The sequence below is a fragment of the Gemella sp. 27098_8_92 genome, assembly GCF_041433685.1.
GTDB lineage: Bacteria > Bacillota > Bacilli > Staphylococcales > Gemellaceae > Gemella.
Genome location: NZ_JAPWBZ010000009.1, coordinates 1 through 57,671, shown reverse-complemented (window position 1 = coordinate 57,671; position 57,671 = coordinate 1). Strand labels below are relative to the sequence as shown.

Annotated in this window: 52 protein-coding genes and 1 rRNA gene (1 of these 53 running past the window's edge); 40 read left to right on the top strand and 13 right to left on the bottom strand. The window is 32.6% G+C overall.

Annotated features, from left to right (window positions below):
• Positions 1 to 567: the 5' portion of a UDP-glucose 4-epimerase GalE gene (gene galE, locus O3802_RS06955; protein ID WP_371458881.1), read on the bottom strand. The gene continues 453 nt to the left of window position 1, outside the view; 567 of the gene's 1,020 nt are visible here — the first part of the coding sequence; the start codon lies at positions 565 to 567; its stop codon lies off the left edge, out of view.
• A gap of 211 nt (positions 568 to 778) precedes the next feature.
• Between galE and O3802_RS06950 the strand changes: the two genes are divergently transcribed.
• From O3802_RS06950 to O3802_RS06930, 5 genes are all read left to right on the top strand, one after another.
• Positions 779 to 2,170 (top strand): C39 family peptidase, encoded by a 1,392-nt coding sequence (locus tag O3802_RS06950; RefSeq protein ID WP_371458880.1) that lies wholly within the window; start codon positions 779 to 781, stop codon positions 2,168 to 2,170.
• Between the two features lie 224 nt (positions 2,171 to 2,394).
• Positions 2,395 to 4,824: a leucine--tRNA ligase gene (leuS, locus tag O3802_RS06945; RefSeq protein WP_371458879.1), complete on the top strand. Its 2,430-nt coding sequence runs from the start codon at positions 2,395 to 2,397 to the stop codon at positions 4,822 to 4,824.
• Between the two features lie 10 nt (positions 4,825 to 4,834).
• Positions 4,835 to 5,059 (top strand): KH domain-containing protein, encoded by a 225-nt coding sequence (locus O3802_RS06940; RefSeq protein WP_371458878.1) that lies wholly within the window; start codon positions 4,835 to 4,837, stop codon positions 5,057 to 5,059.
• A gap of 99 nt (positions 5,060 to 5,158) precedes the next feature.
• Positions 5,159 to 5,860: a peptidoglycan editing factor PgeF gene (pgeF, locus tag O3802_RS06935; protein WP_371458877.1), complete on the top strand. Its 702-nt coding sequence runs from the start codon at positions 5,159 to 5,161 to the stop codon at positions 5,858 to 5,860.
• 29 nt (positions 5,861 to 5,889) lie between these two features.
• The gene (locus O3802_RS06930; RefSeq protein ID WP_371458876.1) at positions 5,890 to 6,423 is read left to right on the top strand and encodes a hypothetical protein; all 534 of its coding nucleotides are present in this window, start codon (positions 5,890 to 5,892) and stop codon (positions 6,421 to 6,423) included.
• Between the two features lie 68 nt (positions 6,424 to 6,491).
• Here O3802_RS06930 and O3802_RS06925 read toward each other — a convergent pair whose 3' ends face one another.
• The gene (locus tag O3802_RS06925; RefSeq protein WP_371458875.1) at positions 6,492 to 7,022 is read right to left on the bottom strand and encodes a hypothetical protein; all 531 of its coding nucleotides are present in this window, start codon (positions 7,020 to 7,022) and stop codon (positions 6,492 to 6,494) included.
• A 788-nt stretch (positions 7,023 to 7,810) separates the two neighbouring features.
• Between O3802_RS06925 and O3802_RS06920 the strand changes: the two genes are divergently transcribed.
• Together O3802_RS06920 and galU are read left to right on the top strand one after the other, a co-directional pair.
• Complete coding sequence (locus O3802_RS06920; protein WP_371458874.1) at positions 7,811 to 9,259, top strand: S1C family serine protease; 1,449 nt, start codon at positions 7,811 to 7,813, stop codon at positions 9,257 to 9,259.
• Positions 9,260 to 9,493: 234 nt separating this feature from the next.
• The gene (gene galU, locus O3802_RS06915) at positions 9,494 to 10,369 is read left to right on the top strand and encodes a UTP--glucose-1-phosphate uridylyltransferase GalU (protein WP_371458873.1); all 876 of its coding nucleotides are present in this window, start codon (positions 9,494 to 9,496) and stop codon (positions 10,367 to 10,369) included.
• A 162-nt stretch (positions 10,370 to 10,531) separates the two neighbouring features.
• Here the strand turns inward: galU and O3802_RS06910 are convergent, their stop codons facing one another.
• Positions 10,532 to 10,732, bottom strand: a complete 201-nt coding sequence (locus O3802_RS06910; protein WP_371458872.1) for a hypothetical protein — start codon at positions 10,730 to 10,732, stop codon at positions 10,532 to 10,534.
• Positions 10,733 to 11,190: 458 nt separating this feature from the next.
• On the opposite strand from O3802_RS06910, the gene prdC reads away from it, so the two are divergent.
• The 9 genes from prdC to O3802_RS06870 all read left to right on the top strand — a co-directional run bounded on the left by prdC (position 11,191) and on the right by O3802_RS06870 (position 18,793).
• A complete protein-coding gene (gene prdC, locus O3802_RS06905; protein WP_483299430.1) occupies positions 11,191 to 12,378 on the top strand; it encodes a proline reductase-associated electron transfer protein PrdC in 1,188 nt (395 codons plus the stop codon).
• A gap of 153 nt (positions 12,379 to 12,531) precedes the next feature.
• Positions 12,532 to 14,469 carry a D-proline reductase (dithiol) proprotein PrdA gene (gene prdA / locus O3802_RS06900; RefSeq protein ID WP_371458870.1) on the top strand — a complete coding sequence of 646 codons (1,938 nt, stop codon included), beginning with the start codon at positions 12,532 to 12,534 and terminating at the stop codon, positions 14,467 to 14,469.
• 27 nt (positions 14,470 to 14,496) lie between these two features.
• Positions 14,497 to 14,790, top strand: a complete 294-nt coding sequence (locus O3802_RS06895; RefSeq protein WP_281666200.1) for a CBO2463/CBO2479 domain-containing protein — start codon at positions 14,497 to 14,499, stop codon at positions 14,788 to 14,790.
• Between the two features lie 18 nt (positions 14,791 to 14,808).
• Positions 14,809 to 15,261, top strand: a complete 453-nt coding sequence (locus tag O3802_RS07680; RefSeq protein ID WP_483299429.1) for a glycine/sarcosine/betaine reductase selenoprotein B family protein — start codon at positions 14,809 to 14,811, stop codon at positions 15,259 to 15,261.
• Positions 15,262 to 15,282: 21 nt separating this feature from the next.
• A complete protein-coding gene (locus tag O3802_RS07675) occupies positions 15,283 to 15,534 on the top strand; it encodes a D-proline reductase subunit gamma (RefSeq protein WP_016359656.1) in 252 nt (83 codons plus the stop codon).
• 115 nt (positions 15,535 to 15,649) lie between these two features.
• On the top strand, positions 15,650 to 16,387 hold the full coding sequence (gene prdD / locus O3802_RS06885) for a proline reductase cluster protein PrdD (protein ID WP_371458869.1): 738 nt from the start codon (positions 15,650 to 15,652) through the stop codon (positions 16,385 to 16,387).
• 14 nt (positions 16,388 to 16,401) lie between these two features.
• Entirely contained in the window at positions 16,402 to 16,869 is a 468-nt protein-coding gene (locus O3802_RS06880; protein WP_371458868.1) for a glycine/sarcosine/betaine reductase component B subunit, read from the top strand.
• An 18-nt stretch (positions 16,870 to 16,887) separates the two neighbouring features.
• On the top strand, positions 16,888 to 17,907 hold the full coding sequence (locus O3802_RS06875) for a proline racemase family protein (protein ID WP_371458867.1): 1,020 nt from the start codon (positions 16,888 to 16,890) through the stop codon (positions 17,905 to 17,907).
• Positions 17,908 to 17,917: 10 nt separating this feature from the next.
• Entirely contained in the window at positions 17,918 to 18,793 is an 876-nt protein-coding gene (locus O3802_RS06870; RefSeq protein WP_371458866.1) for a permease, read from the top strand.
• A 72-nt stretch (positions 18,794 to 18,865) separates the two neighbouring features.
• Here the strand turns inward: O3802_RS06870 and rarD are convergent, their stop codons facing one another.
• Entirely contained in the window at positions 18,866 to 19,783 is a 918-nt protein-coding gene (gene rarD, locus O3802_RS06865; protein WP_371458865.1) for an EamA family transporter RarD, read from the bottom strand.
• Between the two features lie 170 nt (positions 19,784 to 19,953).
• Complete coding sequence (locus O3802_RS06860; protein ID WP_371458864.1) at positions 19,954 to 20,646, bottom strand: GTP pyrophosphokinase; 693 nt, start codon at positions 20,644 to 20,646, stop codon at positions 19,954 to 19,956.
• Between the two features lie 454 nt (positions 20,647 to 21,100).
• On the opposite strand from O3802_RS06860, the gene nrdD reads away from it, so the two are divergent.
• Positions 21,101 to 23,284, top strand: coding sequence for an anaerobic ribonucleoside-triphosphate reductase (gene nrdD, locus O3802_RS06855; RefSeq protein WP_371458863.1), 2,184 nt, complete (start codon positions 21,101 to 21,103; stop codon positions 23,282 to 23,284).
• Between the two features lie 166 nt (positions 23,285 to 23,450).
• Positions 23,451 to 24,305 carry a hypothetical protein gene (locus O3802_RS06850; RefSeq protein ID WP_371458862.1) on the top strand — a complete coding sequence of 285 codons (855 nt, stop codon included), beginning with the start codon at positions 23,451 to 23,453 and terminating at the stop codon, positions 24,303 to 24,305.
• 59 nt (positions 24,306 to 24,364) lie between these two features.
• On the opposite strand, the gene O3802_RS06845 is transcribed toward O3802_RS06850, so the two are convergent.
• Both O3802_RS06845 and O3802_RS06840 read right to left on the bottom strand, forming a co-directional pair.
• The gene (locus tag O3802_RS06845; RefSeq protein WP_371458861.1) at positions 24,365 to 24,790 is read right to left on the bottom strand and encodes an HIT family protein; all 426 of its coding nucleotides are present in this window, start codon (positions 24,788 to 24,790) and stop codon (positions 24,365 to 24,367) included.
• Between the two features lie 12 nt (positions 24,791 to 24,802).
• Positions 24,803 to 25,627: a purine-nucleoside phosphorylase gene (locus O3802_RS06840; RefSeq protein WP_371458860.1), complete on the bottom strand. Its 825-nt coding sequence runs from the start codon at positions 25,625 to 25,627 to the stop codon at positions 24,803 to 24,805.
• Between the two features lie 150 nt (positions 25,628 to 25,777).
• On the opposite strand from O3802_RS06840, the gene O3802_RS06835 reads away from it, so the two are divergent.
• The 7 genes from O3802_RS06835 to yidC all read left to right on the top strand — a co-directional run bounded on the left by O3802_RS06835 (position 25,778) and on the right by yidC (position 34,755).
• On the top strand, positions 25,778 to 26,890 hold the full coding sequence (locus O3802_RS06835; RefSeq protein WP_371458859.1) for a BMP family lipoprotein: 1,113 nt from the start codon (positions 25,778 to 25,780) through the stop codon (positions 26,888 to 26,890).
• 468 nt (positions 26,891 to 27,358) lie between these two features.
• Positions 27,359 to 28,465: a BMP family lipoprotein gene (locus tag O3802_RS06830; RefSeq protein ID WP_371458858.1), complete on the top strand. Its 1,107-nt coding sequence runs from the start codon at positions 27,359 to 27,361 to the stop codon at positions 28,463 to 28,465.
• Between the two features lie 347 nt (positions 28,466 to 28,812).
• Entirely contained in the window at positions 28,813 to 30,324 is a 1,512-nt protein-coding gene (locus tag O3802_RS06825) for an ABC transporter ATP-binding protein (RefSeq protein WP_371458887.1), read from the top strand.
• Positions 30,325 to 30,336: 12 nt separating this feature from the next.
• Positions 30,337 to 31,395, top strand: a complete 1,059-nt coding sequence (locus O3802_RS06820) for an ABC transporter permease (protein ID WP_371458857.1) — start codon at positions 30,337 to 30,339, stop codon at positions 31,393 to 31,395.
• Positions 31,396 to 32,316, top strand: a complete 921-nt coding sequence (locus tag O3802_RS06815; protein WP_281665401.1) for an ABC transporter permease — start codon at positions 31,396 to 31,398, stop codon at positions 32,314 to 32,316. It begins immediately after the preceding gene.
• A 164-nt stretch (positions 32,317 to 32,480) separates the two neighbouring features.
• Positions 32,481 to 33,188 carry a hypothetical protein gene (locus O3802_RS06810; protein ID WP_371458856.1) on the top strand — a complete coding sequence of 236 codons (708 nt, stop codon included), beginning with the start codon at positions 32,481 to 32,483 and terminating at the stop codon, positions 33,186 to 33,188.
• A 685-nt stretch (positions 33,189 to 33,873) separates the two neighbouring features.
• Positions 33,874 to 34,755 (top strand): membrane protein insertase YidC, encoded by an 882-nt coding sequence (gene yidC, locus O3802_RS06805; protein WP_371458855.1) that lies wholly within the window; start codon positions 33,874 to 33,876, stop codon positions 34,753 to 34,755.
• A gap of 178 nt (positions 34,756 to 34,933) precedes the next feature.
• Here the strand turns inward: yidC and O3802_RS06800 are convergent, their stop codons facing one another.
• The 3 genes from O3802_RS06800 to guaA all read right to left on the bottom strand — a co-directional run bounded on the left by O3802_RS06800 (position 34,934) and on the right by guaA (position 37,384).
• A complete protein-coding gene (locus tag O3802_RS06800) occupies positions 34,934 to 35,611 on the bottom strand; it encodes a hypothetical protein (protein WP_371458854.1) in 678 nt (225 codons plus the stop codon).
• 112 nt (positions 35,612 to 35,723) lie between these two features.
• Positions 35,724 to 35,849: a hypothetical protein gene (locus O3802_RS06795; RefSeq protein ID WP_269208065.1), complete on the bottom strand. Its 126-nt coding sequence runs from the start codon at positions 35,847 to 35,849 to the stop codon at positions 35,724 to 35,726.
• Positions 35,840 to 37,384, bottom strand: coding sequence for a glutamine-hydrolyzing GMP synthase (gene guaA / locus O3802_RS06790; RefSeq protein ID WP_371458853.1), 1,545 nt, complete (start codon positions 37,382 to 37,384; stop codon positions 35,840 to 35,842). The genes O3802_RS06795 and guaA overlap by 10 nt, the downstream gene beginning before the upstream one ends.
• Before the next feature lie 275 nt (positions 37,385 to 37,659).
• Between guaA and O3802_RS06785 the strand changes: the two genes are divergently transcribed.
• Complete coding sequence (locus O3802_RS06785) at positions 37,660 to 38,676, top strand: lactonase family protein (RefSeq protein ID WP_371458852.1); 1,017 nt, start codon at positions 37,660 to 37,662, stop codon at positions 38,674 to 38,676.
• A 48-nt stretch (positions 38,677 to 38,724) separates the two neighbouring features.
• Here O3802_RS06785 and O3802_RS06780 read toward each other — a convergent pair whose 3' ends face one another.
• Together O3802_RS06780 and O3802_RS06775 are read right to left on the bottom strand one after the other, a co-directional pair.
• A complete protein-coding gene (locus tag O3802_RS06780) occupies positions 38,725 to 39,006 on the bottom strand; it encodes a YutD-like domain-containing protein (RefSeq protein ID WP_004634092.1) in 282 nt (93 codons plus the stop codon).
• A 2-nt stretch (positions 39,007 to 39,008) separates the two neighbouring features.
• Positions 39,009 to 40,208: a D-alanyl-D-alanine carboxypeptidase family protein gene (locus O3802_RS06775; protein ID WP_371458851.1), complete on the bottom strand. Its 1,200-nt coding sequence runs from the start codon at positions 40,206 to 40,208 to the stop codon at positions 39,009 to 39,011.
• A gap of 306 nt (positions 40,209 to 40,514) precedes the next feature.
• On the opposite strand from O3802_RS06775, the gene O3802_RS06770 reads away from it, so the two are divergent.
• The 4 genes from O3802_RS06770 (at position 40,515) to O3802_RS06755 (ending at position 45,258) form a co-directional block, all read left to right on the top strand.
• Entirely contained in the window at positions 40,515 to 42,536 is a 2,022-nt protein-coding gene (locus tag O3802_RS06770; RefSeq protein WP_483299428.1) for a heavy metal translocating P-type ATPase, read from the top strand.
• Positions 42,537 to 42,675: 139 nt separating this feature from the next.
• The gene (locus O3802_RS06765; RefSeq protein ID WP_004634100.1) at positions 42,676 to 42,990 is read left to right on the top strand and encodes an ArsR/SmtB family transcription factor; all 315 of its coding nucleotides are present in this window, start codon (positions 42,676 to 42,678) and stop codon (positions 42,988 to 42,990) included.
• Positions 42,991 to 43,008: 18 nt separating this feature from the next.
• On the top strand, positions 43,009 to 44,157 hold the full coding sequence (locus O3802_RS06760) for a BaiN/RdsA family NAD(P)/FAD-dependent oxidoreductase (RefSeq protein WP_371458850.1): 1,149 nt from the start codon (positions 43,009 to 43,011) through the stop codon (positions 44,155 to 44,157).
• 171 nt (positions 44,158 to 44,328) lie between these two features.
• Positions 44,329 to 45,258, top strand: a complete 930-nt coding sequence (locus tag O3802_RS06755) for an alpha/beta hydrolase (protein ID WP_371458849.1) — start codon at positions 44,329 to 44,331, stop codon at positions 45,256 to 45,258.
• Positions 45,259 to 45,345: 87 nt separating this feature from the next.
• Here O3802_RS06755 and O3802_RS06750 read toward each other — a convergent pair whose 3' ends face one another.
• Positions 45,346 to 46,425 carry a M24 family metallopeptidase gene (locus O3802_RS06750; protein WP_371458848.1) on the bottom strand — a complete coding sequence of 360 codons (1,080 nt, stop codon included), beginning with the start codon at positions 46,423 to 46,425 and terminating at the stop codon, positions 45,346 to 45,348.
• Positions 46,426 to 46,609: 184 nt separating this feature from the next.
• Here O3802_RS06750 and O3802_RS06745 point away from each other — a divergent pair, with 184 nt between their 5' ends.
• From O3802_RS06745 to O3802_RS06700, 10 genes are all read left to right on the top strand, one after another.
• Positions 46,610 to 47,998 (top strand): peptide MFS transporter, encoded by a 1,389-nt coding sequence (locus O3802_RS06745; protein WP_371458847.1) that lies wholly within the window; start codon positions 46,610 to 46,612, stop codon positions 47,996 to 47,998.
• Between the two features lie 257 nt (positions 47,999 to 48,255).
• Positions 48,256 to 49,221, top strand: coding sequence for a prolyl aminopeptidase (pip, locus tag O3802_RS06740; RefSeq protein ID WP_371458846.1), 966 nt, complete (start codon positions 48,256 to 48,258; stop codon positions 49,219 to 49,221).
• 206 nt (positions 49,222 to 49,427) lie between these two features.
• A complete protein-coding gene (gene pip, locus O3802_RS06735; protein WP_371458845.1) occupies positions 49,428 to 50,393 on the top strand; it encodes a prolyl aminopeptidase in 966 nt (321 codons plus the stop codon).
• A 37-nt stretch (positions 50,394 to 50,430) separates the two neighbouring features.
• Entirely contained in the window at positions 50,431 to 52,224 is a 1,794-nt protein-coding gene (locus O3802_RS06730; protein ID WP_371458844.1) for an aminopeptidase P family N-terminal domain-containing protein, read from the top strand.
• 137 nt (positions 52,225 to 52,361) lie between these two features.
• On the top strand, positions 52,362 to 53,591 hold the full coding sequence (locus tag O3802_RS06725) for an aminopeptidase (RefSeq protein WP_371458843.1): 1,230 nt from the start codon (positions 52,362 to 52,364) through the stop codon (positions 53,589 to 53,591).
• Between the two features lie 140 nt (positions 53,592 to 53,731).
• Positions 53,732 to 53,992: an RNA-binding S4 domain-containing protein gene (locus tag O3802_RS06720; protein ID WP_371458842.1), complete on the top strand. Its 261-nt coding sequence runs from the start codon at positions 53,732 to 53,734 to the stop codon at positions 53,990 to 53,992.
• A 1-nt stretch (position 53,993) separates the two neighbouring features.
• Complete coding sequence (locus O3802_RS06715; protein ID WP_371458841.1) at positions 53,994 to 54,536, top strand: FtsB family cell division protein; 543 nt, start codon at positions 53,994 to 53,996, stop codon at positions 54,534 to 54,536.
• 176 nt (positions 54,537 to 54,712) lie between these two features.
• Positions 54,713 to 56,155, top strand: a complete 1,443-nt coding sequence (locus O3802_RS06710; protein ID WP_371458840.1) for a nicotinate phosphoribosyltransferase — start codon at positions 54,713 to 54,715, stop codon at positions 56,153 to 56,155.
• Positions 56,156 to 56,166: 11 nt separating this feature from the next.
• Complete coding sequence (nadE, locus tag O3802_RS06705; protein WP_371458839.1) at positions 56,167 to 56,988, top strand: ammonia-dependent NAD(+) synthetase; 822 nt, start codon at positions 56,167 to 56,169, stop codon at positions 56,986 to 56,988.
• 507 nt (positions 56,989 to 57,495) lie between these two features.
• Positions 57,496 to 57,671 (top strand): 16S ribosomal RNA (locus O3802_RS06700); the annotation flags it as partial.

The window sequence follows — 57,671 nt, the reverse complement described above, 5'->3', positions numbered from 1 at the left end:
ATCTCCACTTTCATGTGCTCCGATTGGATTGAAGTAACGTAAAAGAACGATATTCCACTCGTTATCGGCTTTATAAATATCACCTAGAATTTCTTCTAGCATTAGTTTAGTACGTCCATAAGGGTTAGTTACTGATAATGGGAAGTCCTCTTTAATAGGAAGTGCATGAGGATCTCCATATACTGTTGCAGAAGAACTGAATATAATATTTTTACAATTATTTTTTTCCATAACTCGACAAAGAGTAGTAGATCCTGCAATATTATTATCATAATATTTAAGAGGTAGTTGGCATGATTCTCCAACCGCTTTTAATCCGGCGAAGTGAATTACTCCAAAAATATTTTGTTCTTTTTCAAAAACCTCATTTAATTTTTCTTCGTCACGAACATCAACTTCATAAAAAGTTACTTTTTTTCCTGTAACACGTTCTACTACTTCTAAACTTTTTTCACTAGCGTTGTATAAATTATCTACAACAACTACTTCATTTCCATTATTTAATAATTCAATACAAGTGTGAGAACCGATAAATCCAGCTCCCCCTGTTACTAAGATTTTAGTCATATCAATTTTACTCTCGTAAATACGAGTCCTTTCTATGATTTATATTTATAATTTTAAAGGAAGGAGGGATAAGTGTCAATGAAAAAGTGGGAAAGGGAATAAAGATATACAGGATACTAGCATTTTCATTATCTCATTTCAGTTTACAAACTTTATTAAGTATAGTAAAATCTAGTAGTAAATAATAGTGGTTATTTTAGGAGATAGATTAATGAGAAAAAATATGAAATTAGGAGTTGGATTGCTAACAGTTTTGGCAACTCCAATAGTTATAAATACAATTGATAGTAATGAAGCACAAGCAGAATATAAAGGGCAATTATTTTATAATTCAAATAAATTAGCAAATTGGTGGTATGATGATGGCCAAGATTGGTACTTCTTTAAGGATGGCAAAAAACATACAGGATTAGCAAGTGATAATTCAGGGCAAAAATACTTTGTAAATGGAAAATATGCAAACTGGTGGTATGATGATGGTCAGGATTGGTACTTTTTTAAAGATGGTAAGAAGTATACAGGTTGGGGCAAAGACAATGCTGGAGAACATTACTATGTAAATGGAAAATATGCAAGCGGGGTATTTGAAGGAAGAACGTATAAAGACGGAAAAGAAGAAAAAGCAACTAACAGTACACCGGTAAGAGGATATAATAAAGGTTTATACTATGTAGACAGTAAACTTGCAAACTGGTGGTATGATGATGGCCAAGATTGGTACTTCTTCAAAGATGGAAAAAAACACACGGGATTAGCAAGTGATAATTCAGGACAGAAATACTTTGTAAACGGGAAATATGCAAATGGTTTGTATAATAGTAAAAATTATATAGACGGTAAAGAAATAAAAGTTATAGAAAATGGTTATTCAGAAGGTATCTTTTTTGCAAACAGTAAACCAGCAAACTGGTGGTATGATGATGGTCGAGATTGGTATTTCTTCAAAGAAGGTAAAAAGTATACTGGTTGGGGAAAAGATAATGCAGGAGAGCATTATTTTGTCAATGGAAAATATGCAAATGGTCAATATAATAGTAAGAACTATGTTAATGGAAAAATTTCTGCAAACACCCAACCTCTTAATATGCCTCAATATTATCAAGGTGATTTTCGTTGGGGAAATAAATACTATGGACTTTCAACTATGAGAAATACAGGATGTGTACCAACATCGTTAGCTATAGCCTTTTCAGGTTTAGGAAAACAAGTTAAACCTACTGATGTAGCAGATGTAATTTATTATAATACTAATGAGTTTAACAAACGAGAAATAGGTACTTCAGGTAGAGGAGCAGCTTATGCAATTCGTCATTATGGATTTAACTATAGTGTGATTCAATCAAAAGAACAATTAGTTCAAGCATTGCAAAGTGGTCGTCCAGTATTTGCAGCGATGGCGAATGGTTATTTTGTAAAAGGAAATTATTATACTCATGCAGTAATTTTAAGTGGTTATCAAAATGGGAAAACAAAAGCAATGGATCCAAATAATGCTTATACTACTGGAAAATGGTATGATGTAGATAATATTTGGAATCAACGTAGTTTTGATCCAGCGGATACAGTAATGGGTGGATCATTTATGATGATTGGAAATAACTAATTTAATAAAAACTAGTCTGAAATTTGATGAAAAATATTAGCTAGAAGTTAGAGTTCTTGTTTAACTTTTAGAAAATGACGAAATTAGATTTTAAGACTGGTTTTTATTTATTGTACAAAGTATAGATTTAACGTACCTTTTCCATTTCGGTTGTTGCTAAATAAGGGTAAAATTGGTATACTATAGAGTATAGAACTTGTAGAGCGAAGGAGTGTGCTAAATTTATGGTATATAACCACAGAGTTATTGAGAGAAAATGGCAAAAATATTGGGATGAAAATAAAACATTTAAGACATTAGATGATCATACTAAAGAGAAATTTTATGCATTAGATATGTTCCCTTATCCATCTGGAGCAGGGCTTCACGTAGGGCACCCAGAAGGATATACAGCGACTGATATCTTAAGTCGTTATAAAAGAGCAAACGGATATAATGTTCTTCATCCAATGGGGTGGGATGCATTTGGATTGCCTGCTGAACAATATGCACTAGATACAGGAAATGATCCGAGAGAATTTACAAAACAAAATATTGATACGTTCCGTCGTCAAATTAAAGAGCTAGGATTTTCTTATGATTGGGATCGTGAGGTAAATACAACGGATCCTAATTATTATAAATGGACACAATGGATTTTTAAAAAGCTTTATGAAAAAGGGCTTGCTTATGTTGATGAAGTGCCTGTAAACTGGTGCCCTGCATTAGGCACAGTGCTTTCTAATGAAGAGGTTATCGATGGTAAGTCAGAGCGTGGTGGACACCCTGTTGAGCGTCGCCCAATGCGTCAATGGGTACTTAAAATTACTGATTATGCAGAACAACTATTGCAAGACTTAGATATTCTTGATTGGCCTGAAAGCCTTAAAGCAATGCAACGCAACTGGATTGGGAAATCTGTTGGTGCGGAGATTGACTTCAAAATAGAAGGAACAGATGAAAGTTTCACAGTATTTACTACACGTGCTGATACTGTTTTTGGAGTATCTTACTGTGTACTTGCACCTGAACATAAACTTGTTGAAAAAATTGTTACTGAGGGACAAAAAGCTGCAGTAGATGAGTATTTAGATATTGTTAAACGTAAATCTGACCTTGAAAGAACGGATCTTAATAAAGATAAAACTGGTGTTTTTACGGGGGCTTATGCAATTAATCCTGTAAATGGTGAAAAAGTAGAGCTTTGGATTGCAGATTATGTACTTGCTTCTTATGGAACGGGTGCGGTTATGGCTGTTCCTGCACATGATGAGCGTGACTTTGAGTTTGCGACTAAATTTAATCTAGAGATTACACCTGTTATTGAGGATAATGGTGAAGTAGTAGTGCCGTTCTATGGTGATGGGCTACACATCAATTCTGGATTTATTAATGGGCTTAATAATGAAGATGCAATTGCAAAAGTTATTGAATTTTTAGAAGAAAATAATGTTGGACGTAGTAAAGTTACATATAAACTACGTGATTGGCTATTCTCAAGACAACGTTATTGGGGAGAACCTATTCCGATTATCCACTGGGAAGATGGGACTATGACAACGGTACCTGATAGCGAACTTCCACTATTACTTCCTGAAACTGATAATATCAAACCTTCAGGAACAGGGGAATCACCACTTGCGAATATCGAAGAGTGGTTGAATGTAGTTGATCCTGAAACTGGTAAAAAAGGTAAACGTGAAACTAACACAATGCCTCAATGGGCTGGTTCTTGTTGGTACTACCTACGTTATATCGATCCACACAATGATGAAATGTTCGCGGATCCAGAAAAACTAAAATACTGGTTACCAGTAGATGTTTATATTGGTGGAGCGGAGCATGCGGTTCTTCATTTACTATATGCTCGTTTCTGGCATAAAGTTCTTTACGATTTAGGGCTAGTACCGAGTCGTGAGCCATTCCAAAAACTATTCAACCAAGGTATGATTCTTGCTGAAGGAAAAGATGGGCGTCCAGAAAAAATGTCTAAATCTAAAGGTAATGTAGTAAACCCTGATGATATTATCGTATCACATGGTGCTGATACATTACGTGTTTATGAAATGTTTATGGGGCCATTAGACGCATCTATAGCATGGAGTGAAAATGGTCTTGACGGATCACGTCGTTTCTTAGATCGAGTTTACCGTTTATTCGTTGATGAAGAAACAGGAAAAGTAAACGATAAAGTTTTAGATAAAGATAATGCTGAATTAGAAGTTAGCTACAACTATACTGTGAAAAAAGTATCAGAAGATATCGAAGTTCTTGGTTTCAATACTGCAATTTCACAACTTATGGTATTTGTAAATGATTGTTACAAAGCTGAATATATTCCACGTAAATATGCATTAGGATTTATTCAACTACTTGCACCATTTGCACCGCACCTAGCAGAAGAAATGTGGGAAATCTACGGTAATACTGAATCAGTTTCATATGTAGCATGGCCAACATTTGATGAAACAAAACTTGTAAGTGATACAGTAGAAATAGTTGTTCAACTTATGGGTAAAGTTAAAACAAAATTAGACGTTAAAAAAGATTTAACGCCAGCAGAACTAGAGAAAACTGTTCTTGCTAATGAAGAAGTAAAAGTTCTAATTGAAGGTAAACAAGTAATGAAAGTTATCGTTGTGCCTGGAAGATTGGTAAATATCGTAGCAAAATAGGAGAGTAATAATGGAAGAATTAATCTACAATATTGTAAGTGAAATAGTTGAACATAAAGACGAAATCAAAATCGAAAAATTTGTTAAAAATGCGCGAGAGCATTATATACTAACTGTTCATCCAGATGATTGCGGTCGTGTAATTGGGAAAAAAGGAACAGTTATTAATGCAATTCGTACAGTATTAAACTCAACTACATTTAACAAAAAAGTTTATTTAGATTTAGTCGAGTAATATAAATAGATTTTACAATAAAAATCCGAAAGGCTACGAGTTTTTCGGATTTTTTGTAGGATATAGAGATAAATACAATTTTATATAGGAGGATGTATTATGGAAAAAGTTGCTAAAGGGTATGTAATAGAAGATAGTAAAGTAAAAATACTGTTTACAAATAGAACTGTTGATGCGAAAAATTTGGAAGATGTTAAGAGAATTTGTGAGGAATATAATTTTAATTATACTGATTTAATGTATAATACTCAAGTTCATGGTGCAACTGTAAGGATTATAAAGACTATAGATGATAAAGAAAATAACGGAGAAGAAGCCGATGGCTTACTTACTTCTTTAAAAAATGTACCATTGCTTATTTTTACTGCGGATTGTGTACCATTAGTTTTTTATGACGGTGAAAAAAGGGTTGTTGGACTTGCACATGCGGGGTGGCGAGGGACTTATGATAATATAGCCGGGGAAATAGTGGAAATTTTAATAAAAGATTATAAGTGTATAAAAGAAAATATTAAAGTGATAATAGGACCATCGGTATCGGGAGACAACTATGAAGTGTCGTATGAACTTGTAGAAAAATTTGCGGTTTATAATATAGATAATTATTATAAAAAATGTGGAGAGAAGTATTATTTAGATTTGTGGGCTATAAACAAAGGATTGTTAAAATGTGCAGGAATTTTAGAAGAAAATATTACAGTTACTAATTTCTGTACAGTAAAAGATAATAATCAATTCTTCTCGTATCGTTTAGATAATGCTACAACGAAGAGAATAGGAACATTTATACAACTGAAGTAAGGTTATGTATTAAGAAATGAGGTAATAGGGTGGATAAAGATATAAGATTAGTAGAACAAATAGCGACGTTTAAAAGACTTCCGAAAGGGGATGATCGTTGGCGCGTAGCATTCTACTATATTGCAAAAGAATTTTGGGATTTAGAAGAAGTCTTCGTCATAATAGATAAGACACTATATGAAGAGCAAGGATTAAAAATCCCGGTATTTAGAGAATATAAAGAAGCTCAAGGGTTTCAGATTTTTTCAAGTTATAATAAGGCTTATGAGTTTGTGGAAAAGCAAGGTGAGCTATTTGTAACAAAGGATAAAAAGAAACTAATTGGATGTATAAATAAAGAGAACTTCCAAAGAATATTTGTTCCGTTTTTCGCCGAGCAGAAATTCAACTACCTATTAAATGAAGATGAAGGGTTATTTGCTGATACATTTGAAAGACTATTAGCGGTAATGGAAGCAGACGAGGAATATATAGTAGATAAAGAACAAGAGCAATACCTGAAAGAAGGAAATATTCAGAAATTCTTTGCGGATATATGTGAAAAATATATCGTATTGATATAAAGTCTTTGCGGTAAATAACAAACACCAAAAGTTAGATAATATTCAAATAACTTTTGGTGTTTATTACTTTAATTTTTTCTGCTATCTATTACGTAGTTTATAGCGAATACAATAGCGATGCATAATATAACGATATATAGTGTGTAGTCTGTATAGTTCATATTGCCTTTAATATTTACCAAATAACTCTGAATGCTAAATGGTAAAAAGATAGAAACAATAAAACTAATTGTTCTTTCACGCCAAAATATTAAGGTCAGCAAAGTGAATATAATAATTGTAAGGATAAAATAAGCTATTCTAGGCACTTCAATAAAGAAACTTTCTGGTTTTGGAAGTGGATTATAATAGAAGAAAATTATTCCTAAAAGAACAAGAACCAAGGTTATTCCGTTGCGTTCACGTTCTGAACTTTTTATTATATCTTTAATTAGAAGTAGATAACCTGCTACAATCAGCGAAATAAATAACCCTAAAATCATGAGAAGGTTAGCTATATTAAGTTTTTGATTAAGATCAAAATTTATGTTGAATGTATATAAAAACATAAAAATTAGAAATGACACTGCAAAGATAGTAAAATACTTGTTGATTTTCATAAAAAACCTCATTAGAATAAATAATAGATTACATTTATATTGTATCATTATACAATAAGTTCAATATAGAGAAAAAGTTGATTTCTTATATGTTGCAACTAGTTTTCTTTTTATCTATAATAAATATTAGGTATATTATATCATTAAGCCAAAATTTAAACAAGGAGAGGAAAATGTTTCATAATATCCAATATAAGAGAACTCATATCTTGCTTACTATTGTACAAATTATTTTAGTTGGTATGATCTTAGGATGGTACTATTTTTCTGAGAGAAAAATGGGTATGATAAGGAACATTTTTTTAGGAATGTCTACAAGTTTCCTAAGTATTTCACGGTTACTAATATAAGGATGTTACTTGTGATTATGATAGTATTTGCCCTAATTTAGTTGGCGCCAATTATAAAATATAAAAAGTTTATTTTTACTTTTGGTATAAATTTGGCATTAATATTAGGGGTGGGATATATAGCATTAAACTATAATGCGGATAAAGTATTTATCTACTATATTATAATTTTTTGTAGCTTATTTAATTTAACTAGATTTTTACAATTTTTAACGTTAAAATTCAAATAAAAAAACAGGAGAGCAATCTAAAGATAGTAGGGTTGTGCCCCTTTTTTTATTTACAGAAAATATTAAGTTAATTTAAACTCTCCTTTAAACTTTGTTTAAGCTGTTGTTGATAAGATGTAATTGTAAATTAAGAAATTTAATATAAAAAATTAATTAGTCTCATTAATAATTTAAACGTTTAAACAGTTATATTGTGGAGGTACAATAAATGGAAGATAAAAGAAATAATAATTTAGAAAATCATAATATGTCGAGTAATAATACAAATAATGAAGAATTTAATAGATATGATAATCAACAAGAGTTTAAAGATATGAACTATAATGATACTGGGTATACGGATACTGAATATACAGAAGCAGAATATAGAGAATTGGATAAGGAACGATACAGAGATAGTAGCTATGGAGATAGATTTGATAATGATGATCAACAATTACCGCCAAAAGATAATAAAAATTATGGAAAACTATTTTTAACGGTTTTTGCTGCATTCGCCCTTGGTGCAACTAGTGTTTTTGGAGCACAAGCGGTAATGGGTACAGGGAAAGCTTTAACTTCTTCAGTAACAGCGACAAAAGAAGATAAAGATAATCAGCAAACTACGGTTAATGCTATCTCAAAGGCAAAAGATGCTGTTGTATCTATTGTTAACTATCAGAGAGTGTCAAATAACAATTTAGATTCGATTTTAGGAGGTAATTCTTCTAAACGTTCAAAATATGGTTCTAGTAATGACGATTCTAGTGACTCTGGTGATTTAAAACCTGCATCAAGTGGAAGCGGGGTTATTTACAAAAAATCAGGGAATACAGCTTATATTGTAACTAATAATCATGTAGTAAATGGAGCTAAAAAATTATCGGTTATTTTAAGTGATGGAACTAATGTAACAGCAGAGGTAGTGGGTACAGATGTTTGGACTGACCTTGCTGTATTGAAAATCAAAGCTGATAACGTTAAAACAACTATGGATTTCGCAGATAGCGATAAAATAGCTGTAGGGGAAACTGCCTTTGCAATAGGATCGCCATTAGACGTAACTTTATCAAATACGGTAACTAAAGGTATAGTTTCAGCGGTAAATCGCCAAATACCTATGGATATTGATGGTGATGGGGTTAACGATTGGAATCAAACGGTTATCCAAACAGATGCGGCTATTAACCCCGGTAACAGTGGAGGGGCGCTGATTAATAATGAAGGTAAACTTATAGGTATTAATGAATCGAAAATTGCCAAAGCATCAAATAATGTTTCAGCAGAAGGAATTGGTTTCGGTATACCATCTAATGAAGTAAAATTAATAACAGAACAATTGGAGAAATCTGGCAAAGTTATGCGTCCAGCATTAGGTGTGCAACTTGTTTCGGTTAATACGCTAGATAGTGATACTGTACAATCTCAATTAAACTTTAATGGAAAACAAGGTGTTGTTATTCGTTCGGTTGAAAGCAATACTCCAGCAGCGCAAGCAGGTCTAGAGAAGTATGATATTATTACTAAAATAAATGGCCAAGAAATAAAAGATGTTGCATCGGTAAGAAAATACTTATTTGAAAAAACGAAAATAGGGGATACTATTAAAGTAACATATTATAGAAATGGGAAAGAGCGTACAGCTAATGTAGTAGTTCAGGCATTGAATACAAGATAGTAATAAATATCAGTAAAGAGATACATGCTCTCTCTATTATGTTTGATAAATGTTTGAAAATCTAGGTTTGTTAATAGGGGAACATTATATTATCAATGAATTTATTTGTATAATAGAATTTTAAGAATGATAAAATGTTGGAAATATAGTTTGATTGACTTGTGAAATTTGCAAAAATATATAAAACGTGATATGATTAGTTTGTTAAATTTTAGAAGTATAGGTGAATAATATATGAAAAAAGTAAGAAAAGCAATAATACCAGCTGCTGGGTATGGAACAAGATTTTTACCAGCAACTAAAGCATTACCAAAAGAAATGCTACCAATAATTGATACACCTACTATTCAATATATAGTAGAAGAGGCGGTAAAAGCTGGGATTGAAGATATAATAATTGTAACAGGAAAACAAAAAAGAGCGATTGAAGATCATTTTGATAGAAACGTAGAATTAGAAGTAGAGTTAGAAAATAAAGGAAAATTAGAAATGTTGGAAAAAGTAAAATATCCAACAACATTAGCTAATATCCACTATGTTCGTCAGAAAGAAATGGCAGGATTAGGAGATGCAATTCTAACTGCACGTAGCTTTATAGGTGATGAGCCATTCGCTGTTTTACTTGGGGATGATATTGTAATTAATGATGAAAAACCGGCGATAAAACAACTTATAGACGAGAGTGAACGCACAGGGTGCTCTGTTATTGGGGTTCAAACTGTTCCCGAAAATCAGACACATCGTTATGGGGTTATAGCTCCTAAAGGACAAGACGGGAAACTTTACGAAGTAGAAACTTTTGTAGAAAAACCTGCTCCAGGTACAGCGCCATCGAACTTAGCTATTATGGGGCGTTATGTTCTTAATCCGGGAATTTTCAAACATTTAGCTAAAAAACAAGTTGGTGTCGGAGGAGAAGTTCAACTCACAGATGCTATTCAAATGTTAAACGAAGAAGAAAATGTTTATGCTTATGACTTTGAAGGTAAACGTTACGATGTAGGCGAAACTATTGGATTTGTTAAAACTACTATTGACTTTGCGCTAAAAAGTGATTTGAAAGATGAGCTAGTACCTTACTTGAAAGAAAAATTAGCGGAATTAGAATAATAAACATTAAAAACAGCTTTTGGAAATATAACAAAAGCTGTTTCTTTTTTAAATAGTGCCTACAAAAATATTGCAGGCACTGTTTTTCTATTTATAATCATTTTTTGAATCTGGTTTTGATTCTTTATCTTTGTTAAATTTTCCTATGGATGAAGTGCTATATTAGATAGAATTTTTAAGATGTCCACCATTTTTGATACCATTTGTTTTAAAACTGTTATATGCTTCATGGCTACGTGTATCAACGAATTTATACTTGCTACTCCCTAAATTTTTTGTGAAATTATCTAAAGAAATAGTGTTACTTTCCTTTTTTCCGCCTTGACTTGTATTGACATCTTTTGTAGAACACCCACTTAACACAAGACAGGAAGCAAGAAAAATTGCTCCTATTTTTTAAAAAGTTTTTCATTGTAATTTATGTGATAACCTGCCATGTTCCTCCTGTATTTTATCCAATTAATATTATAAATTATATTATTAAAAATGTAAATATAGATAGGAGGGTTACTCTAGTGAAGTAATAATTTAAAGATTGAACTATAAAACCTACATTATCAGTTTTATAGCGCTTAAGTGATAATATATTTCAATTAAAATCAAATTTTTTAAATACCAAAATAATATTATTCTCGATGTTAAAGCATTGAATTTATAATATTGACGTTATTTTTTGGCAACTAAGAAATGGAACTAAAAAAAGAAAACTATAATTTTTTTAAAAAAACCTTTGCAAAAAAAGTAGAACTGTTATACAATAAATATAGTAGAAGTTTTAGACTACTGCTTGTAAATAATTTCTGAAGAAAGGAGGAACAAAAATGATAGAGTTTGATGTTGAAAAAATACATATTCCGTTAAAACAACACGTAGGTGGACCATGTCAAGCTATTGTTAATGTGGGGGACCATGTTAAACGTGGACAACTTGTTGCTGTACCAGCTGGACTAGGAGCTAATATTCATGCTAGTTTGTCAGGGGTTGTTGAAGAAATAACTGAAATGGATATAGTTGTGAAACTAGATAAAGAACAAACAGATGATTACGTGAGATTAGAGAAAACAGATGATTATCTTCAGAAAATTAAAGATGCTGGTATCGTAGGTGTTGGTGGAGCAGGATTCCCAACTGGAATCAAATTCTCTACAAAAATTCCTGGAGGATATGTTATTGCTAATGCGGCTGAATGTGAACCTATTTTAGGACATAATGTTAAATTCATGGAAGAACATCCAGAGGTTGTTGTTCGTGGTTTAAAATATATTATGGAATTAACTGATGCTAAAGAAGGATATATTGCTATTAAAACAAAATATCGTAAAGCATTATTAGCATTAGGTAAAGCATGTAAAGATGAGCCGAACATTAGCGTGAAAATTTTACCTAATATGTACCCAGCAGGGGATGAACGTGTTATCGTGCGTGAAACATTAGGTGTGATTTTACAACCAGGTCAATTACCATTAGAAGCTAATGCAATTATCTCAAACGTTGAAACTATTAAACATGTAGTAAATGCTATTGAAGAAGACAAACCACTTATAGATAAGGATTTAACAGTAGGTGGACGTGTTCAAAATCCAAGTATTTTTATGGATGTGCCAATTGGATTACCAATTAGTGTATTTATAGAAAAAGCTGGTGGATATATTAATCCACATGGAGAAATAGTTCGTGGTGGACCATTTACAGGACGCCCAGCTAGAGAAGAAGAGCCTATTAACAAAACTACTGGTGGTTTACTAGTTGCTATGCCATACCCACAAGAAAAAGAAAAAGTAGGAATACTTATTTGTGAGTGTGGAGCTCAAGAAGAGCGTCTTCGCCAAATTGCCGATGGTATGGGAGCAGAAGTAGTTTCTGTTCAAATGTGTAAACGTATGAAACCTGATAAAAATGGAAGATTACGTTGTGAGTTGCCAGGTATTTGCCCAGGACAAGCGGAAAAAGTATTAAAAATGAAAAAAGATGGTGCGAAAGCTGTCATTGCTGGTACTTGTCAGGATTGAACTAACACCGTGACAGGTGTAGCTCCTAGGTTAGGAGTAAAAGTTTATCATAGTACCGACCATGTACTTCGTGCCACTGACCATCATTTATATAGAAGCTATAAAAGCTTAGAATTACACAATAAGAATTAATTTAGTTGGAGGTTAGAAGTAATGTCAATTACAGCAGAAACAGCGAAAGAACATTTAAACGACAAGGCGGTATTTTGTTGCAGAGCTGAGGAAGGTATCGTAATTAGTCCAGATAACTTAGAAGATCCAGGACTATTTGATGATTTAGTAGATTCAGGTCTATTATCTTTCCCAGATGATGCATTAACAATCGGACAAGTATTAGGTGCAAAATTATTAAAAACAACAGATGCTCTAATACCAATTACACCAAGCATTATTGATGCAGTGCAAGGTGGAGAAGAAAAAGCAGAAGAAGCAGTAGAAGAAGTTGTAGAAGCAGCGCCAGTTGCAGCAGCTCCTGTGGCAGAAGTTGCACCAGTTGCAGCTCCAGTAGCACAAGCTTCAGCACCAGCAGGTGTATTCAAACTTCAAATCGGAAAAGGGGAAAATATCAATTTAGAAATTCCTCTATCAGCATTTGCTGGGCAAGCAACATCAGCAGCACCAGCGGCAGCTCCAGCAGTAGAAGCTAAAGCAGTAGAAGTTAAAGCTGATGCAGCAGTTGCAGCAGAAGTAAAAGAAGAAAAAGTAGAAGGTGAATCAAAGTTCATCCGTTCTCTACACACTAAACACTACAAAATTGATAAAGTAGTTTTTGGAGAAAAAACTGAAATTCAAGGAACAACTTTAGTATTAAGAACTCCAGAAGATTTATGTAAAGAAGCTGCTGAGTCAGAAGAATTAGTAGAAGATGTTAAATTAGAAATCATCACTCCTGATAAATATGACACTTACAGTGAAACAATCATGGACGTTCAACCAATCGCGGTTAAAGAAGAGGGAGAAATCGGACATGGTATTACTCGTGAACTTAAAGGTGTAGTAATGGTTCTTACAGGAACTGATGCTAACGGAGTTCAAATCGGGGAATTCGGATCTTCTGAAGGTGAATTAGAACGTAACATTATGTGGGGACGTCCTGGTGCTCCAGATAAAGGTGAAATCTTCATTAAAGGTCAAGTAACAATTAAAGCAGGAGCTAACATGGAACGTCCAGGACCATTAGCAGCTCACAAAGCTTTCGACCATATTACAGAAGAAATTCGTAAAGCACTTAAAGAAGTAGAAGATGAAAGCCTAGTAGTAGGAAACATCAATATTGAACAATACCGTCACCCAGGAAACAAAAAAGTATTAATCGTTAAAGAAATCATGGGACAAGGTGCAATGCACGATAACTTAATTTTACCAGTTGAACCAGTAGGAACACTTGGTGCTAAACCAAACGTTGACCTTGGTAACTTACCAGTTATGCTTGCTCCAACAGAAGTATTAGACGGTGGTATCCACGCATTAACATGTATTGGACCAGCTTCTAAAGAAACTTCTCGTCACTACTACCGTGAACCATTAGTACTTGAAGCTATGGCTGACGAAGAAATTGACTTAGTAGGGGTATTACTAGTTGGATCACCTCAAGCTAACTCAGAAAAATTCTACGTATCTAAACGTGTTGGTATGACTATCGAAGCTATGGATATCGATGGAGCTATCGTAACAACTGAAGGATTTGGTAACAACCACATCGACTTCGCTTCACACATCGAAGAAATCGGTAAACGTGGAGTGTCAGTAGTTGGTATGACTTACTCTGCAGTACAAGGTGCCCTTGTAGTAGGTAACGAATACATGACAGCTATGGTTGATAACAACAAATCTAAACAAGGTATCGAAAACGAAATTCTTTCAAACAACACATTATGTAAAGAAGATGCTATCCGTGCTTTAGCAATGCTTAAAACACAAATGGGTGGTGGATCAATTAAAAAAGCTGAAAGAAAATGGAATCCAAACGTTAAATTAAATAACGTAGAAGTTATTGAAAAAACTACAGGACAAAAAGTAGAATTACTTGACAACGAACAAGTATTACCAAAATCTAAAAAACGTCAAGAAATCTACGAAAAAGAAGACTAAAATTTAAAAAGATAGGAAGTAAAAGTTATGATTGAAAAATTAAAATATGCATCTACAGAAAGAGTGTTCGAAGGGGTAATAGTTGATCATAACGATGCCAGTGTTACGATAGATATTAAAGGACGCTTAGGGCAATTTAAAATTCCTATGAGAATGCTAATTTCGGATTATCCAGTAAAAATCGGTCAAGAAGTTGCCTTTTTACTAAGTTATCCAGAAGTGCTTAGCGAAGAACCTGACGAACATTATGTAAATGCAATACTTAATACTAAAAAGTTAGAAGAAGAAGTAAAAAATAGAAAACAAAAAGAAGAAAAATAGTAGGAAGGAGAAATTAGAATGTCATTAACGATATTTGAAGGTCTACAATCAGAGATTTTTGTACCTATTACACCGAAACCAGTTTGGGCTCCAGTAACTAAAGAATTAAAAGATATGAAAGTAGCATTAGCTACAGCTGCAGGGGTTCACTTAAAAACAGATAAAAGATTTAACTTAGCAGGGGATACTACATTCCGTGAAATCCCAGATACTGCACATAGTTCAGATCTTATGGTATCTCACGGTGGTTATGATAATGCAGACGCTAACAAAGATATCAACTGTATGTTCCCAATCGATAGATTACATGAACTTGCTAAAAAAGGTTTCATTAAAAGCGTAGCAGAATTCCACTATGGTTTCATGGGTGGTGGTGGAGACCAAGAGGCTTTCACAAACTCTACAGGTCCAGAAATCGCTAAAAAACTAAAAGAAGAAAATGTTGATGCAGTTATTTTAACTGCTGGTTGAGGTACTTGCCATAGAACTGCCGTGATCGTGCAGAGAGCAATTGAGGAAGCAGGTATTCCAACAATCTTAATAGCAGCACTACCTCCAGTAGTGCGTCAAAACGGTACTCCAAGAGCCGTTGCTCCACTTGTACCAATGGGAGCAAACGCAGGAGAACCAGGAAACGTTGAGCAACAAACACAAATCTTAGAAGCAACGTTAGAGCAACTAGTTAAAATACCAAGTGCAGGTAAAATAGTTCCTCTTCCATTTGAGTATATAGCTCACGTGTAGGAGAATTCCGAGAAGAGGGGCAAATGTCCCTCTTCTTTTTTAAAAAATAATCTGTATTAGTGAACAGATGCATATCTGTTACAATACAGATAATAAATTATAAGGAATGATGATTATGTCAAAAGAAAAGCTACAAATAAAAGCATTCCATATGAAAAATGTTGCTTTAGGAAAAAAAGTAAAAATAGAAAATAATGAGTTAATTATTCCTACAGAAATAGAATATGATAAAAGTATTTTTGAAAGTGTAGAGGTTAAAATAATACGCCCTCGCGAACATAATTTTTATGTTAACACTATAATGGATGTAGTACCAATTTCAACAAAAGTTATAGGGAGATTGGGAGAAGGGATTACACATACTCTAACAGGTGTTTATATGCTTCTTACGGGAGCAAACACAGAAGGTAAACAAATGCATGAATTCGGTTCTTCAGAAGGTATCCTACAAGAACAGCTAGTTTTAAATAAGGCTGGCTCGCCAGCTGTTGATGATTATTTAATCCATATTGATGTTATTATAAAACCGGATGCAGAGTTTAATCGTGAATTAGCATTTTCAATTTTTGAACTATCAGATGTTTATCTACAAAACATAAGAGAAGTTATGAAAGTTTTAAGTGGTCGTGATGCTGATGAAGTGCATGAATTTTATAATAAACAAAATCCAGGTAAACCTAAAGTAGCATTAGTGAAAGAGGTAGCTGGACAAGGTATGATGTATGATAATCAATTGTTTCCAATTGAGCCTAGTGGGATAGATAAAGGTATTTCCATTATAGATATGAATAATATGCCTGTCTTATTAACACCAAACGAATATCGTGATGGTGCAATAAGAGCAATGGTATAGGAAGGGGTGTTATTATGGGGATAGGACCATCTACAAAAGAAACTAGTTTGCATCATTTCAGAGATCCATTATTAGATACATTGGCAGAAGATCCAGATATCGATTTCCAAGGGGTAATAGTCGTGGGGACTCCTCAAGACAACAGACTAAAACATTTAGTAGGTTGGAGAACGGCTACTTGGTTAGAAGCCATGAGAACAGACGGAGCTATAATCTCAGCTGATGGTTGGGGAAATAGTGATGTTGATTACGCTAATACTATGTTCGAAATAGGAGAACGTGGTATTACAATAGTTGGTTTAAAATTTATGGGTAAACATAAATTTGTTGTAGAAAATGAATACACAAAATTTGTTTTAGACTTTAATAAATCAGAAGAAGGCGTAGAAACAGAAGTAGTTTGTCAAAATAATGTTGATTATACTGATGCAAGAAAAGCCTTGGCATTATTAAAATTAAAAATGAGACAAGATAACAAATAATTTAAGGAGTGAATAATTATGAAACTAAATAAAATGATTTCAGTTATTGATACACATACAGCGGGGGAAGCAGCAAGATTAGTAACTGCAGGTATTCCAAAAATTCCTGGTAAAGATATGGTTGAGAAAAAACAATACTTCATCGATCACTTAGATGATGTTCGTAAGTCTGTTATGTTTGAACCACGTGGACACCAAGATATGTTCGGAGCATTTCTATTACCTCCAACAAAAGAGGAAGCTGATTTTGGATTAGTATTCATGGATACTGGTGGCTACTTAAATATGTGTGGACACAATACTATTGCAGCAGTAACTGCAGCTGTAGAAACTGGTATGGTTGATGTAGAAGAAGGTGCTACTGAAAAAGAAGTAGTAGTAGAAACACCAGCTGGACTTATTTATGCAACAGCTAAACTAAAAGATAATGGAGCTAAAGTAAAAGAAGTTTCATTCAGAAATGTTGAATCATTCTTATACAAACGTGATGTAGAATTAGATGTTGAAGGAATTGGACATATCAAATTTGATATTTCATTCGGAGGAAGTTTCTTCTGTATCCTTTCTGCAGACCAATTAGGATTAGAAGTTAAACCAGAAAATGCTTCTAAATTAAAAGATGCTGGTCTTAAAATCCGTGAAGCAATTAATGCTAATATCGAAATTCAACACCCAACTTTATCACACATTAAAACTGTAGATTTAGTTGAAATTTATGACAAACCTTCTCATCCAGAAGCTACTTATAAAAACGTAGTAGTATTCGGAGATGGAAACATTGACCGTTCTCCATGTGGAACAGGTACATCTGCAAAACTAGCTACATTATATGCTAAAGGTGAACTTAAACCAGGGGAACCATTCGTATATGAAAGTATCTTAGGTACTTTATTCAAAGGTAGAATAGTAGAAGAAAGAAAATTAGCGGGATATGATGCAATCATTCCTGAAATCACAGGTTCTGGATACATTTTAGGATTTAGTAACTATGTTTACGATCCAGATGATTCACTAACTTATGGATTCTTATTAGGATAGGAGAAGAAATATGGTAACATTATTATTAACATTATTAGGACTATCAGCACTATATTTTATAGTTATGTGGTCTATGGATATTATAAAAAATAAAGGGGTTGAGGGTGAAGACTCTAATCCGGTAGTTGGGTTTTTCATTGGTTTGGTTACTGACTTTATGGATACGTTAGGTATTGGGAGTTTTGCGCCAACTACATTATTAGCCAAAGTAACAGGGTTTATTAAAAATGACCGTTTATTACCAGGGACGCTTAATATAGGACATACAGTACCAGTATTAATTGAGGCATTTTTATTTATTCAATCAGTTCAAGTAGATGCAGTAACTTTATTATCATTAATTGCAGCAGCGGTTATTGGTGCTCTAGTTGGAGGACGTATTGTTACTAAACTTCCTGAGAAAAAAATTCAGGTTACTATGGGATTCGCATTGATTATTACTGCGGCATTAATGTTTGCTAGTAAAATGGGATGGTTAGCATTGCTTGGAGCTAATAATACTGCATTACATCTAACAGGTATTGCACTTATTGTAGGTATTGTTGGTAACTTTATCTTTGGTGCATTAATGATGGCTGGAGTGGGTCTATATGCTCCATGTTTAGCTATGGTTTCATTATTAGGAATGGATCCAAAAGCAGCATTTCCTATTATGATGGGATCATGTGCAGCGCTTATGGCTATTGGATCACCTAAGTTTATTAAAGAAGGATTATATCCAAGAAAAGGAACTATTGCATTAGCGATAGGTGGTATTCTTGGTGTAATTATTGGATATCAATTTATTACTTCATTATCATTATCAAGTTTAATGTGGTTGATTATTGTAGTTGTAATAATTACTGGACTAGATATGCTAAGAAAAGGATTAAAAAAAGCAGCTTAATAATTAAAAGAAAAAACGGAATTTATTTTAGATTCCGTTTTTTAATATATTTAAATTATGAAAGTCATTGGATTATTTCTGATGACTTTTACTTGCTAAGTTTTGTCTTTTCATTGAGGTAATAGCAGAATAGCAGAATACAGCGACTGCAACCCAAATAATACTAAATGAAATTAATTTTTCCACATTTAATTCCTCGCCATAAACAAATATTCCTATAAAGAACTGTATAGTTGGTGGGAGATACTGTAGTATTCCAAGAATATAAAGTGGAATATCAATTGCTCCTCTAGCAAATAATAGGAGAGGAATAGCTGTGATAGCTCCCGATAGAAGGAGAGCTATTAATGTTGTGGTATCTGAATTATAAAAGGTTATATTATTAGAACTTCCTAAATATAGCATATAAATAATAGCTATAGGAGAAACAATAGCTGTTTCTATCAATAAGCTTGCCTTTGGACTAAGGATAATTTTTTTCTTGCATAGGCTGTATAGTCCAAAAGTCAGCGCAAGTAAGATGGAAATCCAAGGAAGAGATCCAAGAGAAATAAATAAATATAGTAATGAAATACCAACACAGATGCAAGCTATTGTTTGTACGCGAGTTAGTTTTTCTTTTAAAAAGATAACGGCGAGTATTATAGTAACGATTGGATTAAGATAATAACCAAAACTCGCTTCTAATACATGGTTTGTATTTACAGCAATAATATAAGTTAACCAGTTTGCTGTAATAAGAAAAGAAGCAATAACAAGTAGTGAGAAATTTTTTTTACTCTGCCACAGTTTTTTTATTTCTTTAAAAATATTATTTTTATTTTTAGCTAGGAATACAACTAAAATCATGAAAATAAATGAGCATAGTACCCGCATAGCTAGTACTTCATAGGAATCAATGCTTTTTAGAAGTTTGAAATATATAGGGAAAAACCCCCATGAAAAATAGCATATAAGGATAGCTATAAGACTTTTTTTCGTATTATTCATATGATTCTCCTTTCATAATTTTCTTTCTCGTATTCTATACTAGTATATAGTAAATATAGTTAATAATCAAACGAAATTTTACACTAATAATTAATTTATAAAATAAAAATATCCAGAAAATATATCAAGATTCAAATTTCTAATTATATATCTCCTGGATGTAGTATGTATTACGTAAGTTGAGAATCATCTTCTATTATTTCTTTAACCTTCTGCATTTGGTTATCGAGTTTGGCGCTTATTTCAGCACAAAGCAGTAGTCGACGTTCGATTTCCTTTTCTTTCTCTTCGCTTAGATTTTTCTTATAACGTAGTTTGTGTTCTAGACTAGCCCAAAAATCCATAGCAATTGTTCGAAATTGAATTTCAACAGCTACATGCTCAACCTTATCTGATAAAAAGATAGGGACTTTGACAATAAGATGATAACTACGGTAACCATTATCTTTGTAGTTTTTAATATAATCTTTTTCGGCTATAATAGTTAGGTCATCTTGTTGTTTTAAGGCTTCTACAAGCTTATAAACATCATCTTTAAATGAACAAATAACACGTACCCCTGCGACATCGTAAATATTGTTTTTTATCGTATCTATATCGAAAGGTAGATTAAGACGTTTTAATTTATTCATCAGACTTAGTGGAGTTTTAAGGCGAGTTGAAACAGATTCGATAGGATTGCTTTCACCATGAAGAGAAAATTCCTTATCAAAAACATTAAGTTTAGTTTCTATTTCTAACATCGCACATTCATAGTGCATGAATAATTCAACATAAGGCTCTAACTCGTTAATTAACAAAGGTTGACTAGCCTCCATTGAAAAAAGTTGATCGGTTAATTTTTCTATTTGTGTCTTTTTCATACTTCTTCTCACTTTAAATTATATACTCAATTAAATAATAAATGATAATGTTAAAATGTAGTTTAATTTTCTAGAAAGAAAAAGTTAATTTACCTAATAAAAGTTTTGGTTATCAGTGAACTTTTTGATTTTCACTTGTAATTGCCTAGTTTAACGCTCGTAAAAAGACTGTATCAAAGTTAACGACAACAATAAGTAGTACAGATTTGATGTAAATACTTTTGAAAGGCCATCATACCAATATTTAAAGGTCTTCAAATTAGAAAACAGTTCTACTTAAAAAATTCACAATTAGGGGGAAAAGCGAGGTGACAACGTTCTTCAATTTCCCGGAAATATTAGATGTAGACAAGTGGTAAGATTTGATATATTATAGTAGTAATAGTATCTTTATTATGGCTAAAATGAATATGGATTAATAAAAGATAAATAGTATTTTTGGGAGGGGAAAAAGATGCAAAGAAGTAATTTTTATTCTTATACACAGAAAAAATTAGACTTGCTTACAAAAAATTTATTAGTTATAAAAAGAGATGGTCGCGTAGTGAAATTTGATGCTGATAAAATATACAAGGCTATTGAAAAGGCTGTTAACAGTGTGTTTGGAGAGAAACATAGTGTTAATATAGATAATATCGTGGATAATGTTATTATAGAAATCGGAAATAGATTTAAGGATAATATAAAAATTTACGAGCTTCAAAATATCGTTGAGCATACATTAATAACGTTAGGTGAAGAGGCTATTTATGAAGAATATGTAGGCTATCGTAGTATGCGTGATATAGAGCGTGAGCGTAGTCTTGATATTAATGTTGCAATTGAAAAGTTAGTTAATCGAGATGAGAATGTTGTTAACGAAAATGCTAATAAAGATAGTTTGGTATTCAATACTCATAGAGATTTAACAAGTGGTATTGTAGCTAAAGCAATCGGTTTGAAAATGTTGCCACAACACGTAGCTAATGCCCACCAAAAAGGTGAAATCCATTATCATGATTTAGATTATTCTCCGTATCAACCATTGACAAACTGCTGTCTGATTGATTTTAAAGAAATGCTTACAAAAGGGTTTAAAATTGGTAATGCAGATGTAGATAGTCCAAAAAGCATCCAAACTGCTACTGCTCAAATGGCGCAAATTATTGCAAACGTAGCCTCAAGTCAATACGGAGGATGTAGTGCGGATAGAATAGATGAAGTGCTTGCTCCTTTTGCAAAACTTAACTATGAAAAAAATCTAAAGATGGCTAGCGAATGGATTGAAAGTGAAGAAAAACAAGAACAATTCGCTCGTGAAAAAACTAAAAAAGATATTTATGATGCGATGCAATCACTAGAATATGAAATAAATACTTTATATTCTTCTCAAGGACAAACACCATTTACATCTTTAGGATTCGGTCTAGGAGAAGGATACTTCGAAAAAGAAATTCAAAAAGCTATTTTAAAAGTTAGAATAGCAGGTTTAGGAAAAGAGAAAAGAACAGCTATTTTCCCTAAATTAATCTTTGTAATAAAAGAAGGATTAAACTTAAGACCAGAAGATCCTAATTACGATGTAAAACAATTAGCGTTAGAATGCGCCACACAAAGAATGTATCCAGATGTGATTATGTATGATACTCTAGTAAAAATAACAGGAAGTTGCAAAACACCTATGGGTTGTCGTTCATTCCTACCAGCTTGGAGAGATGAAAATGGAGAACTTGTTGAAAGTGGTCGTATGAATCTAGGGGTAGTAACCTTAAACTTACCGCGTATTGCTCTTGAATCAAATGGGGATAAGGAGTTATTCTGGGAAATCTTTAAAGAGCGCTTAGAAGTATGTAAAGATGCGCTAGATTATCGTGCTAAAAGATGTGGGGAGGCAAAACCTCAAAACGCACCTATTCTTTATATGCATGGGGCCTTTGGGAAACGTCTAAAACCAGATGATAGAGTTAAACAACTTTTTGATAAACAAAGAGCGACATTATCTTTGGGATATATAGGTTTATACGAAGTTGCTAGTGTTTTTTATGGTGGAGAATGGGAAAAAAATAAAGAAGCCAAAGACTTTACGTTAGAAATTATGAAACATATGAAAGAATGTGTAGATAAATGGACTAGCGAAGGTGATTATTGGTATAGTATTTACTCTACACCAAGTGAGTCATTAACTGATAGATTCTGTCGTATGGATACAGAAAAATTCGGTATGGTGGAGAATGTTACAGATAAAGAATACTATACAAACTCTTACCACTATGATGTACGTAAAAATCCAACACCATTCGAGAAATTAGACTTTGAAAAAGATTATCCATATTATGCGAGCGGTGGATTCATTCACTACTGTGAATACCCGGTGTTAAAACAAAATCCAAAAGCACTTGAAGCAGTATGGGATTTTGCTTATGACAAAGTAGGGTATTTAGGAACAAATACACCAATAGATCGTTGCTATAGCTGTGGATTTGAAGGCGAATTTGAACCGACGAAAAAAGGATTCAAATGTCCAGAATGTGGTAATAGAGATCCGAAAAGCTGTGATGTTGTAAAAAGAACTTGTGGTTACTTAGGTAATCCTCAAGCACGTCCTATGATAAAAGGACGTCACAAAGAAATCGTAGCAAGGGTAAAACATTTGAAATAATAACTAAAATAGGCTTTCTAGAAATTTCTAGAGAGCTTATTTATTTTTAAATAATTAACAAATAATAATATTAAAAATAAGCTACTTTATATAGCTCCAAACTCTTTACATCAATATATTTTTCTGATAAAATCTATATTGACATAGAAACTAGGAGGACAGGAAAATGGGTAAAATTTTCAAAGGAGTATTATTAGGTGCGGTTAGTGCAGTAGGAGCGTACTATTATAAAAATCCAAAAGAATTAGAAAAACACAAAGAATTACTTAAGAAAAATACAAAAGAATGTTTAAATAAATTAAATGAACTTGTAAATGAAGCAGTAGGTAGCGCAGTGGTGCAAGAAGAAAGTGATGTTGCGCGTGAAAAGTTAGAAGAAGTAAAAGCTGCTTATGAAGAAGAACAAGATAATTTTGTCGAGTTAGGAGCAGCCGCAGATAATCTTTTAGAAGAAGCTTCAGAGGTAATCGAAGAAAAAGTAGAAGAAGTAGCGAAGCCGCTTGTGGAGGAAATTCAAGAGGAAGTAACGCCTGTAGTTGAAAATATCCAAGATGTAGTAGAAGAAAAAGTAGAAAAATCTCAAGAAGTTGCAGAAGAAATAACTGAAGAAGTAGAACCAGTTGTGGAAGAGGTAAAAGAAGAAGTTAAATCAGCAGTTGAAGAAACACAAGACGCAGCTGATGAAATTAAAGAAGAGGTTGTAGATAAAGCTGAAGATATCCAAGATTCAGTAGAAGAGAAAGCAGAAGATGTAGCGGAGTTTGCAAGAGATAAGCAAATGGAGATTCAAGATATAGTTGCTGCAGCTGAAGATGAATTAGACCTAGAAAAATTGACTTATGAAGAATTAGAGGCATTAGAAGCGGAATTAGAGGCTCAAGCACAAGAACTAGAAGATTATGAAGAAGTAGAAGAAAATCAACACGAAGAGCAAGAAGAGGCTCAAGAGGAAAAAGGAAAAGCTAAAACTACTTTAGATTCAATTGTGGCACTATTTTCTTCAAAAGATGGGAAAAAATAAATAAGTAATAAGTAACAGAAAAATAAAAAGGAGAATTTTTAAAAATTCTCCTTTTTATTTTATAGATTCTTAACTATACTTTCTTGAATTTTCTCAAAATCAGTAGGTTCTAATTTTTGAGGAGGCCATGTAATCTCTAAATTATCAAAGTTAGTAGCTTTGTCTTTGTAACGTGGAACTATGTGGAAATGAAGGTGGAAAACACTTTGTCCAGCATATTCTTCGTTATTTTGGAAAATATTAATACCATCACAATTGTAAGCTTCTTTTACCGCATTTGCGATTTTAGGAAGAATGCGTCCGATATTTGCGGCTGTTTCAGGATCACAATCCAAAATGTTACGGCTATGTTTTTTAGGAATAACTAATGTGTGTCCTTTTGTAATTGGGAATACGTCTAAAAAGCTATAGACATACTCATCTTCGTAAATTTTATAGCTAGGAATTTCGCCATCAATAATTTTTTCAAAAATAGTTTTTTCCATATATGATACTCCTTATTTTAAGTTTTCTAGTGTTTCGATTAACAGTTGTTTAAGGTTTATACTAATTTGGTGTGCAGTTTTAAGTACATGTTCATGGTCGTGTTTTCTTTCTTGAATTCCCGTTGCCATATTTGTGATACAAGCAAGAACTGCTACTGGAAGTCCAGCATGATTAGCTGCGATAACTTCTGGAACAGTAGACATACCTACAAGGTCGCATCCCATAGTTTTGAATGCTTGTATTTCAGCACGTGTTTCAAAGTATGGACCTTGGAAGAAACCATAAGTACCCTTAGATAATTTGATATTTAGTTTTTTTGCAGAATTATTAAGGTTTTCTACTAAATACGGATCGAAAGGAGTAGTCATATCAACGAATCTTTCTCCAAGACGTGGGTCATTTTCTCCTCTAAGTGGGTTGTCGCTAACAAGAGAGATAAAATCATCAAGACAGATAATATCTCCTTCACTAAAATCGGTATTAATAGCACCGCAAGCATTAGTTATAAATAATCCTTTAGCCCCTAAAAATTTAATTACATAAGTCATAAAAGCAACATCTTTCATACTATATCCTTCATAGTAGTGGAGTCTACCATTTAAAACAAGGACGTTCTTTCCAGAGATTTTCCCGAAAGTAAGTTTATTTGCGTGCCCTTTTACATGGTTAGCGCGTTTATTTCCTGGGAAAAGAGGGATAGCCTCATAACCTAATTCTTGTTGATTTTCTAATTCAAGGGTAATACCGCTACCTAAAACTACCGCATAATCTACAGGTTCGTTAAAATATTTTTTAATATAATTTGCGGTTTCAACAATATTATTGTAATACGTCATAAAAAATTCCTCCTGAAAATGCTTTATCCAATAATTATATCACATATAGTAGAAAAAATGTAATATTTTGAAAAATTGTTACAAACTATTGAAATCGATTGCCAAATGTGATATTGTAGTTTCAATAGAGATAAATTTAGGAGGTAAATTATGAAAAAAATACGTACTCTATTAACAATTTTAATAACATTATCACTTGTGGTTGTAGGATGTTCATCAAAGAGCAAGAATGACAATAAGACGGATAATTCAAAAGGCTATAAAATAGGAATTGTTACTGGTGAAGGTGGAGCAAAAGATAAAAGCTTTAACCAAGCCAATGTAGAAGCGATTCAAGCATGGATTAAAGAAAATGGAGCGAAAGATCCTGTTGTTATCGAAACTAAAACACAATCGGATTTATCATCTAATGTTCAAAACGCAGCAAAAGTTTCTGATATAATTTCAGTTGCAGGATATGAGTTTGAAAAAGAACTTACAAAAATCTCTGCACAATACAAAGATAAAAAATTCTTATATATCGATACTTTTGTAGAAGCGCCAAATATTGCATCGTTGATATTTAAAGAACAAGAAGCGGGATACCTAGCAGGATATGCAGCAGCATTAAAATCTAAAACTGGTAAAGTAGGATTTATCGGTGGAACAAAAATCCCACCAGTAGAAAGATTTGGTATTGGATTTGTTCAAGGTGCTAAAGCGGCAAAAAGTGATATTAAAATTATGTACAACTACAGTGGAACATTCTCAGATACAAATAAAGGTAAAACATTAGCGGCAACTATGTATGATTCTGGAGCAGATGTTATCTTTGTTGCAGCTGGTAACACAGGTAATGGAGTAATATCAGAAGCAAAAGAACGTGGGGTTCTTGACATGTCTAAAGGTGGAGAAGTTAATCACTGGGTTGTTGGTGTAGATAAAGACCAATACGAAGAAGGTATTTTCAAAGGTAAAGACAAAGACGGAAAAGAAGTTCAAAAATCTGTTGTTTTAACATCAGCTGTAAAAAATATTGAAGTAGCAGTTACTAAAATTTTAAATGAGATTAAAGCTGATAAATTCCAAAACGGTAAACATATATTTGGTATTAAAGAAAATGGAGTAGGTATTCCAAAAGAAAATCCAAATTTAAATGATGATATAAAAGGAAAATTAACTAAAGCAATCGAAGAGTTGAAATCAGGAAAAGTAGAAGTTGTAGCCACTGGAGACGAATTAAAAGCAAAAGGTTCAGTAACTAACATTGAAGGTGAGCTTTAATATTTTCATAAAATACGGAGTCAAAGGTATAGTTTGATTCCGTATTTTTTATAATTTATAGTTATATCTAATAACCGAACTATAAAATTATTCAAAAAAATAATAAAAAATAATATGATGAAAACGCCGGTTTTATGGTCATTGTTACGTTGAGCTCGTTTTAACTTAGCAATGAAATATGAAGGAATGTTCGGCCTTTATTTTAATAAAAAAATATAAAGAAAAGAACAGATTAAGAATGCAAATTTTAAAGTTATGAAAATGCTTTAAAGAGATGTAAGAAATTTTGTTATCTATAGGGTAATAAGAACAATAAATTATAAAAAAGTAGAAAAAAGGCACTTCCTCCTCTAAACACGAACTTTCTAAAAAAATATATTTGAAAAACAAATAAAATGTTGATATTTAAAAGATAATGTGGTATTATTTAAATATAAAATATATAATAACAAAGGAGACTTTTTATTTATGAAAAAGGTATTTTCGTTAATAGCAGTTGTTTTATCAGCAGCATTAATTTTCGTTGGATGTTCTTCTAAATCATCTAACAAATCTAGTTCAGACAGCAAATCTGACTTGAAAATCGGAGTTGTAACTGACGAAGGTGGAGCAAAAGATAAAAGTTTTAACCAAAGTAACGTAGAAGCTGTTCAAGAATGGGTTCAAAAAAATGGTGGTAAAGCACTAAACCCAATTGAAACTAAAAACCAAAGTGATATTGCAGCTAACTTACAAAACGCTTCAAAAGCAGCAGACGTTATCTCTCTTGCTGGATTCTACTTTGAAAAAGAATTACCAAAAATTGCAGATTCATTCCAAGATAAGAAATTTATCTTTATCGATGGATCAGTACCTAATAAAAACGTAGAATCAGTATTATTCGCTGAACAAGAAGCAGGATACCTAGCAGGATACGCAGCAGCTCTTCAATCAAAAACTGGAAAAGTTGGATTCATCGGTGGAGCTAAAATCCCAGCGGTAATCAAATTCGGTTTAGGATTTGTACAAGGTGCTAAAGCAGCTAAAAAAGATATTAAAATCGTTTATAACTACAGTGGTTCATTCAATGATACTAACAAAGGTAAAACTTTAGCAGCTACAATGTTTGACGCTGGAGCAGACGTTATCTTCGTTGCAGCTGGTGGAACTGGAAGTGGATCAATCAAAGAAGCTCAAGAAAGAGCTACTAAAGATCTAAAAGAAAGCGGAGAAGTTAAACACTGGATCGTTGGTGTAGACAAAGACCAATATGCAGAAGGTGTATTCAAAGCTAAAGATAAAGATGGAAAAGATGTAGAGAAATCTGTAATCTTAACTTCAGCTGTTAAACGTATTGACGTAGCAGTTAAAAACATCTTAGATTCAATCAAAGCTGGTAAATTTGAAGGTGGAACTACTAAGACATTCACAATCAAAGAAGACGGTGTAGGACTTCCAGCACAAAATCCAAACTTAAGCGATGCAATTAAAGCTAAAATCGATGCAGCTGTTAAAGATCTTAAAGAAGGTAAAGTAACAGTAGCATCAGAAGCTGCTAAAATAACAGATAAAGCTAATATTGACGGAGAACTATAAGACTAATAGTTTAGTCATAGAAAAAGGCCTAGTTTTACTAGGTCTTTTTTCTAAAATATAGGTAAGTATATTTTCAAAAGATACATTCAGAAATAAAATAGTTTCGTAGATTATTATTTAAACGTAAGGTAAGTATAAAAAAATTTGTTTTAAATTAATATAAAAAAAGAGATAATGATATTAAACTAAGCATGATAAATAAGAAAGATGTAATTAATATTTATCTATAAGAAATATAGTTAAATAGTATTAAAATTCAAATGAAAAATTAACATAAAACGCTATACTAGAACGTAAAAATCTAGTATAATATATAAGTGAAATTAACAAAAAAGAGAGGTAAAGATATGTACGCTATAGAAATGCTAAACATAACTAAAAAGTTTGGTGACTTCTACGCAAATAAAGACATTACTATTCAGGTTAAGAATAATGAAATTCATGCTTTGCTTGGAGAAAATGGTGCCGGAAAATCTACATTAATGTCAGTTCTTTTTGGGATGTACCATCAAGAAGCAGGTGTGATTAAATTAGATGGGAAAGAAGTTGATATTAAAGACCCTAAACATGCGAATAAACTTGGAATTGGGATGGTACACCAACATTTCAAACTTATTAAAAACTTTACTGTTGCTGAAAATATTATTTTAGGAATGGAAGAAGTAAAAGGTGGAAAAATTGATTTAGAATCTGCTGCAAATAAAATTTCAGAGTTATCTAGAAAATATGGTTTAGAAGTTAATCCTAAAGCCCTTGTTGGAGATGTAAGTGTAGGGATGCAACAAAGGGTTGAAATTTTAAAAATGTTATATAGAGATGCTAACATTTTAATTTTCGACGAACCAACGGCGGTATTAACACCAGCGGAGATTGAAGAATTTTTAGCGATTCTTAAAAATCTTCAAGCAGAAGGAAAAACTATCCTATTAATCACGCATAAACTTAATGAGATTATGGCAGTAGCTGATCGTTGTAGTATTATTCGTCGTGGTGAATATTTTGGAACAGTAGAAGTTGCAGAAACAACTAAAGAAAAATTAGCAAGTCTTATGATTGGTAAAGACTTAGAAATAATCAAGTATGAACGTTCTCGTGAAGGGAAGAAAAAAATACTAGAAGTATCAGGTATTTATGCAGATACTCAAGAAAAACAAAATATCTTACATGACTTCAATCTTGACGTACACGAAAGAGAAATCTTAGGTATCGCCGGGGTAGATGGTAATGGACAACAACAATTTGTTGAAGTACTGAATGCTTTACTTAAAGAAACAAAAGGTAAAATTATCTTTGATGGAAAAAATTTACATGGAATTTCTACTGCGAAACGTAAAGAATTAGGTCTAGAAATCATTGCAGAAGATAGACATAAAGATGGTTTAGTATTAGATTTTAGCGTTGAAGAAAACTCAGTATTAGAAAATTACTACACAGAGAAGTTTTCTAAAAATGGATTCCTTAAAAAGCCTGTAATTTCTAAATTTGCAAAAGAAATTTGTGAAAAGTATGATGTTCGTAAAGCTGGTGATGAGAAGATTTCTGCACGAAGCATGAGTGGTGGTAACCAACAAAAACTTATTATCGGGCGTGCACTAGAACTTGATCCTAAACTATTAGTGACTACTCAACCAACTCGTGGTCTTGACGTAGGGGCTATTAACGGCATTCACAAAATGTTAATTGATTACCGTGATAAAGGTAATAGTGTTCTATTAATTTCATTTGACTTAGATGAAATTTTAACTTTATCAGATAGAATAGCAGTTATTCATAATGGTAATATTATCGATGTTGTAGATAATGATGAGAATGTAACAAAAGAACAACTTGGTCTGCTTATGGCAGGGGTTAAGAAGTAGAGAGGAGAACCTATGTTAAAGAAAGTTTTAACTAATGCGGTGCTACCAATATTAGCTTCATTTATAATTGGAGCAATTCTTATTTCAGCGATAGGAGCAGCACCAGGAGATGTATTAGGAGTTATGGGTGATATTTTCACCGACCCTAACAGTATAGCTGAAATTTTTGTATCGACAATTCCATTAATTTGTACAGGATTGTCAGTTGCCTTTGCATTTAGAACAGGATTATTTAATATCGGAGCAGAAGGACAATTTATTATGGGTGGACTTTTTGCAGGTATTGTTGCCATCAAAATACAAGGTATGAACTTTTATGTAGTCCTAATCGCAAGTATCTTAGCAGGTATTATTGTTGGTGGGCTTTGGGCAGCTATTGCAGGGTATTTAAAAGCTAGATTTAATATTAGTGAAGTAGTTGTAACAATTATGTTAAACTATACAGCTTTATACTTTGTTCAATTCGCGGTGCCAAAATTTATTCGAGGAACTAATGATATTATTTCTCAACCACTTGTAGCAAGTGACGGTTCAGGATATTTAAAAAATGATTTGATAGAAGGTATTTTCAATAACCACCGTTTAGGAACGGATTTATTCTTAGCTATTTTTGCGGTTATTACATTCTATATCGTTATGGAAAAAACAGTATTCGGTTATGAGCTTCGTTCAGTAGGGTTTAACCCATCAGCATCTAGATTTGTTGGTATGAAAGTTAATAGAAACACTGTTCTTTCAATGGCTATTTCAGGAGCCTTTGCTGGTCTTGGTGGAGCTCTTTATAATATGGGACCTGTTGGTCAAGTAGTTGCAGGTTCTACATTCCAAGGGTTTGGATACATGGGTATCGCGGTTGCACTTATCGGAGCAAATACAGCACTAGGTTCATTCTTAGGAGCATTATTATTCGGATTCCTAGGAGTTCTTACTCCACAATTAGCGTTTATCGGTATTCCAAAAGATATCGCAAATATCTTAATCGGATTAATCGTATTATTCGTTGCAGCGAAAGCTATTTTCGATAGCAAATTACTAGATAAACTAGTTAGTAAAAAGAAAGGAGATAAATAAATGGATACAGTATTATCACTATTAGACTCAATGTTACAATATACAGTACCTATTCTAATAGCAGCCATCGGTGGTTTCTATTCTGAAAAGAGTGGGGTTGTTAACATTGCACTTGACGGTTTTGTAATTTTTGGTTCATTTGTTGCTTCTTTCATAGCTTTAACAGCCTTCGAAGGTGCGCCAACTATGCTTCAATTAGTCGTATGTTTATTAGCTGCGACAATATGTGGAGGACTACTTTCACTTATCCACGCATTTATCAGTATTAACTTAAAAGCTGACCAAGTTATCTCAGGGACAGCGATTAACTTAATTACACCAGCTATAGCATTATTCTTAGTTAACCATTTCAATGGAACTTATGAATTACTATTAGCAAGTGGATTCCCTAGATATACAGTTTTTGGTAAATTTACAGTATATCCAACGATTATTATAGCAATAGTATTAGTAGCACTTACTTACTACATTATTTACAAACGTCCATTTGGACTTAGACTTCGTTCTGTTGGGGAAAATCCTCAAGCCAGTGACTCATTAGGGCTAAACGTATTTAAATATCGTTACATTGGGGTATTTATTTCTGGATGTCTAGCAGGGCTTGCTGGAGCAATCATTGCAACTACATTCAGCCAAGGGTTCAACGCAGCAATTACAGTATACGGTTTTGGTTACTTAGCGTTAGCAGCTTTAATCTTTGGTAAATACAACCCAATTACAATCACACTAGCAGCGTTGTTCTTCGGAGGAACAAAAGTATTTGCAGAAAAAGTATCTATTCTAGCACCAGATCTTCCAATTCCAGTATCATTCTGGAACATGTTCCCATTCGTAGCGACAATTATCGCACTTATCGTCTTCTCTAAGAAAACTTCTACACCAGAAGCGCTTGGAGTTCCTTACGATAAAGGTATGAGATAAGGTTGAATTAAAAGTAATTTAATCAAAATATATACAATAACACTCAGAAAGTTAATTATTCTGAGTGTTATTTTTTAATTTGGAGAAAATGTGGTATAATAATGTCAAAGAAAAAAGAATAATCAATAAAATATCTTACTTTATTGATAAAGGAGAATTTAGATATGAATAAGAAATTACTTATGGTTCTTGCAGCAGGAGCGTTAGTTCTAACAGGTTGTGCGGTAAATGAAGCCAATAAAGAAAAAGAAGATAAGAATAAATCAGAACAAAATAATGCTTCAAAAGAAGATAAAAAATCAGAACAAGATAAACAAAAAGCTGCTCACGACTTAAAAGAAGCAGAAAAGCTAATAAATAAAGTGGCGATTTCAGGAAATGATTTATCAAGACTAAAAGCACAAACGAATTTATTAGCTTGGATTACACAAGATAAAGTGAAAAAATCAAAATCACCTAATGGAGATGAACTGTTCACTATTTCGAAAGAAGATTATCTAGATGTTATCAATGAATATTCAGATAAAACTTACACGATGAAAGAGGCGTTAGGTTTATTAAAAGGACCAAACTTTAATGAGTATGAAGTTGAAGCAGCAAAATCGCCATTGCATCCAACAAAAAATGAAATTCACTACTACAAAGGTGATGATAAAATTGTCTTTGTAGGAATGCCTTTAACAAATAAATATCCACAAGAAGTTGAAGCAAAAGATAAGTGGAAAGTAGAAGGGGATAGTATAAAAATAAATGTTCTTGATGCGATGACAAAGACAAATATTTCAACTATAACTCTAAAACTTAACAACAAGGATTATTCAGGTGGAAACCAAAAATCTAAATACTACGTTGAAAGTGTAAAGTATAATTAGGATTAGAGATTTGAATATATAATAAAGGATAACTAGAAATAGTTATCCTTTATTTTTTGTTGGTTGCAAAATAGTTGTATTTATGGGAATCAAGTATTGCTATAAATTAATTATATCAGTGATTTAATGAGTGTTTACTAATGAAAAATTAATACGTAGAATTATTTTTTATAATCTTTATAGTAGAATTGACAAAAAGAAAATATTAGTTTAAAATTAATATATAAGTAAATCAAACAGATTAAGCATAGACAGAAAGACAGGACCGTGAATCCTGTCTTTTTTTATTTCAAGGCTAGTTACTTTCTAAAAATTCTATCTAGCCATTTGCAAATATAGTAAGCAGTTATACTTGCTGTTATAGAAAGTGTAAAATCAAACAAATTAAACATAAACCCACCTCCCCCTGTTACGAGATTAGTGAAAAAGTAACGATGTAAGTATAATACGAAAACGAAAATAATACAAAGCTATTCTTTCTGTATGCTTTTGCATAAAAGAAAAATAGTGAAAAATAAAAAAAGTAAAGGATTAGCAAGGGAGATTTTTAAGGTTATGAAAAGATACTCTTGCCTTTTACTTTTTTAAGCCAATAAATTATGTTAAATTCTTTATGTTTTTTTGTTTTTTTATTAAAAATATGATATTATAATATAGGACACATAAATATACGGAGATTAAAATTATGAAGAAGTATCTTTTATATGCATATATATTAACTTTAACTACAATGCTATTTGGATGTTCTGCTCAGGACAGTGATGGTTTTTTTTATAATACTTTCACTAAAAATATGGATGTATTTTTAGCATATATAAATAATTATATTGGAGTTTGGGGGATTTCAATTATTATTATTACTCTTATTGTAAAGGGGATTATCCTACCTTTTATGCTTAGAAATTATAAGAAGCAACGTATATCATCTATGAATATGGAACGTGCAAAACCCGAGTTGGATATTGTTCAAGAAAAGATAAAACAGCTTAGAGAAAGTGAAAAAAGGGTGTTTAGTAATGATGAGCGAATGAAAATAAGAATGGAACAAGCAGAACTACAGAGAGAGATTTTCAAAATCTATAAGAAGTATGATTGTTCTCCAGCAATTTTCGGGAATTTAATACCTATTTTAATTCAAGCACCATTTGTTACAGGATTATATTTTACTTTACAAAATCCAATATATTCAAAAGATATCTTAAATTCAAGTTTTTTATCTATTTCTCTTGGAGAAAAATCCTATATTATTTTAATACTTGTTTTTATTGTTTATATGATAGTTGGAAAAATTTCTCAAAGTATGATGCAAGCCAATCCTATGGCGCAAACTAATCCCGAAGCAGAGCGTATGCAGAATATGTCGAAAAATATGGTGTGGATAACACCGATAATGTTAACTTTTATTACCTATACGAGTATAGCAGCAATAGGGATTTACTTTATAGTTAGTGGAATTTTAGTTATTTTTCAAATATCCCTTGGGCGTAAATTATATCCACCATATATCCCAAAGCTAACTACTATAAAAAGTAAAAAAGTAACTAAAAATAAATTAGTTAAAAGGTAAGAACTTATAAAATAAGGCTGTATAATAAATCCGGAGCATGGTTTTTCCCATGCCCCGGATTTATTATACAGCCAGTAAAAATGCCAAGCAGCTTAAAACTGCTTAGCATTTTATATCGTTATTTTCTCATGCCCAGAGCCACATTTTATAGAAATATTTGGTATAGAGTAAAGTTAACTTATATTAAATTTAGTATACATGATATTAAAGATAACATTCTAAAATATAAGTATTCTATGAATTGACTGTTAGGTAATTTTTTCTGAGTAATTTCTGAGTGTCTTATTGAATAGGAATTGCCAATTTTTGTTAACTCTCTAAATTCGTTATCGAGCATTTGAGAAATTTCTTTATCACCATTTGTAATATGAGCAATAATGGTATTAATAGAAACTTTTTTATCAATGCCCTTAATAGTTTTTAGTCGTTCAAAAGCATCCCATATCTTCTCAAGGCCAATCTTCTTTTGATTATAATCTTCTTTACTGATATATATTTTAGATTCAATAATTAAATTGTGTAGCTCTTTTTCAGTAGCCCTAGGAATATTATGAATAGAGTCTTTTGCCTTATTATGAATATAGGTGCCATCCATCTCTAATTCATCTTCATTTATTGAAATCCAGGTTAATAAAGCGGTTTTTAACTTTTTTAATTCAGGCCTAAAATCAAATTCTAGGCCAATAGTGCCTATTTTGCCGCCTACTTTAATGTGTTTGATAATATCTGGTAAAAGTATGGAATATTTTGTTTCTAAATTACTCCATAATTCACCAGAACCATTCCTATTATTTAATTGTTTTTCAATTTGTCCAATGTCTTCTTGGATGGTATTGAAGACTTTATTTTTGTTCAATATAGTATACCTCCCAATTTTATGAAGCTTTAATTATTTATGTGAATTTTTTAAATCTTAATTTTAGATAAATTAGATATATGCCACCTTAATCTACTGATTAGAGTATGTGTTAAGTTTTAACTTCTATTTTCGTAAATTTAAGACTCTTTTTAGCTTCATCTTTTGCTGATAATCCAAAATGATTGACTTTATCTTCAAGTAGAATTTCAAATTCAAGTTTATTAATTATTCCCATTCTATAGTTGCTGGTGGTTTACTTGTGATGTCGTAGACTACGCGGTTAACGTGTGCTACTTCGTTTACGATACGTGCTGAGATTTCTTCAAGTACTTCAAATGGGATGTGTGCCCAGCTTGCAGTCATACCATCGATACTTGTTACAGCACGAACTGCAACAGTGTAATCGTAAGTACGAACATCTCCCATAACTCCTACTGAACGGATATCAGGAAGACATGTGAAGTATTGCCAGATTTCTCCTTCTAAACCACGTTTAGCGATAACATCACGTAGGATAAAGTCACTATCGCGCACGATTTGAAGTTTTTCTTCTGTTACTTCTCCAAGAACACGAATACCTAGTCCTGGACCTGGGAATGGTTGACGCCAAACTATTTCATGAGGAAGACCTAGAGCTTCTCCTAATGCACGAACTTCATCTTTGAACAATGTGTTAAGAGGTTCGATAAGCGAGAAACGCATGTCTTCTGGTAGTCCACCAACATTGTGGTGAGATTTGATAGTTTGTGCATTTTTAGTTCCAGATTCGATAACATCTGTGTAAAGAGTTCCTTGCGCTAGGAATGGAACATCATGCAGTTTTGCACATTCTTCATCAAATACATATACGAACTCGTTACCGATAATTTTACGTTTTTTCTCTGGATCACTAACACCTTTAAGTTTTCCAAGGAATCTTTCTTTTGCATCTACTTTAATAAGGTTCATGTTGAAGCCACCATCAATTTCTTTACTAAAAGTTGACATAACTCCTTCGGCTTCACCTTTACGAAGTAAACCGTGATCGATAAACATACAGATAAGTTGGTCTCCGATTGCTTTGTCTAAAAGAGCTGCTACTACAGAAGAGTCTACACCACCAGATAGGGCACAAAGAACTTTTTGATCTCCAACTTCTGCACGAATTTCTTTGATTTTGTCGTCGATAAAGTTTTGGATAGTCCAGTTTTCAGTACAGTTACAAACGTTTCTGATAAAGTTTTTAAGCAGGTCATAACCATATTCTGAATGACGAACTTCTGGGTGGAATTGGAAGCAGTAGAATCCTTTTTCTACGTTTTCAGCAGCAGCGATAGGGCAGTTATCGCTAGTTGCTACTACTTTGAATCCATCAGCAAGTTCAACAACTTTGTCAGAGTGACTCATTAATACTTGTTGAGTAGTAGGTGTACCTTCGAATAAGTGAGCTCCTTCAACTACATCAATATTATGTGCTCCGTATTCACGGCTAGTCGCTGATTCTACGCGACCTCCAAGTTTGTGTTGCATTAATTGCATTCCATAACAAATACCAAGCACTGGAATACCTAGGTTGAAAATTTCATCATCAATTGTTAGAGAATTTTCTTCGTAAACAGAGTTAGGCCCTCCAGAAAGAATAATTCCCTTAGGGTTCATTTTTTTAATTTCATCAATAGAAATCTCGTTATCATGTAGTTCAGAATAAACACCAAGCTCACGTACACGACGTGTGATAAGTTGGTTGTACTGACTACCGAAGTCAAGAACTAGTATAAATTCGTGTTTCACAGTTGTCCTCCTAAAATTTGCATAATAATATACTTTATTATATCAAGAACAGGCTCAGAAGTAAAACTTAAATTATGGAAATAGAGAACAAAAACGAAGTATTTGTGATTTCCGATAAAATCAAGGTTAATTATTATGAAAAATACTTAAAATCAAGGAGATTTACTAGGAAAGTGCAGGCCGGTAATAGAGAAAAGTTAATATATTATACAAAATAGCGATACATGGTATAATAGGTGTTATAATATGATGTAGTGATGGCTAGGAGGAGAAAAATGGTAAGAGCATATATAGGAACATATACTAAAAAAGAAAGCCAAGGAATATATAAAATAGAACTATCAGAAGAAGGTACGGTATTAGAAGTAGCATCAGTTGCGAAAGTAGAAAATCCAACGTACCTGGCACTATCAAGTAATAATAAAAATTTATACAGTGTATCTAAAAAAGAAGGGAATGGTTCGGTTACCAGTTTTAAAGTTTTGGAAGATGGAAGACTCGAAGAACTAACATCAGTTTCAAAAGAAGGTAATCCTCCATGTTACGTCGAGGTAAGTCATGATGACAAGTACCTGCTATCAGCAAATTATCATACAGGAACGGTTGATAGTTATTTAATTAATGATGGAGCTTTAGAAACATTATTATCGACTGATACTCATGAAGGAAATGGCGTACACCCACGTCAAGAAAAGCCTCATGTTCATTTTGCAGGATTTTCTCCAAGTGGTAATTATGTTTTTACATGTGATTTAGGTACGGATGAGATTACAACATATAAGCTAAATGAGGGTAGATTAGAAAAAGTTCAAAATGTAAAAGTAAAAGCTGGTAGTGGGGTTCGTCATATAGTCTTTAGTTCAGATGAAACAAAAGCTTACGCTATGACGGAGCTGACAAGTGAGGTAATTGCTTTTGATTATGATGGTGATGGAAATCTAACGAATCCGGAATACTATTCGACATTATTAGAGGATTTTCCTGTTGAAAATAAAGGAAGTGCGATAAAAATTTCTAATGACAATAGGTTTATCTATGTGAGTAATCGTGGGCAGGATACTATCGTTGTCTTTGAAAATGTGAATAATAAGTTAAAAGAGATTCAGACTATTAGTACAGAAGGCGCGGACCCTAGGGATTTTGCCTTATCAAAAGATAATAAGTTTGCTGTTGCAACTAATGAAACCTCAGGAACGATAACTGTATATGCAGTTAATCAAGAAACTGGTGAGCTAGATGTTGTTCAATGTGGTGTAGAAGTGCCAGAAGCAGTCTGTGTAAAGTTTGTTTAGAATATAATAAAAACTATTTGACGTAAGTAACGCCAAATAGTTTTTCTTTTATCGTTTTTTAACTACAAAAAAGGGTGCTCCAAAATTACAATATTCTAAAATATAATCTTCTAGATTATTGATATTTTTTGGATTGTTATTGTCTTTTGTTAGTGTGAAGCCACTAAGGCGAAGTTTGTCATGAGAAATATCGCCGACAATATAAGGCTTGTTTTTTAATACGTCAACTAATTTTTCTTCGAACCATTCTTTTTGGAAGGCATCTTTAAAATTGTATATAAGCTCATAGATAATCCCATCAACTTCAAATACTAAATTATTTTGCTCCATAATTAATCCTTTCCAACAACTTTCTTCATAATGTAAAGTGCCATAAATACTAAAGAATAGATAGCTAAAATACCAGTAGCAAAGTACTTAGTACGATCAATAACTATAGTAGTCTTTTCTAAGTTGTCTTTTTTGTCAAAATTAATATCATTAATGAAATTTGTTTTTACTTTTGCCAATACACCTGAAGTATCGTTTGATGAAAAGTCGGCAAAAACTGTACCCGCATTAGCAGAGATTGTTTCATATTTTTGGAAAAGTAATATTTTTTTATTCATAAGTAGGTATGTAACATCTTTTATAGAATGTTTTTCATAGAATAAATCATAAATATCTTTATCAAAAGTAATGTTTTCGTTATTTATTTTATAACTACCAGCTTTTAATGCAAGTTTATAGCTATAATTGCTAAATAAATAGTCATAAGTTTTTTGTAGTTTGTCAAAGTATGTAGCCTTATCATCATTTTGGTTTAAAATTGTAATAAGTAATTTTGTATCTCCGCTATAAGCAAAAGTGATACTATTTTTATTGGCGTGATTTAATCCTAATACTCTAAACTTATCTGATTCTGTAAAAGAAATATTGTTAGTAGCTTTAGAACCTGATGAAAGTGTTACTTCTGGATTTTTAGTAATCTCAGTAAGTTTTGGGTAATTTCTCAAAATCATATTTGTTAAATACGACATATTTTTTGCCGTACTTATATTTTTTTCGTCAATAGTTAATGAAGCTAATGTAGTGTCGTTAAGCGACATTGAACTCAAAATATCTTTTGCTTTTTCGATTGTTAAATCATATTTTGTAAAAATAGCTTGTAATAAGGCATCAGATTCTTCGTTTTCAAGTAAGAATAAGGCATCGTCAACACTAATAGAAGAACCAAGGTTGTATTTATTTAAGATAGCATCGCTGTTTGTAATGTTTATTTTTGTATCAAGTGAAATTTTATTATTTTTCAAATCATTAGTTAGTAAAAATAGGGCAAGATGATTTGGTAAGTTGCTCACAGATACTTGTTTATTTTCTCCACGTTTAGAAATTATTTTTCCAGTATTAAATTCCGAAACTACAAGATGTGTGTTGACATCGCTAAAGTTAGAGATTGCATTGTTGTCTAAAAATAGCGTCTCTGCTTTTGCGAGATTCGGTAATAAAAAAACTAGAAGGATAGATAAAATACTAATTTTTTTAAGTCTCATTATAAAAAAATCCTTTTAATCAAAGTTTTAATTAGGAAAACTAGAGGGGAGCTTTTTGAAAAAAGTTCAATAGTTCTTCTAAATATATACCCTTTAGTATAGTACAAAATAATAAAAAATTCCAATAAGAAGAAATATAAAATTAAAATAATTTTTAAATAATAGTTTTTAATAAAAAACGTAGGTTGGAAAAAATTTTAGAAGAAAAAACTAAATATATTTGACATATGATTGTTTATTCATATATAATATATATGAATAAACAATCATATATTAATATTTTCAAGAGGAAAGAGGGGATATAGTATGTGTAATAATATAAAGAGTGCCGAAAACTGTCATAAAGATTACCATAATCATGGGGGAAAATGTGGATATAAAGATAAATGTAAAAATAATATTAATGTTCATAATCATGAACATGGTCATTGTCACGAACATAATCATAATCACTGTCATATGCATAGTCATGGTGGAAAGTTTCCAGTAATAATGTATTTTGTTGGATTAGCGGCTTTTATTGTTGGATATCTAATAGAAAATAGTTATTCCTTATATTCAAATATTTTGTTTATTGGAACAGTTGGGGTAGCGGGATATCATGTCATTTTTGAAGGATTAGGAAATACGATTCGAGATTCAAAAAAAGAAAAAAGATTTTCTCCTAATGTTCATCTGTTGATGACCCTAGCAGCCGTAGGAGCTATTTTTATCAGTAATTATGAAGAAGCAGCTATGCTTATAGTTATTTTTTTGGGGGCTCATTTTTTAGAAGAATATGTTGATGAAAAAAGTAGAAAAGAAATTACAAATCTATTGAGTTTAAATCCGACACAAGCGAGGTTAGTTTTAGAAGATAATAATACAAAGATAGTTCCGATAGATAAAGTTGCAATAGGGGATAAACTACAAGTTTTGAATGGAGACCAGGTACCAACAGATGGAATTATTTTAAGTGGTACAACGTTCATTAATGAAAGTACTATTACTGGTGAGAGTGTTCCTAAAGAAAAAACAATAGGAGATGAAGTTTTTGGGAGTACTCTTAATGGAGAGGGAACTTTTGTTATGCAAGTCACTAAAGAACCGGGAGATACGGTTTTTGCGAAGATATTAGGTTTAGTCAATGCTTCGCAAAATAGTTTGACAAAAACTGCAACATTGCTACAACGATTGGAACCTAAATATGTAACTCTTGTTTTAGTTCTATTTCCAGTAGTACTTCTTGCGAGTAGATTTATTTTCGGGTGGAGTTGGGAGATTAGCTTATATCGCAGTATGGTTTACTTAATTGCGGTATCTCCGTGTGCCTTAGCCGCGAGTGCTATTCCAGCGACACTAGCGACTATCTCTAATCTATCAAAACGTGGTGTTCTTGTTAAAGGGGGAGCATATTTATCGCATTTGAGTAATATTAAGGCAATTGCTTTTGATAAAACGGGGACATTAACTAACGGAGAACCAGTTGTTACAGATTATATTTTTGAAGAAGATGAGGAAGAATTGTTAAAAGTAGTTGTTTCAATGGAGAAGCAATCTAATCATCCATTAGCACGAGCTATCGTAAATAAGTTTCCTAATGTTGAACCTATAGAATTAGAAGTTGAGAATAAAATAGGTATTGGATTAGTAACGACATATTTAGGGACAGAGTACCGTATAGCGAAAGTAACGGCATTTTCTAGCGCAAGCGACGCCTTAACTAAACAAGTAGAATCATTAGCTAAAGAAGGAAAGACCATTGTTTTTGTAGCAAAAAATTATAACGTAGTTGGCTTGTTGGCGTTTATGGATATTCCAAATTCTAATGCTAAGCCGGTTGTAGAGTATTTTAAAAAGCAAGGTATATATACAATGATGATTACAGGTGACTCATATTTGACGGGAGAGGCTGCAGGTAAGACCGTGGGAGTAGACGAGGTAAGGGCAAATGTTATGCCAGAGGATAAAGCGCAGATTATAAAAAATCAAAAGGAAAAATACGGCAGTGTAGCTATGTTAGGAGACGGAGTTAATGATGCACCAGCACTTGCCCTTGCTGATGTAGGTGTAGCTATGGGTAATGGTACTGACGTTGCGATGGATGTTGCGGATTTAATTTTGATAAAAAATGATTTATCAAAACTTAGTTATGCACATAAATTAAGCAAAAAAATGCTTAGTATAACTTATCAAAATATTATCTTTGCAATGTTTGTCGTAGTTGCATTAGTTATTTTGAACTTTTTAGGGAAAATGGATATTACCTTCGGGGTTATTCTCCATGAAGGAAGTACACTAGCAGTAATATTAAACTCACTTAGAATGCTAAAAGAAATAAAAGAGTAAGAGTAGAGGATAGGCACGGATTTACAGAGTTGATTTTTAAAATCATAGTTGTTAATCCCAAGCCTATCTTTTGTTTTAATAATCTTGCTTTAAATAGTGAATATGGTTATAATAAAGTATGTTAAGATGGAGGGATTAGATGAATACTTTAAAGAGAGTAGAAAATATACCGGAAGAAAAATTAGATAAAGTTTTAGCATTGTTTCATTTATTGCGTAATAAAACAAGATTTAAGATTTTGTTATTATTAATGGAAAAAGAAAGAAATGTTAGTGAGCTTGAGGAGATTATTGGAGGTACGCAGTCGGCAATATCTCACCAATTAGCAGAGCTTAGAAATATGAAGTTGGTAAAAGATCGCCAAGAAAAAAGAATGAGATACTATAGCATATATGATAGTCATGTAACATCGATAATAGAAGCAGCGGTAAGTCATATAAATGAGGATTGTTAGAAGAAAGGAAGTATCTAAATGAAGTATGATGTTATTATAATAGGTCTTGGAAGTGCAGGACTTATGGTTGCTGATAGGTTAAATGATAGTGGCTTGCGCGTTTTAGTCTTGGAGCAAAATAAACGTGCAGGGGTAAAACTACTTTTAACAGGGAATGGTCGTTGCAATGTTATGAGTAGTGATAATGCTGAAGATTTCGTCGCGGCTGTTCATAATGGTCGATTTTTACGTAGCGCATATCATAAATATAATGTGAAGAAATTTTTTGATAAACATAATTTAAAACTAAAACAAGAAAATAGAAGATTATATCCAGCTAGTGAAAAAGCACGCGATGTAGTAAATACTTTTAAAAAAGATTATGCTAAAATAAACTATAACGAAAAAGTAGAAGATTTGATCTTTAAAGATGAAAAACTAGTAGGAGTTCGTACTAATGTAGATTCGTACTATGGTAAAAATGTAGTTATATGTGCAGGAGGCAAAACTTATCCGCAGAGTGGTAGTGATGGTTCTCTTCATAAGATATTAAAAAAACATGGTGTAAAAATCACAAAAATATATCCGAGTGAAGTAGCGTTAGTCTTTGATGATTTTAAAGAATTGTCAGGAGTTGCGCTTCAAAACATAAGAATGTTTCATAAAAAGAATGAACGTGTAGGAGATTTGCTTTTCACACATAAAGGTCTAAGTGGGCCATTATCTATTGCGATGGGTGAATTTGTAGCTAGATTTCCAGAAGATAAATTTTACTTAGATTTTTATCCAGAATTAAATGAAGAAGCGCTGTTTGAGAAACTTTGGCAAGATAATAAATTTTTAAGTGGTAAGTTGCCGAAAAGTTTTTATAATTTCATGATTGATAAGTATTTCCCGGAAAATGTTAGTAAAAAAGGACTTAGAAAATTTGTTTCGAAGATTAAACGTTATGAGCTTGTAAATATTAAGACAATGCCGTTGGAATATGCTTTTACAACAGCTGGTGGGGTTGACTTAAAAGGGGTTAGTCCAAAAACATGTTCTCATAAAAAAATAGATAATTTATATTTTGCTGGAGAAATTCTAGATTTACACGGAGAAATCGGGGGATATAATCTGATGATTGCATGGTTTACAGGTATGATAGTTGCAGATGCTATTAAAGAAAAATTTGGTTTGGAAGTTTAAATAAATTTTTCAACTTGTAATTATATAAATAAGATATTAAAGTAATAACAAAATAAGGATAATGCTAATAGGGATATTACGGGTCTCTATTAGTGTTATTTTTTATTTACTTTTCTTAATTGAGGTAGTATAATAGGGGGTATGCTTTAATGAAAGAAAGGATATAGAACAGTGAAAAAACATTTTAAAAAAATATTATTAAGTATTCTTGTGATTTTAGTGGTTGCCTTTGGTTTTACAGGGAATTATTTTTATAACTTTGCTTTGAATCCAAAAGTGGATAAAAGTGCAATAGTAAACCAAGATAGCGATGGGAACAAAGAAGATAAGAAGGCTGTAGAAAATTGGTTTGAGACTACTAAAAAAGAATTAACAATGGATTCTGTAACTAAAAATAAACTGGTAGGATATAAATTTGAAAATCCAGGGGCTAAAAAATGGGTTATAGTGGTGCATGGGTATACTAGTAGCGCATTTAAAATGGCTAACTATATCAAAAAGTTTTATGATATGGGGTATAATGTTTTTGCTCCTGATTTAATCGCTCATGGTAAAAGCGAAGGTAAGTCTATTTCTATGGGAGGGTATGATTCAACTGATTTAGTTGGTTGGGTTAAGAAAATTTCGGAAGATAGTGGTAATGCTGATATAGCATTATTTGGTATAAGTATGGGTGCAGCTACTGTTATGAACTCGTTAGGAAAAAATCTACCAAGTAATGTAAAAGTATTTATAGAAGATAGTGGTTATGTTAATTTAAAAACAGAATTTACATATCAACTGAAAAAATTATTTAATTTACCAAGCTTCCCTGTTATTCCAGCAGCAAATACAATGACTAAACTGCGTGCAGGTTATTTCTTCGGAGATGTTGATGCAACAGAGGCGTTAAAAAATACTAAACTTCCAGCTTTAGTATTGCATGGAGAAGAGGATGGTTTCGTACCTATTGAACATGGGAAAGCAGCCTATGAATTAATAAACTCTAAAAAAGAATTCCATAGTTTCCCTGGTATGAAACACGTTCAAGCAGAACGTAAATTTAGAGAGCAATATTGGAGTATTGTTGGAGAGTTTTTAAACAAAAATTTTAATAATTAAATTATAAAAAAAATAAGAAGCGATGTTAGTATCGCTTCTTGATTAAATGAAAAAGAGTACCGCAAGATAATCTTTTTTCTTAAGTAATTATTCTCCGATAACTACTAATTCTTTGTTAAGTTTGTTTAATACTTCGCAACCATCTTCAGTTACAAGAACTAGGTCTTCAATACGAACTCCAAGCTCTCCAGGAAGGTAGATACCTGGTTCGATAGAGAAAATCATACCTGGTTCACATTTAGTTTCGTTGATACTAGAAATATCTCCGTATTCGTGACATTCAAGCCCGATGTGGTGTCCTGTACGGTGTGTGAAGAATTCTCCGTATCCTTTTTCTGTAATATAATCGCGGCAAGCTGCATCTATATCACAGAATCTAACTCCAGGTTTAACTAATGCGCAAGCGCGTTTTTGTGCTTCTAAAACAGTTTCGAATACTTCGCGTGCTTTTTCGCTTGGTTGTTTCCAGAATACTGTACGAGTCATATCAGAGCAGTAATTATCTTTGATTCCACCCATATCAACGATAATAGAGTCTCCAGGTTTTAGGTATCTATCACCAACTGTACCGTGTGGGTTAGCTCCGTTTGCTCCATATCCAATAATTGGGTCGAATGATAATCCTTCAACTCCAAGTTCTTCATGAATAGCAAGTAAGTCCTTAACTATATCTTTTTCAGATTTTTCAGCTGTGATGCTGTTGATAACTCTTTGACAAGCTTCGTCGTTTAGAAGAGAAGCACGACGCATAAGTTCTTTTTCTTCTTCATCTTTAATCATACGAACACGGTCAACGATTAGAGATACATCAACGAATTTGCTATTTGGTAAGTATTGCATAAGTGGTAATAAAAATCTAGCTGGAAGAATTTTATCAATACCTACAGTAGCTCCATCAGAAATAACTTTAGATAATGTCTCGATTGGATTATCAGTATCAGAGTACACTACTTTTTCTAAACCTAAATCATTTTCGATAGGGAACAGAGCATTAACGAAAAGTTTGTGGTTACCATTTTCGTCAAGTAATACAGCATAAAATCTTTCACCTGGATGTTCCAAGTGACCAGTTAAGTAAAAGATTGAATAAGGATCACTAATAATAGCTTGATTGATACCTTGTTCTTTCATTTTAGATAAAATTTTATTAGTTCTTGAAAGTTTCATATTTATACAACTCCTTTAAAATATTCTGAACTTTAATTTAATTATAGCACTCAATGAAAGCAAATACAATACTGATATTGAAATATTTTTAGTATTTTGTTGAAAAATAGTTGTATGATAAAATACATTATGATATAATATAGAAAAAAATGTGATACACTCACAAAGAAAGAAGGGATTTATTATGTCAGAAGTAGCGGTTAAAAAATCTAAACCGTGGAGTTTTTATATGAGTTCTATCACTTTCTCATTCGAGAGAGCGGCGTACTATTCTTCTAAATGGCTTATCATTATCTATGTTACAGCTGCTGTAATTAGTGGTGGTCTAGGAGAAAGTGGTCTTGGACTAGGTAAAGTAGAAGGTGCAGCAATGCAATCTAACTTAGTAGCCTTTACTTATCTTGCCCCTGTATTATTAGGGTTTATTGCGGATAAGTTGATAGGTGCTAGATATCTTATTCCTGTAGGGTTACTTTTAATGGGATTAGGATATGGGTACGCAGGTTATGTTGGTACTTATTCTTCTTTATGGATAATGATTATCTTAGTTTCTATCGGAACAGGGTTTTTCAAAGGTAATATTCAAGCAGTAGTTGGAGAGATTTTTAAAGGTGATGAAAAACGTAAAGACGATGCGTTCTCAACTATGTATTCATTCATTAATATAGGTTCATTCGTTGGAACTACTGCAGTAGGGCTTTTATATGTTAAACTTGCAACATCAAGTGCTAACGGATACCTACAATGCTTCAAAATTGCTGGGTTACTTTGTATCATCGGTGCAATCTGGTTCGTTTTAGGTTATAAATCTTTAGGAGATGTTGGTAAACACCCATTCGCTAAAGGTGAAGAACACCATGAAGAAAAAGTAAAAGTAAATCGTCCATTAGAAAAATATGAAATTCGTCGTGTGTACTCAATCGTAATTATTTCATTATTATCAGTTATCTTCTGGATTTTCTGGTATTTAACATATGTAATTTTATACGATTATATGCCTAAATTTATCGATGATAAAATTGGTACATTTACAGTGCCAACTTCATGGTTAGACTCACTTAATGCTTTAACGTGTATAGTTTTAGGACCGATTTTAGGTGCTTTATGGTACAAACTTGCTAGACGTCCACAAGGAGACTGGAGTTTATACAAAAAAGCTTCAATCGCTTTATTCTTACTAGGTGTAACTTTTGGTATTTTAGCATTAACAGAATTTACTCGTGGAGTAGGGGCGCCTGAAAGCCAAAAAGCTAGTATTCTTTGGGTAATTCTATTCTTTGTAGTACTAAGTATTTCTGAAATGTTCTTCTCTCCATTAGGAGCATCATTCGTTTCTAAATATGCACCAAGACAAATTCTATCTATAATGATGGCAGTTTGGATTGTAGCAACATTCGGTGCTGCTAAAGGATATAGCTACTTGTATAAATTAGTAGCTGAGCTTCCAATAGTAAACGTAGCTTTGGGTATTGGTGGTGTCTGCGTAGTGGTAGCTTTATTAGTATTCATTTTTGAGAAAAAACTAGCTAATTTAGTAGAACTACGTGAAGGTGAAACTTTAGTAGAAGAGTAAAATTATATAAAAAGAAGAGAGAGTTAGCTCTTTCTTCTTTTTTTATTTTTTATATAAGAAATGTATTTTCATTTTATAATACTCTTCTGTATTAGTTAAGGAGCTTATATACTTTTTATTTTTATTTTAATTTCTTTATTATATTTGTTTATTCTGTTATAGTATTGATTATTTTTTTAGTATTTATTGATGAAAAAAATTATTTTTTATGGTAAAATAATAATGTAAGAATAAAATAAAAATGAGGAGAATAGACTATGGCAGAATTAAGAACACTGTATCCTGAACTTTCAGCTAACTTTACTGGAATGATGAAAGTTGATGATACACATACAATTTATTATGAAGAAAGTGGAAATCCAGATGGAATACCTGTAATTTTTTTACATGGTGGACCAGGATGTGGAACAGCTCCATCATGTAGACGTTATTTTGACCCAGAAGCATATAGAATCATTTTATTTGATCAACGTGGAAGTGGGAAATCAACACCACATGCCTGTTTAGAAAATAATGATACATGGCACATAATAGAAGATATCGAAAAAATTCGTACAGAACTAAATATTGACAAGTGGTTAGTATTTGGAGGAAGCTGGGGATCTACATTATCATTATGCTATGCGATAAAACATCCTGAACGTGTTTTAGGACTCGTTTTACGTGGGATTTTCTTAGGACGTCGTGAAGATATACTGTGGATTTATGAAGAAGGGGGAGCAAGTAATATCCATCCGGAAGCTTTTGAAAGATATGAGAGTATAATCCCAGAAGCAGAACGTGGTAACCTTATCGAAGCATATTACAAACGTCTAACAAGTGAGAACAAAGAAGAACGTGAACAAGCAGCAAAAGAATGGAGTATGTGGGAAGGTTCTCTAGTGACACTTCATCCAGATCCAAATCTAGAGCAAAGCTTCGGAGAAATAAATTATGCTATCTCTATGGCTACTATTGAGTGCCATTTTTGGATGAATAATATGTTCTGGAATGATGACAACTGGATTTTAAATAACATTGATCCTATAAAAGATATTCCAACATTTATAGCTCATGGCCGTTTTGATGTTGATTGTCGTGCTATTGGAGCATGGGAACTTAGTAAAAAGTTAAATAACTGTGAACTTGAGTACTTAGTATGTGGGCATTCTTCAGGAGAACCTGAAATTATTGATGCCCTAGTACGTGCAACAGACAAATTCAAAGGTATTTTAAAAAAATAATAAAATAATTTATTTATAAAAATATATAAAATATTAGAACCTAGACTATAGTAAGAAAATTACTATAGTCTATAATTATGTAAAAAACAAATATATTTCATAAAAATATAATTTTACAGAAAATAACATTATTTTAATAATGAAAAACGCTTTATTTTGTGTTAAAATAGTAAGTGTAAACATAATAAAAGGTAGGAGGTTCTAATATGGGAGAGTTACGGACGTTATACCCGGAAATAAATGAAAATTTCTCAAGAATGCTAAAGGTAGATGATGTTCATACCATATACTATGAAGAAAGTGGGAATCCGCAGGGGATTCCTGTAGTATTCTTACATGGTGGACCTGGAGGAGGAACTACTCCAACAGGTAGACGCTACTTTGATCCTAAGGCGTATAGAATTATTCAATTAGATCAAAGAGGAAGTGGTAAATCAACTCCGCGTGCTTGTCTGGAAAATAATGATACTTGGCATATCATAGAGGATATAGAAAAAATCCGAGAAGAGCTATCGATTGAAAAATGGCTTGTTTTTGGAGGGAGTTGGGGTACAACATTAGCTCTATGTTATGCGATAAAACATCCTGAACGTGTTTTAGGGTTGGTGTTACGAGGAATATTCCTAGGGCGTCGTGAAGATATAACATGGTTATATGAAAAAGGTGGAGTTAGTGAATTTTTCCCTGAAGCATTTGATAGATATGTATCTATTATTCCTGAGGAAGAAAGACATGACATTATAGGCTCTTACTATAAGAGATTAACTAGTGAAGACAGAAAGATTCGAGAAGAAGCAGCGCGAGAATGGAGTATTTGGGAAGGAAGTGTAATGACGTTATACCCAGTTCCTAATGTAGAAGAAAGTGCGGGAGAAATTAACTTTGCTCTATCAGTAGCGACTATCGAGTGCCACTTTTGGATGAATGATATGTTCTGGGGTGGAGATGATAATTGGTTGTTGAATAATGTTAGTACTATAAAAGATATTCCTACCTATATAGTTCATGGTAGATATGATGTTGATTGTAGACCGATCAACGCTTATGAATTAAGTAAAAAGTTAAATAATTGTGATTTAGATTTTGTTATATCTGGACATTCATCAGCGGAACCAGCTATCGTAGATGCTTTGGTTCGTGCTACAGATAGATTTAAAGAGATTTTAAAATAAAAATAAAATAAAAAATAAATTAAAAGGGGTAATAAAGATGGTAGTAAACGAAAGAATAGCTCAATTAAGAGCATTGATGGACAAAAACGGTATAGATGTTTATATGGTGCCGACAGCCGATTTCCACAATAGTGAGTATGTAGGTGAACACTTTAAGGCACGTGCATTTATGAGTGGGTTTACAGGTTCAGCAGGTACACTTATTGTAACAAAAGACTTTGCAGGATTATGGACTGATGGTCGTTACTTCTTACAAGGTGAAAAACAATTAGCAGGGACTGTAGTTGAACTTCAAAAAATGGGAGAACCAGGTGTTCCTAAAATTGTAGATTTTGTTGTAGATAATACACCTGAAAATGGTGTTGTAGGTTTTGATGGACGTGTTGTTATGTTCGGAGAAGGTAAAGAAATCACGACAAAATTAAAACACAAAAATGCAACTGTAAAATATGAAGTTGACTTAGTAGATGAAATTTGGAAAGATAGACCACCATTGTCAGAAGCACCAGCATTCTACTTAAACTTAGAACGTGCTGGAGAAACTGTTGCTAGTAAATTAGAACGAGTTCGTAAAGAAATGAAAGAAGCAGGAGCTAACGTTCATGTAATTACAACTTTAGATGATATAGGTTGGTTATTAAATATCCGCGGTATGGATGTGGACTTCTTCCCGCTATTATTAAGTTATGCAATAGTATACGAAGATAGGGTAGATTTATATGTAGATGAAAGAAAATTATCTGACGAAATTAAAGGACACTTGAAAGAAGATAACGTGGTAATTAAACCTTATAATGATGTATATGCAGATGTTAAGAAATTTACAGAAAAAGATGTGGTTCTAGTTGACCCAGCCCGCTTAAACTATGCTGCATTCAATAATATTCCTAAAGAGGTAACATTAGTTGAAAAACGTAATCCTACGATTTTAATGAAAGCTATCAAAAATGAAGTAGAATTACAACACACAATTAAGGCGCATGTTAAAGATGGTGTTGCACATACTAGATTTATTTACTGGTTGAAACAATTAGTAAAACAAGGTATTAGTGAGCAGGAAGACGAGTTGTCAGCATCTGATAAACTTGTAGAATTTAGAGAAGAGCAAGGAGGATATATTTGTCCAAGCTTTGCGCCAATTTGCGGACATGCAGAAAATGGGGCTATTGTCCATTATTCTTCTTCTAAAGAAACTTCTATTCCGTTGCGTACTGGAACATTCTTCTTGACTGATACAGGAGCCCACTACGAAGAAGGATCAATTGATATTACGCGTACTACAGCTATGGGAGAAATTAGCGACCGTCTAAAAGAAGATTATACAAAAGTATTACAATGTCACTTACGTCTATCAAGACTTAAATTCATGGAAGGTGTTTGTGGTGCAAACGTAGACTTGTTCGCACGTGCGCCATTATGGTATGGATATGAAAACTTTAACCATGGAACAGGTCATGGTGTTGGATATTTAGGAAATATACATGAAGGACCACAAGGGATTCACTGGGGAATTTACCGTTCTGCAGAACCGTTTAAACATGGTATGACTATGACTAACGAACCAGGATTGTATATTTCAGGATCTCACGGTATCCGTCTGGAAAACGAACTTATTATTCGTAACACCGTGAAAAATGAATATGGTCAATTTATGGAATTTGAAGTTATGACATTTGTACCATGGGATTTAGAGGCTGTAAAAGTAGAAATGTTAACAAGTGAAGATAAATACGAATTAAACAAATACCATAAAAAAGTATTTGAAGTTCTTTCTCCTTACTTTAAAGGTGAAGAACTAGAATGGCTAAAAGAAGCTACTCGTGAAGTATAGTTAAGTAAATTATGTAGGAGGTTTTGAGTTTTCTTGGAGCCTCCTACTAATATATTAAAAGTAATAAATATAGTTTATATAATTTTATAAAATATGCTTTAGAGATTAATGAAAGTTATAAACAAAGGAGATTATCTATGGATTTAAATACACAGTTGAAAAATTACGCTAAATTAATAGCTAAAGTTGGTCTTAATATTCAAGAAGGTCAACCGGTTTTAGTAAGGGCTAGTACAGAAACGCGTGATTTTGTTGCAAAAATAGTAGAAGCTTGTTACGACCTTGGAGCAAAAAAGGTAGAGATAGAATGGCGTGATCAAGAACTTACTAAATTACATCTTAAATATCAAACAGAAGAAACTTTAAGTAGTGTAGGACAATGGTATATCGATAGATATCAAGAAACGTTAGAAGAAGGAACGGCATATCTTTCAATTATCGGAGATGATCCAGATGGTTTAGCGGGAGCTGATAGTTCGAAACTAAAAGCATCGATGATGGGACGCTCTAAAGCACTTCGTAATTATATGAAAGCAATAATGAGTGACGAGTGCCCGTGGTGTGTTGTTAGTGCATCTACTGTTGGATGGGCGAAACGTTTATTCCCAGAACTTACTGATGAAGAAGCGTATTTAAAACTTTGGGACCAAATCTTAAGTGCTTGCCGCGCGAAAGGAGATAATCCAGTAGCTGATTGGGAAGAACATATTAGTATATTGGATGAAAAAGCTAAATTTTTACATGAAAATGAACTTGTAAAACTGCATATTACAAATAAACTAGGAACTGATCTTTACGTAGGGCTTCCTAAAGGTCATATTTGGCAAAGTGCAGGAAGTTATGCTAAAAAAGCTAGTCGTTTTGTAGCCAATATTCCTACAGAAGAAGTATTTACAATGCCTCATAAAGAACAAACTAGCGGTATTGTTTATAATGCTAAACCTTTAAATTACAGTGGTGTTTTAATTGATAACTTCTGGTTGAAATTTGAAGAAGGGAAAGTAGTAGACTTCGGAGCTGAGCGTGGATATGATGTTCTTAAAAATTTATTGGATACAGATGAAGGTTCAAGAAAAATTGGAGAAATGGCATTAGTTCCATTTGATTCGCCGATTTCAAATACAGGGATTTTATTCTTAGAAACTCTATTTGATGAAAATGCAGCGTGCCATATTGCTTTAGGGAAAGCTTACCCTACTTGTGTAAAAGGTGGTTCGGAAATGAGTGATGAAGAACTCGCTGAAGTTGGTGCGAATGATAGCTTGATTCATGTTGACTTTATGATTGGAGAAGCTACAACAAATATTGTAGGAATCACTGCTGATGGAAAAGAAGTTGCTATCTTTAAAGATGGTAACTGGGCATAAGTAAAAATAAAGGTAGGAGCAATATGCTCTTACCTTTTATTTTTTTTGTTTTGACTGTAATATTGGAGTAGATTATAAATATTTGCGAAAAATAAATAAATATGTGATAATAGGTAATACTAATATATAGGGGTGATGAAATGCGTTTGGATAAATTTTTAAAAGTATCGAGAATAATAAAAAGAAGGACGATTGCCAATGAGATTTCTTCAGAGGGGCATATAGCTATTAATGGGAAAAAGGCTAAGCCATCTAGTGTATTGAAGGTAGGCGATCAGATTACTATTTATTTCGCAAAAAAAGAAGTTGTCTATGAAGTGTTAGAATTGAAAGATAGTACGAAAAAAGAAGATGCAACTAAAATGTTTAAAGTGTTATCAGAAAAGATGAGAGTAGAGTAATATGGCAGCGCAAAATAATCAATTTCGAAAAGATGTTTTAAAAGCTAAGGCTAAGTATAGAAAACGTCGCAAACTTCTTATTTTATCAGTTATGAGTATGGTGTTGGTAGTTACTTTGATTCAAACATATATGTATATTCGTGAAAAGAAACAAATAAGTAGCCAACTAACAGAACAAAATAATACTATAACGAAGCTGGATAAAGAAAATAAAGTTAATGAATTAGTAATAGATAAACTGAAAGACCCCTATTTTATTACTGATTTAGTTAGACAAGAGTACGGGCTTAGCTACCAAGGAGAAATAATTTTTAACTTGCCTTTGCAGGAGAGTTTTTTACAAGCAACTATAAAATCTATTATGGATGGAGATCTTCAAAAAGTGGAGGATAACCATGGAAGAATAGACGATAGTAAGATTTCTGAGTTAACAAAGAAAGATACAAAAAAGAAAACTACTTCTGAAAAAGACGATAAGGATAAAAATAATGATAATAAAGACGAAGATGAAAAGAATTCTTCTGAGAAAAATACAGATAGATAAACAACAAATCCAAACACAAATAGTCGAGGAGGGAATAGAGGTTAAACTTCTATTCTCTTTTTTGTTAGTGTAATGAGTAACCCGCAAGAATAAGATTACACAATAAAAATAAATATTTGTGAAAAGGGTATTAAAGTGTTAAAATATAGTTAACAAAATAAAATTCGGAGGGAATTATGAATAAATATATAGGGGATGCTTTGCATACTGACTTATACCAAATTAATATGGGGTATGCTTACTTTAAAGATGGAATACACGAAAGAAAGTCATATTTTGATGTTTATTTTAGAAAAATACCTTTTGGAGGAGGGTATGCAGTTTTTGCTGGACTTGAAAAGGTAATTGAATATTTAAATTCATTTGAATTTACTGATAGTGATATTGAATATTTAGCAGGATTAGGCTATGAAGACTCTTACTTACAATATTTAAAACAAATGAAATTCACTGGTAGTATTCGTTCGGTTCGTGAAGGAGAGATTGTTTTTGGTAATGAACCATTGATTCGTGTAGAAGCGCCATTAATTCAAGCCCAAATAATAGAAACGGCAATTTTAAATATTGTTAATTATCAAATACTTATTGCGACTAAAGCTGCAAGAATAAAACACTTATGTCCTAATGAGCCTTGTATGGAGTTTGGAACACGTCGTGCTCATGAGTTTGATGCTGCGGTATGGGGAGCTCGTGCATCTATTATAGGTGGATTTGATTCAACAAGTAACGTAAAAGCTGCGAAATTATTTGGAATCCCATGTAGTGGAACTCATGCCCATTCTTTTGTTCAAGCATATGAAGATGAAAAAGTAGCCTTTAAGAAATATGCAGCAGCACATAAAGATTGCTATTTCTTAGTTGATACTTATGATACTTTACGTTCTGGGATACCAACAGCGATAGAAGTGGCTGATGAATTGAAAGACAAAATTAATTTCCTGGGAATTCGTTTGGATTCGGGGGATATAGCTTATTTGTCAAAAGAAGCAAGAAAGATGCTTGATGCAGCAGGTTATCCTGACGCTAAAATTGTAGCATCTAATGATTTAGATGAAGCCACAATTACCCACTTAAAACAAGAAGGTGCCAAAATAGATGCTTGGGGAATTGGGACTAAACTGATTACAGCTTATGATAACCCTGCACTAGGTGCGGTTTATAAATTATCTTGTTTAGAAGATGAGAATGGTAATATGGTAGATAGACTGAAAGTATCAGAAAATCCTGGTAAGTTGACTATCCCTGGCATTAAACGAGTATATAGGATAATAAATAAAGAAAATGGTATGGCGGCAGGGGATTACATCGCATTAGAAGCAGAAGATGTTAGTAAGGAGAAAAGTATAAAACTGTTCCACCCTACTCATACATATTTGGAAAAAGAAGTCGAGAATTTCGAAGCAAGAGACTTGCACGTTGATGTTTTCAAAGACGGGCAACAAGTCTACACTATCCCAAGTGTTCAAGAAAGTGCACAATACTTCAAAGAAAACAAAAAAATATTATGGAATGAATATTTGAGACTATTAAATCCGGAATTTTATCCTGTGGATTTAAGTACAAAATGTTGGAAAAATAGAAATAATATTTTACGAAAAGTAACTAAAAAACAAAATTAGTAGGTGGAATTATGAGTTTGCAACAGGAAATTATCGCTAGATTACGATGTAAACCTGAAATAAATGTAGACGAAGAAATACGTTTAACTATAAATTTTTTAAAAGACTATATTAAAAAGAATAGTTTTGTAAAAAGTTTAGTCTTAGGTATCTCTGGTGGGCAAGATTCTACATTGTGTGGAAAACTTTGTCAGATGGCGATGACAGAGCTTAGGGAAGAAACAGGTGGAGACTATAAGTTCATAGCTGTTCGTTTGCCTTATGGAACGCAATTTGATGAAGATGACTGTAATGATGCGTTGAAATTTATTGGCCCTGATAAGGTGTATACTGTAAATATAAAAAAAGCTGTAGATGCCAGTGTTGAATCTTTAAGAGAAGCAGGTGTGATAATAACGGACTTTGCCAAAGGGAACGAGAAAGCTAGAGAAAGAATGAAAGTTCAATATTCTATAGCAACTATGAATAGCGGGATTGTTGTTGGTACGGATCACGCAGCAGAGGCTATAACTGGGTTTTATACTAAATATGGCGATGGTGGAGCGGATATTATGCCGTTGTATAGACTGAATAAGCGTCAAGGAAAAGCATTGCTGAAAAAATTAGGATGCCCAGAACATTTATATCTTAAAAAGCCAACTGCAGATTTAGAAGAAGAAAGACCGGCTTTAGAGGACGAGATAGCTCTAGGGGTAAGTTATGATAGCTTAGATGATTATTTAGAAGGAAAAAAAGTTCCTGAAGAAATAGTGAAAATAATAGAAGGCTATTATCTAAAATCAGAACATAAACGAAATATGCCTGTGACGATATTTGATTTCTACAATATATAGAAGATAAAACAATAATATAAAATTGCTGGATAAAAGATACTTATTCAGCGATTTTATTTTGTAATAAACCAAGTCTGTCTAAATAAGATTTAAAGAAGACGAACAATTACAAAAATTAAAAAGCTGAATGTTAATAAAATGACAAAAACTGTTGACAAAAAATAAAAGAGATGATAAAATAATAGACGTCTTCTACTTCGATGGAGTTATTAAAATTATTTTAATAACATTATTTCTAAAGGTTGAAAACCACCTTGACAAAGGGAAAAGTAGATGATAGAATAGAAAACGTCTTGAGAAAGACAAAGTCACTTTTAAAAGAAGTTATAAAAAAGTTTAAAAAAACTATTGACAAATAAAAATAAAAATGATAAGATATAAAAGTTGTTAACGCAACAAACTTGAACATTGAAAACTAAACGAATTAAGTCAACGTTAATTCCAAAAAGGACAGTTTTGAAAAGAAACTATAAAACTTTTTAAAGAGCTAATCAAGCTAAACAAAATTATTTGGAGAGTTTGATCCTGGCTCAGGACGAACGCTGGCGGCGTGCCTAATACATGCAAGTCGAGCGAAGTTTTTCTGGTGCTTGCACTAGAAAAACTTAGCGGCGAACGGGTGAGTAACACGTAAAGAACCTGCCTCATAGACTGGGACAACTATTGGAAACGATAGCTAATAC

Bases quoted from the DNA above. Each gene is read 5' to 3' on its own strand.
- prdC (WP_483299430.1), top strand. From the start codon at position 11,191: ATGATAGAGTTTGATGTTGAAAAAATACATATTCCGTTAAAACAACAC.
- prdA (WP_371458870.1), top strand. From the start codon at position 12,532: ATGTCAATTACAGCAGAAACAGCGAAAGAACATTTAAACGACAAGGCG.
- O3802_RS06795 (WP_269208065.1), bottom strand. From the start codon at position 35,849: ATGGGAATAATTAATAAACTTGAATTTGAAATTCTACTTGAAGATAAA.
- O3802_RS06940 (WP_371458878.1), top strand. From the start codon at position 4,835: ATGGAAGAATTAATCTACAATATTGTAAGTGAAATAGTTGAACATAAA.
- O3802_RS06760 (WP_371458850.1), top strand. From the start codon at position 43,009: ATGAAGTATGATGTTATTATAATAGGTCTTGGAAGTGCAGGACTTATG.
- rarD (WP_371458865.1), bottom strand. From the start codon at position 19,783: ATGAATAATACGAAAAAAAGTCTTATAGCTATCCTTATATGCTATTTT.
- yidC (WP_371458855.1), top strand. From the start codon at position 33,874: ATGAAGAAGTATCTTTTATATGCATATATATTAACTTTAACTACAATG.
- O3802_RS06925 (WP_371458875.1), bottom strand. From the start codon at position 7,022: ATGAAAATCAACAAGTATTTTACTATCTTTGCAGTGTCATTTCTAATT.
- O3802_RS06775 (WP_371458851.1), bottom strand. From the start codon at position 40,208: ATGAGACTTAAAAAAATTAGTATTTTATCTATCCTTCTAGTTTTTTTA.
- nrdD (WP_371458863.1), top strand. From the start codon at position 21,101: ATGCAAAGAAGTAATTTTTATTCTTATACACAGAAAAAATTAGACTTG.
- O3802_RS06835 (WP_371458859.1), top strand. From the start codon at position 25,778: ATGAAAAAAATACGTACTCTATTAACAATTTTAATAACATTATCACTT.
- O3802_RS06840 (WP_371458860.1), bottom strand. From the start codon at position 25,627: ATGACGTATTACAATAATATTGTTGAAACCGCAAATTATATTAAAAAA.
- O3802_RS06820 (WP_371458857.1), top strand. From the start codon at position 30,337: ATGTTAAAGAAAGTTTTAACTAATGCGGTGCTACCAATATTAGCTTCA.
- O3802_RS06745 (WP_371458847.1), top strand. From the start codon at position 46,610: ATGTCAGAAGTAGCGGTTAAAAAATCTAAACCGTGGAGTTTTTATATG.
- O3802_RS06875 (WP_371458867.1), top strand. From the start codon at position 16,888: ATGAAACTAAATAAAATGATTTCAGTTATTGATACACATACAGCGGGG.
- O3802_RS06720 (WP_371458842.1), top strand. From the start codon at position 53,732: ATGCGTTTGGATAAATTTTTAAAAGTATCGAGAATAATAAAAAGAAGG.
- O3802_RS06785 (WP_371458852.1), top strand. From the start codon at position 37,660: ATGGTAAGAGCATATATAGGAACATATACTAAAAAAGAAAGCCAAGGA.
- O3802_RS06715 (WP_371458841.1), top strand. From the start codon at position 53,994: ATGGCAGCGCAAAATAATCAATTTCGAAAAGATGTTTTAAAAGCTAAG.
- nadE (WP_371458839.1), top strand. From the start codon at position 56,167: ATGAGTTTGCAACAGGAAATTATCGCTAGATTACGATGTAAACCTGAA.
- O3802_RS06950 (WP_371458880.1), top strand. From the start codon at position 779: ATGAGAAAAAATATGAAATTAGGAGTTGGATTGCTAACAGTTTTGGCA.
- O3802_RS06770 (WP_483299428.1), top strand. From the start codon at position 40,515: ATGTGTAATAATATAAAGAGTGCCGAAAACTGTCATAAAGATTACCAT.
- O3802_RS06810 (WP_371458856.1), top strand. From the start codon at position 32,481: ATGAATAAGAAATTACTTATGGTTCTTGCAGCAGGAGCGTTAGTTCTA.
- O3802_RS07680 (WP_483299429.1), top strand. From the start codon at position 14,809: ATGTCATTAACGATATTTGAAGGTCTACAATCAGAGATTTTTGTACCT.
- pgeF (WP_371458877.1), top strand. From the start codon at position 5,159: ATGGAAAAAGTTGCTAAAGGGTATGTAATAGAAGATAGTAAAGTAAAA.
- O3802_RS06780 (WP_004634092.1), bottom strand. From the start codon at position 39,006: ATGGAGCAAAATAATTTAGTATTTGAAGTTGATGGGATTATCTATGAG.
- leuS (WP_371458879.1), top strand. From the start codon at position 2,395: ATGGTATATAACCACAGAGTTATTGAGAGAAAATGGCAAAAATATTGG.
- O3802_RS06920 (WP_371458874.1), top strand. From the start codon at position 7,811: ATGGAAGATAAAAGAAATAATAATTTAGAAAATCATAATATGTCGAGT.
- O3802_RS06845 (WP_371458861.1), bottom strand. From the start codon at position 24,790: ATGGAAAAAACTATTTTTGAAAAAATTATTGATGGCGAAATTCCTAGC.
- O3802_RS06725 (WP_371458843.1), top strand. From the start codon at position 52,362: ATGGATTTAAATACACAGTTGAAAAATTACGCTAAATTAATAGCTAAA.
- galU (WP_371458873.1), top strand. From the start codon at position 9,494: ATGAAAAAAGTAAGAAAAGCAATAATACCAGCTGCTGGGTATGGAACA.
- O3802_RS06870 (WP_371458866.1), top strand. From the start codon at position 17,918: ATGGTAACATTATTATTAACATTATTAGGACTATCAGCACTATATTTT.
- prdD (WP_371458869.1), top strand. From the start codon at position 15,650: ATGTCAAAAGAAAAGCTACAAATAAAAGCATTCCATATGAAAAATGTT.
- O3802_RS06895 (WP_281666200.1), top strand. From the start codon at position 14,497: ATGATTGAAAAATTAAAATATGCATCTACAGAAAGAGTGTTCGAAGGG.
- O3802_RS06750 (WP_371458848.1), bottom strand. From the start codon at position 46,425: ATGAAACTTTCAAGAACTAATAAAATTTTATCTAAAATGAAAGAACAA.
- O3802_RS06765 (WP_004634100.1), top strand. From the start codon at position 42,676: ATGAATACTTTAAAGAGAGTAGAAAATATACCGGAAGAAAAATTAGAT.
- O3802_RS06880 (WP_371458868.1), top strand. From the start codon at position 16,402: ATGGGGATAGGACCATCTACAAAAGAAACTAGTTTGCATCATTTCAGA.
- O3802_RS06825 (WP_371458887.1), top strand. From the start codon at position 28,813: ATGTACGCTATAGAAATGCTAAACATAACTAAAAAGTTTGGTGACTTC.
- O3802_RS06830 (WP_371458858.1), top strand. From the start codon at position 27,359: ATGAAAAAGGTATTTTCGTTAATAGCAGTTGTTTTATCAGCAGCATTA.
- O3802_RS06815 (WP_281665401.1), top strand. From the start codon at position 31,396: ATGGATACAGTATTATCACTATTAGACTCAATGTTACAATATACAGTA.
- pip (WP_371458845.1), top strand. From the start codon at position 49,428: ATGGGAGAGTTACGGACGTTATACCCGGAAATAAATGAAAATTTCTCA.
- O3802_RS06850 (WP_371458862.1), top strand. From the start codon at position 23,451: ATGGGTAAAATTTTCAAAGGAGTATTATTAGGTGCGGTTAGTGCAGTA.
- pip (WP_371458846.1), top strand. From the start codon at position 48,256: ATGGCAGAATTAAGAACACTGTATCCTGAACTTTCAGCTAACTTTACT.
- O3802_RS06860 (WP_371458864.1), bottom strand. From the start codon at position 20,646: ATGAAAAAGACACAAATAGAAAAATTAACCGATCAACTTTTTTCAATG.
- O3802_RS06710 (WP_371458840.1), top strand. From the start codon at position 54,713: ATGAATAAATATATAGGGGATGCTTTGCATACTGACTTATACCAAATT.
- O3802_RS06730 (WP_371458844.1), top strand. From the start codon at position 50,431: ATGGTAGTAAACGAAAGAATAGCTCAATTAAGAGCATTGATGGACAAA.